The sequence below is a fragment of the Asticcacaulis aquaticus genome (genome assembly GCF_028550415.1).
In the GTDB taxonomy this organism is placed as follows: domain Bacteria; phylum Pseudomonadota; class Alphaproteobacteria; order Caulobacterales; family Caulobacteraceae; genus Asticcacaulis; species Asticcacaulis aquaticus.
On the sequence record NZ_JAQQKX010000013.1, the window covers coordinates 1 to 57671 of the forward strand.

Genomic DNA, 57671 nt, shown 5'->3' on the forward strand with positions numbered 1-57671 from the left:
CGATTAAAGGACTGGAGACGCATCGCCACCCGATACGACAAACTCGCAGCCAATTTTGCTGCCGCCATCGCTATTGCTATCGCAATTACTTGGTGGACTGATTGAGTCTCGAACCTAGATCAGATTGGCCTGGATCGGATCGGTTGCCCCCGCCGCTCTGAGGTGCGGCAGGGGCATACCTGTCCGGTCGATACCTACCACTTCCGCTCGATCGAGAGGGTGAAGGTCCGGCCCAGCAGGTCGTACTGGCTGGTCAGGGCGGCGTTTCCGTAGCGTGCCGCGCCGTAGTTGGAGATTTCCGGCGGGGTTTCGTCGGCCAGATTACGTACCGATGCGATCAGGTTCCACTTGTCGAAGGCCTTGCGCACCGAAAGGGTGTGGTTGGCGTAGAACTCGGTGTTCATGTCGTAGCAGTACGTCTGATTGGCGACACCCAGAAGGGTGCCGGTGTAGCAGTTCGTCTTGTAATAGTCGAAGTCCGACGTCTCGCCGACGAAGGTGCCGTTATAGGTGAAGGTATAGCTGCCGCGACGCAGCGATGCCGTCAGGTTACCGACATATTCCGGATAGCCGACATAGCCCAGATAGTTGGTGGGCGTCGAGGCGTTCTTCAGCTGGTAGGTCCACTTGCGCACGAAGGAGTGCTGGCTGGAGATCGACAGGTTGCCGAAGCTGAACTTGCGGTTATAGGCCAGCGTCAGGTCGAAGCCGCGCATGAACTGTTCGGCGACGTTGACATAGGCGTTCTGGATCGTGCGGATGCTGCCGAAGGTCGACGAGGTGCTGACCAGATCGCGCGTGAACAGCGAGCAGTAGGGCGACGACATGTTGGCCGAGTTCATGCACTCGTACACGATGTTGTACGAGCCGTAGGTGGTGATCTGGTTGTTGATCTTCGTCTCGAAGAAGTCGATCGCCACGCTGGCATTGGTGAATTTCGGCGTCCAGATCAGGCCGACCGTGCGGTTATCGGAGGTTTCGGGCTGAAGGCCTGCTGCCTTGCCACCGCCGGTATAGACCGTGGCCGAAGACCCGAGACCGGCATAGGTGCTGGCGAGGCCCAGCGCCTTACAGTTGGTCTTCACCGTCTCCGAGATCGTCGTCGAGGTGCCGTAATTGATGCACGGATCGACCGACAGCTGGGTTGAATAGCCGACCTGATTGCCGAGATACTGCTCATACAGGGACGGGGCGCGGAACGAGGTGCCTTCGGAGCCGCGCAGGCGGAAGGTGTCGGTCACGGCCCAGTTCAGGCTGGCCTTGTAGGTCGTGTTCGAACCGTAGGAGTCGTAGTCGCTGTAACGGCTGGACACGGCCAGGTCGAGGGTCTTGGCGAACGGCAGGTCCTTGAGGATCGGCACGCCGAATTCGGCATAGACTTCGTTGATCGAGTCGCGACCGACCGTCTGACCGGCAGTCGTCAGGCCCCAGTAGTTGGCGTTCTGGGCGTTGATGCCGGGCGTGTCGTTGATATATTCCTTGCGCAGCATGAAACCGAAGCTGGCCCCCACCGGACCGGCGGGCAGTTCGAACAGGTCGCCGGACATGCTGGCTTCGATATAGGACTGGCGATAGGTCGTCTGACCCTTTTCGTAGCCGAACAGGAAGGCGGTTTCGGCCTCCGAGAAGACGCCGCTTTCCACGGTCGATTGACGATAGTACTGAACGCCGCCGGTCGGGCACGATGTCGCCGTGGTCAGCAGCGCCGTGTTACAGACGCTGGCCCCGACAGTGGCGTTGACGCGGTCGTTATAGATGAAGTCGTAGCCATAGGTGGCGTTGTTATGCGACACCTGAGCGGCGACGTCGTAGGTCCAGCCCTTGAGGAAGCCCAGTTCCGGCAGGTCGCCGCGAATACCGACAAGGGCGCGGGTATAGTGAACGTCCTGATCGACATTGTAGGGGATCAGGATGATCGGGTAGCTGGTGGCCTTCAGGATGTTGTTCGGGTTCGACGCGCTGACGGTCGGGTAGAACTGGCGCCAGCTTTCCTGACGCGAGGTGCGGCGGTTGTACATGAAGTCGCCATAGACTTCGGTGCCGTTGTCGAAGCTGTAGCCGCCGGTGAAATTGACCGACCGGCGGGTCACCGGCGAGATCACCGTCTTCGACAGGTAGCGGTCCTGCATATAGGGCGCGACCGCGCGCGAGGTGCGCGATTCTTCGGCGGTCGAACCGGTGTAGATGACGCGCTTCAGGCCGTTGGAGGCGCTGGGGTCGAACACGTAGTAGCTGCCGGTATAGAGCACACTGGCGATCAGGCCGTAGCACTTGTAGTTGCCGGTGGCGGGATCGACGACGTCGGCGCGCGTGCCGTCCATATAGGTGATGCGCTGTTCCGGGCAGGCCAGATAATCGCGGTCGCCCTGACGCAAGGCTTCCTGCTTGTAATAGTCGAGGCTGAACAGGCCGTGGAAATTGCCTTCGTTGATCGACTGGCTCAGGCTGGCATTATAGGTCTCGCCGCCGCCATGCTGGGGCAGGGAGGTGAAGGCCTTGAGGCTGCCGCCGGTGGACTTCTTCTTGGTGATGACATTGACCACGCCGGCGATGGCGTCCGAACCGTAGATGGCCGAGGCGCCGTCCTTCAGGATTTCGTAGCGCTCGACGATCGAGGACGGGATGGTGTTGAGGTCGACGGGGCCGACCTGACCGCGCGTACCGGCCGGGCCGACGCGGTGACCGTTGATCAGGATCAGGGTGCGGTTGGCGCCCAAACCGCGTAGCGACAGGGTGTTGACGCCCGGACCGCCGGTGACGTTGTAACCGGTATAGCCGTTGTCGATCTGCGAGGCCGACGCGGCGATGGTCGAGCTTTGCAGGATACGCGTCGTATCGACCACGCCTTCCAGTTCGGCCTTCTCGGTCGAGATGATCTGGACGGGCGAGGTGGCGTTGAATTCCGTGCGGCGCAGACGCGTGCCGGTGACGACGACTTCCTCGATCTTCTCGTCCTTACAGGCGGCCTTATCGGCGGTTTCGCTAGTGCAGGTGTCCTTTTCGGCAGTGGTTTGCGCGTGGACGGATGCAGCGGAAAGCAGGGAGACCATCACGGCGGTCGAGCTTATGGCCGCCGCCATAAGCACACTTCGGGGAGATTTTTTCATTTACTGTACGATCCTGAGTCTTGCGACAACTCGGCACTACGGCAGTGCAGACCGTATCATGTGAAAATATATGGCGATCTTAGTCAATAAATCGCCATTAAACCGTCACGCAATCGAAACTATCTATTGTAAAAACAGCATAGTTTATTTCTAATAACATTATTCTTATTCGAGTACGATGCTTATCTGCCAAATTTGTATGCTGATTTTGGCGCTATGATTTCAGAACGTCGATATGGTTTCAATTGCGACATAATGGGAGGTGCGCCCCGGGGAATCGGCGGGGAAAAGCCACCGATTCCCATGATATGGTTGCGATTGTGCGGTATCAGGAGGCCTTGACGACGCCGCGACGGATCTGATCCAGTTCGATCGACTCGAACAGGGCCTGGAAATTGCCGTTGCCGAAGCCTTCATTGCCCTTGCGCTGGATAATCTCGAAAAAGATCGGGCCAAACACCGGCTCGGTAAAAATCTGCAGCAGCAGGCCTTCTTCGCCGACCTTGCCATCGATCAGGATGCGGTTCCGGCGCAGCCGTTCAAGGTCTTCGCCGTGGCCGGGGACGCGTCTGTCGACCAACTCGTAATAGGTCTCCGGCGTGTCCTGTAACAGGACGCCGCGCGCCCGCAGCTTCTCGACCGTATCGTAGATATTGTCGGTCGTCAGCGCGATGTGCTGTATGCCTTCGCCATTGTATTCGCGCAGGAATTCCTCGATCTGGCTATGGTCGTCCTGGGATTCGTTGAGCGGAATGCGGATGGCGCGGTCCGGCGCGATCATGGCCTGCGAAAACAGGCCCGTCGCCTGTCCCTTGATGTCGAAATATTTCTGCTCCTCAAAGCCGAAGATGCGGTTGTAGAATTCGGCCCAGGTACGCATCTGGCCGCGATGGACGTTGTGGGTCAGGTGATCAAGCAGAGTCAGGCCGACGCTGTGGGCGGCTTCGGTCGCGCCCTCGATCGGGGTCCAGTCGTCATAGAGGTTGTCATCGTCGCCTACCAGATAGAGATAGGCACCGCCGATGCCGTTGAGCACGTAGCTGTCCTTCTCCAGAGCCCCTTGCGCGGGATCGGCGGCGGTGGCACCGCGGCGTAACGCGCCTTCAAACGCCGTCTTCGGATCGGCGACGTGAAACGCCATGCCGTTCGCCGACGGGCCGTGTACGGCACGAAAATCCGCCGCCTGACCGCGAGGCTCGGCATTGAGCAGGAAGGTGATGCCGCCCTGCACGTAGCGGGTAATGGCCTTGGTCGGATGATGCGCGGCAGCGGTAAAGCCAAGCCTGACGAGGTGCGCGGCCATGGCCTCGATATCCGGGCCGGTAAATTCGACGAACGCGAAACCGTTCAGTCCAAGCGGGTTGGCGGGTGGTGTCTGGGTAAGCATCGGAACCTCCACAATAGGGAAGCATAGTATCAAATGCAACCTTTGCAAAAAGACACTTTTTTGTGTGCCGTCCGTCGCCGGGTCCGGGGCGTTTATGCGCGCTCATAAGGTGGCCTGCATAGTTTTTGCGCGCGGCGAAGTGGCGAGGGACGGTTTTCGGTCGCCGCAGCGTGAAACGAGGGCTATACAGCCATGACAAATCGGGCCGCCGTCAGAGCGGCCATCAAGGGGAGCCGCCGAATGAAACCATATGCCTGCCTGATCGCCGCCCTGCTGGCGTCGCCCGCAGTGGCTGGAGACGGGTTGTTGTTCTCACTTTCGGGGGACAAGGGACTGGTCGCCGAACAGGCAGCGGGACAGGCAGAGCCGCTTTTCTCTGTCGGCGCGCAGACGATCCCGAACGGCGCCAGGGGCCCGGGACTGGGTCTCAATGATACCCTGACTCTGGTCTGGCCCGCCGCCAACAATATCTATGCCCAGCGCGGCACCCTGTCGTTCTTTTTCCGTCCGCGCGAGCCTCTGGGGGAAGCACCGTTCCCGGTGTTTCGCGTCGGCGCGGCGGACGGCACCAGCTGGGACATGGCATGGTTGCGCATCGACTGGAACGGGCACGGTTTCGACGCCTTTGTGACCGACACCAATCTCAGCCGCTCGCGCGTCTCGTTTAAAATGGACCGTATTCCGGCCAAGGAAGAATGGGTACATGTGGCCTTCGCGTGGGACGAGACGACCGGCGTCAAGCTGTGGATCAACGGTAAGCCTGCCGCACAGAAGGACGGGGCGGCGCTTTATGACTCGGGCCTCTACGCCTTCGGGCCGTTTCAGCGCATCGTCGCGCCCTATCAGGTCCATTCGATGTACAATTTCCGTCGCTCGGGCGATATCGACGAAATCCGCATCTATGACCGGCGACTGGATGATGCGGGTGTCGCGGCGCTGGCGGCGAACGGGACGCCCGCCGTACCGGTTTTGCCGGATAACCGCACCGCATGGCTGAAGCGCTACGGCTGGGAGACGACCGCGCCCGCCTATCTGAGCGATCCTGTCACCCGCATCCGCAAGGTCGAATTCATCGACACGCGCGACCTGAAGGCGAAGATGTTCAAGGGCGCTGACGGTATCCGCGAAACGACGTGGCCGGGGGTCTATAACCGGTCGCGCCTCGAAGGGCGGCACGATTATTTCGAACTGCCCGACTGGAACGTCTATTCCGAAGGCGGCAAGGCCTATGACCTGACGTTGCCCGACGAGCCGTGGAACCGGATCGAGCTGACCGGTGCCGCCTACGGCAGTTTAAATCTCGACGGCAAGCTTTTGTTTAAGCGCACAAAAGGAGTCGAACGAACCTCGACCGTCGTGGCTGATCACACGGGCGGCAAGTTGCGCTTCGAGAACACGGCGCAGGAAACGCCGATTCAGGAAATCGCCGCTTATAATGTCAGTAAGGGCGAGGTGCCTGCGGGTTACGCGACCTTAAGCTACACGGTCGATACGTCCGCCGATGCCGGGCTTTATCCGGCGCTGGACGAGGTGCGCGGCTTTATCGGCGGTCGCTTTGTACCGGAAGAACGTGCGGTGGCCGTCGTCCTGCCCAAGGGCGCGCCGCGTAAAGCTGTGAAACCGGGCGCGAAAGGTGCGCCGGTCGTGCACCTGCTGATTCCCGGCGATTTCCGCGATACGCGACCGGGCGAGGGGCCGACGCGCTTTTCCTATGGCTGGGAGAATATGGACGCGGGGCTGGACGGGATCGCCCTCGACCTGCCGGCGATGAAGGTTGAGCCGACACACAACGGTCTGCTGCCGCTGAATATTCGTGTGCGCGACCCGAACTGGCCAGAGCGCGATCTGATCGATATTAACGTCGCGGTGAAACCCAATGAGGCGCGGACCCTGTGGCTCGATACGCGCGACCGCATCCTGCCGCCGACGGCGAGTTTCATCATCACCATCGCCGCCGCCGGGGGCGGCTTCGACGCGCAGGCGCTCAACGGCGCGCAGGTGCGACTGGTCTTCAAACCCGCGTCAGAGGCGAAAGCCGAACATGTCGCCGACCGCATGGAGCAGGCGCGCGACAATTTCGCCTTCTTCGTCGAGGAACAGCCCAATATCCGCGCCTATCCGCTGTGGACGCGGTTCGAGCGCGATATCACCGACGTCCTGCGCGTCGATCCGGGCAATGCTCTGGCGCGCGCCTACTGGGTCGAGAAGAACCCGGAACAGCCCTATGCGCCGGTCGTCCTGCCGCCGCGCGATCCTGACGTGCCGGTATGGGCCGCGCGGCAGATTGAAGATCTGAAACTATACAAGCGCTTCGTCGACTGGTGGATCGACGAGCGTCAGGTGGACAACGGCGAATTCGGCGGCGGCCTGTCCGACGATACCGATCTGGTCAATGCCTGGGTGCCGCTGGCTTTGATGGGTGTCGATCCGCAGCGCTATATCACGTCGCAGCGGAAGGTGCTCAATGCGACCTACGCCAACAGTATGTGGAGTGGGGGCCTGAGCCGTATTGCGACCGACGAACTGCATTCCTATGAGGAAGGCATCAATACGGTAGCCCAATCGATGCAGATGGATTGGGGCAATCCCACCGCCATCGAGCGCGGCATGGCCGTGGCGCGCGAATTTCCGCGCCTATTCGAGGTCAATCCCGCCGGACACCGCCACGAGGTCAGCGCCTATTTCAGCGGCACGAAAATTTACCGCGAAGGGACGCTGGGCTGGCAAAGGCAGTTCGGTCTGCTGATCACCCATCCGGGCCTGCTGCTGGTCGATTACAACGGTAATCCGACGACAAAGGCCCTGCTGCTGGAGGTCGCCGACGGCTGGCTGGCGCATGGAAAGCAGGATGCCAAAGGCAACTGGTCCTTCCCGTCGGATATCGAATGGGCGACGGACAAGGGCGCGGGCAACGGCGTACAAAGCGCGATCAGCCTGTTCTGGGCGGCCTATATCTGGACCGGGGATGCGAAATATCTGCGGCCCATCGAAGGCGATATCCAGCGCGGCAACCTCAGCAACCTGTCGCAGATCAATGCCGACGTCATGGCCCGCGCCCCCGGTGGGACGGCTCTGGCGCAGAAGATCGTCGCGGGCGAGGTCGGCGGCAAGGGCGGGGCCATCGACCGCAATCTGGGCGGCATCGGTGACACGGAGTTCGCGGCCTTCGTCCGCTGGCAGCAAACGGGTGACAAATCGCTGATCAGCGACCTTTATGGGCGCGAAATCGAGGCCAATATCCAGCGCATGCCGATCCTGACCGAAGGCCATCTGTGGTCCGATCGCGTCAGCGTGGCTAACGAGTTGCTGCAACGGACGCGACTGGGCGGCGTCGGTCATCGTCGCAACGTCTATTATCCCGGTAATCTGGTGCGCTGGGCGTTCACTGGCGGCAAGGCGGAGGATGTGGCGCTTTTGGTCCGCAACGGCGCCCCGAAGGCCTTCCGCGTCATCGGTTATAATCTGCTGAAAACGGGTGAGGTGACGGGCGTGCTGACGGCGGATCAGATGGCGTCGGGGACGTGGCGCGTGACGGGCGGCATCGATGCCGATGGCGACGATCTGCCCGATGCCGTTACATTCGATCAAACGGTCGAAATGGAACGCGGGTCGCCCCTGCCGCTGCTGTTCCCGTCGCGCCGGACCATGGTCTATCAGTTCACGCTCGTGACGCCCGGTGAAGACCCGTCGAACCGGCCCGATATCGGTCTGTCGAAAGACGATCTCACGCTCAATGGGCGCAAATTGACGGTCCGCGTCCATTCGCTGGGGGCGAAACCGACGCCGGCCGGCACGGTTATTGTCGAAACAACCCCCGGCAAGGTTCTGGCGCGCGCGGCGTTTACCACACTGGCGGCACCGCTCGACCTGCTGCCAAAGACGAAGGATGTGGCTTTGACCCTGCCGCAGGGGGCCAAGGCGGTGCGGGTGCGGCTCGAACTGGACGGCACACCGAAGGAAATTTCGACCGGCAACAATGTCGTTGAGTGGAAACCCTGATCCCTGTAGGGTAGGGCACGGTACAGGAGCGACAGGATTTATGCTCAGGCGGTGTCTGGCTTTGTGGGGGGTGTTGATCTTCGTCCTGGCGACGACGACAGCGCCCGCCTATGCGCAGGTGCGTCGTGATGCCCCCGTCGCCATGCCCTGTCATGAAATGGCGGCGTCTCATAAGCCCGCCAAAGCCCCCGCACACGATTGCGACACAGCCTGTCACTGCCCCGTCAGTCAGGGGGCCGTAGCCGATCTGTCCGCGCCCCGGATCGCTACGCCGGTCCATTATACGCCCGTGGTCCTGCGACCTGAAAATGCCGCCGATCGGCCCTCGCATGACGGCGAAGGTCTTATGCGGCCACCCCGCCTGAACGTCTGACACCCGAATTGCGTCCGCACGGACGCCTGTGTTGGCATTCAGGAATATAGATATGAAATTAGCTATTTTGGCCGGTTTTCTCATGTGGTGCATGGGGATAACGGTCGCTTTGGCGCAACCCGCGCCGGTTCGAGACTATCATCTTACCATTGCCCGTCAGATCGTGGCGATCGGCGGTAAGCCGGTCAGTAAAATCACGGTCAACGGCACCATTCCCGGTCCCGTCCTGCGCTTCAAAGAAGGCGACGAGGCGGTGATCCACGTCACCAACGCCATGAAAAGCGAAGCGACCTCGATCCACTGGCACGGACTTTTGCTGCCCGGTTTGATGGACGGCGCTCCGGGATTCAACGGCTTCAAAGGCATCGCGCCGGGTGAAACCTTCACCTATCGCTTTAAGATTCGCCAGTCCGGCACCTATTGGTACCATGCTCATACACTGGGTCAGGAGGCCGATGGGCTCTATGCGGGGGTCGTCATCGATCCCGTGCAAACTGATACAATCAATGTTGATCGGGACTATGTCGTGCTGCTGTCCGACTATCATCAGGACAGCGCCGAGCGCATCCTGGGCAACCTGAAGAAATCGTCGGAATATTACCAGTATAACCGCCGCACGGTTGGTGATCTGATCAACGATGCCCGCGTTCAGGGTCTCGGTAAGGCGCTCAAATCGGCGAAGGAGTGGGGCAAGATGCGAATGCTGCCGACCGACCTGTCGGACGTGACGGGGTATCGGTTCCTCGTCAACGGTATGGATCAGAGCTGGACCGGCCTGTTCACACCCGGTGAGCGGGTGCGGCTGCGTTTTATCAATGCCTCGGCCATGACCATGTACGATGTGCGCATCCCCGGTTTGAAGATGACCGTGGTCTCTGCCGATGGTCAGCCCGTGCAGCCCATCGAGGTCGATGAGTTCCGCTTCGGTAACGCCGAAACCTACGATGTGATCGTCACGCCGCCTGATGACAAGGCCTACACCATCGCGGCGGAATCGCTGGACCGCACGGGCTTTGCCCTAGGCACGCTGGCCCCACGGGCGGGTATGACCGGCGAAAAACCGACGCCGCGGCCGCGGGCGATTCTCAGCATGGGCGACATGAATATGGAACTCATGATGCACGACGATCCCTATATGGATATGAGTGCTATGGACCTGACCAGCGGTTGGACGAAGACCGGTGCGCCGGAAGGGGCCAAGGTGCTGGCCTATGGCGATCTCAAAAGCCTGACGCCGCAAACCGATCTGCGCGACCCGACGCGTGAGATCGCGGTGCGGCTGGGCGGCAATATGGAACGCTATATCTGGACGATAAACGGCAAGACCTTTGACCCGAAACACGGATTCACGCTGGGCTGGAACGAACGGGTGCGTCTGACCTATGTCAACGAAACCATGATGGCGCATCCGGTCCATCTGCACGGCATGTTCACGCAGTTGGAAAACGGTCAGGCCGCCGCCGACCGGCCTAACAAGCACACCGTCATCGTCCCGCCGGGGCAGAGCGTCTCGGTCCTGCTGACGGCCAATGAGGCGGGTGACTGGCCGTTTCATTGTCACCTGTTGTTCCATATGGCGTCGGGCATGATGACGACGGTGACGGTGGCCGCGCCCGATGTGGCGTTCACACCGCCAACTCAGGAAAAGGTCGAAAAGGCGGGAGGTCACCATGAGCATCATTAAATATGCGGTGCTTTTGGTGTTGCTGCCGGTTGTAGCTCAGGCACAGGATCCCGCGCACGATCATAGCGGCGCCGTCTATAACGCTGTGCGGCTGGAGACCGGATATACGTGGCACGACGGTAAGGATGTCGCGCAGTGGGATATCGACGGCTGGGTCGGTGGCGACCGGCACAAGCTGTGGCTCAAGGGCGAAGGCGAGGGCAAAAACGGCGACCTGTCGCTGCTCTACAGCCGCAATATCGCGACCTTCTGGGATGCACAGATCGGCGTGCGGCAGGACATCGGCGACAGCGATCACACCTATCTCAGAGCCGGGGTCAGCGGTCTGGCACCCTACTTCTTCGAGACGGAGATGCACGTCTTCGTCCGCGACGACGGCGCGGTGAGCGCACGGTTGCGGCAGTCGAACGACTGGTTGCTGACCAATCGCCTGATTGCCGAACCGTCGCTGGCGGTCGATTACAACGCCCGCGAAGACCGGGCTCTGGGCCTTGGCACCGGGCTGACCGAAGCCGAGGTAGCGCTTCAGGTGAGATATGAGATCAGCCGTCGCTTCGCGCCCTATGTCGCGTTGAGCCACACGCAAAAACTCGGTTCGACGCGGGATATGGCGCAGATGAGCGATAAACCAACTCAGGAGACGGTTGCAAGTATCGGTATCCGTTGGTTATTCTAACCATATCGACTCAAGGCGAGGTCGTCGGTCCTGATCTCCGGCTTAAGGCCGGAGATCAGGTCGGCCAGCACGCGGCCCGAGCCGCACGACATGGTCCAGCCCAGCGTCCCGTGGCCGGTATTGAGCCACAGATTGTCGTAGCGCGTCTTGCCGATCACGGGTGTGCCGTCGGGGGTCATCGGGCGCAGGCCGGACCAGAATTTCGCTTCGGATTGATTACCCGCGCCTTCGAACAGGTCTTCGACGACATAGGTCAGCATGTCTTTACGCTTCTGCGGCAAAGCTTTTGAAAAACCGGCGATTTCGGCCATGCCGCCGACGCGGATACGTCCGCCCAGCCGCGTAATGGCGACCTTGTGCGCCTCGTCCATGACTGTGGAGACGGGCGCGCGGGACTCGTTGGCGATCGGGACGGTGATCGAATAGCCCTTGACCGGATAGACCGGCACCGACAGGCCGAGCGGCCTGACCATCTGCGGCGTATAGCTGCCCAGCGCGGCGACGAAAACATCGGCTTCGATCTCGCCCGCCGAGGTGGCGACGGCGACGACGCGATTGCCGTCGGTGCGGATACCGTCGATGGTCGTGTCGAACAGGTATCTGACGCCCAAGGCCTCGGCCTTTTTCGCCAATCCTTGCGTGAACAGGAAGCAGTCGCCGGTTTCGTCATTGGGCAAGCGCAGCCCGCCCATCAGCTTGTCGCGCGCACCGCTCAGACCGGGTTCGGCTTTGACGCATCCCGCGACGTCGAGCACCTCGAACGGCACGCCGCCCGCTTCGAGGACTTTCAGATCTTTTTGAATGCCGTCGATCTGTTTCTGAGTACGGAAAACTTCCAGCGTGCCCTGAGTCCGATGATCGTACTGAATACCGGTCTCTTCGCGCAGGGCCTTGAGGCAGTCGCGGCTATATTCGGCAACGCGCACCATGCGCGCCTTATTGATCGCATAGCGTTCCGCCGTGCAGTTACGCAGCATGGCCGCCAGCCACTTCACCGTCGCGGCGTCGAACAGCGGATTGAGGATCAGCGGCGCACGTTTCATGAACAGCCACTTCACGGCCTTTTGCGGGATACCCGGCGCGGCCCAGGGCGATGAATAGCCGGGCGAGATTTCCCCGGCATTGGCGAAGCTGGTCTCCAGCGCCGGGGCGCTTTGACGGTCGATGACAGTGACCTCGTGGCCGGCTTTCGCCAGATACCAGGCCGAGGTGATGCCGATGACCCCGGCCCCGAGGATGACGATCTTCATGCCTTAAGCCTCCACATAATGCCGGTAATAGCGTGACCCTAACGCCGTCAGGATTTCGTAGGAAATCGTCCCGGCGTCGGCTGCCAGGTCGTCGATCGACTGGTTCGGGCCGATAAGCTCGACGAAATCGCCGGGGTTCAGTGCGCCTTGGGGCAAGGCGCTGATGTCGATGATGATCGAATCCATCGACACGCGGCCGATAAAGGGCAAACGGACGCCCTGCCACCACACCCCGGCGTGGTGACTAAGCGCGCGCGGCAGGCCGTCGGCATAGCCCGCCAACAGGGTCGCCAACCGCAAAGGTTGATCGGCAACGACCGTGCCGCCATAGCCGATGCGTGTACCCGCCAGAACCTCGCGCGTCTGGATGACGGCGACCTCAAGCGTCACGACGGGCCGCATGGGATTGCCGTCGGTGGACGGCGCGCCGCCATAAAGCGCGATGCCCGGACGGACCAGGGCTTTGTGATAGCTCTGCCCCAGAAACGCGCCGCCGGAATTGGCAAAACTGACGGGCAGGTGCGGGAACAGGGCCGACATCTCGGTCATGATCCTGAACTGGTCGGCATTGGCGGGGTGCTGAGGCTCATCGGCGCAGGCCAGATGACTCATCAGGTGGGTGAGGTCGATCCCCTCCAGTCGCTGCGGTTCAGCGGCCAGTGTCCGTAGCTGATCAGGCTGCATCCCCAGTCGCGACATGCCAGTATCGACCTGCGCAACCGCCTTGAGCGTGCGACCTGTCTGTTGCGCCGTGGCGGACCAGCGCGCGACTTGCTCAGGGCTGTTCAGGACCGGTATCAGATCATGGGTCACAGCCAGCGCCTCGGCACCGGGCAGCAATCCGTTTAGCACATAGAGGCGGGCGTCGGACGGCAGGTTAGGCCGCAGGGCGACGGCTTCGGTCGTCAGGGCGACAAAGAAGTCCCGGCATCCGGCGTCATACAGCGTCCCGGCGACGCGCTCTGCCCCCAGCCCGTAGGCATCGGCCTTGACCACCGCGGCGACGCGGGCGCCCTCGGCCACCTGCCGCAATCGGTCGTAGTTCCACACCAGAGCCCCGAGATCGATGGTCAGAAGGCCCGCACGGCCTTCGCTCAGCGCCAGACGGGTGGCCGTATCTGAGACTGTTTCCAACGGGTGGTGTTCGCGCACGACCGGCTCCTTTCGCAGATAAAAACCATAACGCAGTCCACGACGGAGATCGTATTAAATCGTCGGAGATAATTGTGTCGCATACCCTGAATAGGCAAAGTCCTGAGACGGTTTGCAAGGATCGTGCGCCAAGGCGAAGGCGCCCTAAGGATCGTCGGACGATTTGCCGTTGCGTCAAAAGATTTATATGATAATTGTCGCAATAGTTGAACCGCCTCTGAAATGATTTCAGTGTTTTTATGACACCGGTATCACGGCGAGAATGGTGTGACGGATGACGCCCTTGGCGGCGTATAAAGCGGCGACAGATCGCGACATAAAAAACGAAGAGGAAACACAATGCCGGTTACTTTGCGTCGCCCCCAATTTGCCTTCAGGGTCGCTACGACATTCGTCGCCGCCACGGCGATGCTCCAGACGGTCTTTTGTTCGGGGCCTGTCGCGGCGCAAAGCCTGCGCGACGGTTTCGATCATCCCCCAGCCGAGGCGCGGCCCATGGTGCGCTGGTGGTGGTTCGGCCCGAAGGTGTCGGACGCCGAGATCGTGCGCGAAATCAAGGCGATGAAGCAGGGCGGCTTTGGCGGGTTTGAACTGGCTGCACTCTATCCGCTCGAACTGGACGGTAATCAGCCCTATCTGTCCGACGCACATCTGGCGGCGCTGAAACTGGCCAATGACGCAGGCCGCGCCGAGGGACTGCGCGTCGATGTGACGCTGGGGTCGGGCTGGCCGTTCGGCGGGCCACACATCAGCGCGGACCTCGCCGCCGCTCGCGTGACGCTGGTCAAGCTGCCGCTGGAGGCGAAGGCCGTTTCGGTCGATCTGCCTGTGTTGAAAGCCGGGGAACGTGTGCTGGCCACCTTTGTCGGTACCTCAGCGGCGGACGCGGTGTTGGTCGAACCGGCAGCGGGCAAGGTCACCGTCAAGCCAGCAGCCGCCGCGCGCACCGTCTTCGTCGTGCTGCAAACCCCGACGGGGCAGCAGGTCAAGCGCGCCTCAGTCGGCTCCGAAGGCTACGTCCTCGACCATATGAGCCCCGATGCCGTGCAGACGCATCTGCACGCGGTGGGCGACCGCCTGCTGACGGCCTTTCCCGACGCCAAACCCTATGCCGTTTTCAGTGACAGCCTTGAGGCCTATGGCACCGACTGGACCGACGATCTGCTGGCTGAGTTCAAAAAACGCCGTGGCTACGACCTCAAACCGCATCTGCTCAAATGGTTCGACACCACCCCCGACAGCGCCGCCATCCGCCGCGACTGGGGCCTGACGCTGGCTGAACTGACCGAGGAACGCTATCTGACACCGGTCAACGACTGGGCGGAGCAAAACGGCACGCGGTTCCGCTCGCAAACCTATGGCCACCCGCCGGTGACGCTGTCGTCGATGCGGCGGGTCGATCTGGCCGACGGCGAAGGGGCCGATTGGCGCATCTTTTCGCGTATGCGCTGGGCCAGTTCCGCCAACCACCTGTACGGTAAACCGGTGACCAGCGCCGAAGCCTGGACGTGGCTGCATCAGGGCGCGTTTCAGGCGACCCCGCTCGACATTAAGGCCGAGGCGGACACTTTGATGCTGCAAGGCGTCAACCACTTCATCGCCCACGGCTGGCCCTATTCGCCGCCGGAAGCGCCTGAGCCCGGCTGGGCCATGTACGCGGCCGCCGTGTTCAACGACCATAATCCGTGGTGGACGGTCATGCCAGAGGTCAATCTCTACCTCCAACGCATGAGCTGGTTGCTGCAACAAGGCGAGCCCGTCGCCGATGTCGCCATCTATATCCCGCAGGACGACGCGCTGGCCGCGTCGAAACCGGGCACAGTATCGGTCGATGGCGAGGCGGGGAAATACATCACCAAGGGCCTGACGTCGCAGATCCTCGATGCCGGGTTCAGTTTCGACTATGTGGACGATCAGGCCCTGTCGGCCAAGGGTTTCCGCGCCAGGGTGCTGATCCTGCCGAAGATGACGCGCATCGACCCAGCGGCCTACGCAAAGATCGAAGCCTTTGTGAAGGCGGGCGGTAAGGTCGTCGCGGTCGATCGTTTCCCCGATAGCGGGGCAGACCTGATGGAGGCTGATGCCGATACGGCGGCGGTCAAGGCGATCAGCGCTAGGCTGTTCAAAGGCGCGGTTGCGGAGAACGCCGTGGGGGCGGCGTTGAAAACCCTGTCAGCGCGCGATGTCACGGGCCTCACGCCGGAAACGGGTTTCGTCCATCGCAAGCTGCCCGACGGTGATCTGTACTTCGTCGCCAATACCGGCAACACGCCGGTGACTCTGCCGCTGACGTTCAGCGCGGGCAAGACCGGCCAGGTATGGAACGCCGTCGACGGTACGGTGCGCGTCTGGGACGGTGCGCCGGTCACGTTGGCCCCGTATGAGTCGCGCGTGTTCGTCTTCGGCGCGGCGGCTTCGGCCAAGCTGACGCCGGTCGTTTCGGCCAAAGCGTCGTCGCGCACCCTCGATAGCGGCTGGACGCTGAGCTTCGGCGCGTCGACCAAACCGCTCGCGGCTTTCGGCTCGTGGACCGACGACCCGGCGCGGCAGCACTTTTCCGGTGTGGCGACCTACAGCCGGACCGTAAAACTGACCAAGGCCGACCTTGCGGCGGGGCTGACGCGGCTCAATTTCGGCAATGGCACGCCCGAAGTGATCCCCGATGGCCGCCGCAACGGCAGCCGGGCATGGCTGAACGCGCCGGTGCGCGACGCGGCGGAGGTTTTCGTCAACGGCCAACGTGTCGGCGCGGTGTGGACCGCACCCTACGCCATCGACCTCAAACCGTTCCTGAAAGCCGGTGACAACCGCCTCGAAATCCGCGTGGCCAATACGGCGGTCAATGCCTTGGCCGGGCGTCCGGCGGCGGACTATACGGCGCTCAAGGCCAAGTACGGCGACCGCTTCCAGCCGCAAAACATGGACAACCTCAAACCCTTGCCGTCGGGCCTCTTGCAGGCACCGGTGCTGGAGACTGCTCAATGATCTTTTCCCGCCGTTCGGTACTTTATGCCGGTTTTGCTGTGCCCCTTCTGGGGACAAGCGCCTGTGCCGGTATTCCGCTCGCAAAACGCAAAACGGTGAGCGCATCTGCGCCCTTCGACATGCCGTCGATCACCGTGCCGGACTTCACCTCGTCCCGACGTTTCCTGATCACCGATTTCGGGGCGCGGCAGGACGATCAGGCCGCGACCGCCGCCGCCATTGCGAAAGCCATCGACGCGGCCCATGCCGCAGGGCAGGGCGTTGTTGTCATCCCTGATGGCACGTGGCCGACGGGCAAGGTTCACCTGAAAAGCAACGTCAATCTGCACCTCTCGAAAGGCGCGACCCTGCTGTTTTCGGAAAAGCCCGAGGATTATCTGCCGCCGGTCCAGACCTCGTGGGAAGGCATCGAATGTTTCAACTATTCGCCGCTGGTCTATGCCTTCGAGTGCGAGAACGTGGCGATCAGCGGCGAAGGCAAGCTGAAAGCCAAGCTCGACGTGTGGAAGCTGTGGTACGCGCGCCCCAAGCCGCACATGGATGCGTTGGTGGCGCTCTACAATATGGCCTACAAGAATGTGCCGGTCAGCGAACGCCAAATGGTCGCCGGGGAAAACCACCTGCGCCCGCATTTCGTGCAGTTCAACCGTTGCAAAAACGTACTTCTGGAAGATTTCTCGCTCGAAGACAGCCCGTTCTGGTGCATCCATCCGCTGCTGTGCCGCGACGTGGTCATCCGCCGCGTCAAGGTCCGCGCCCACGGCCACAATAATGACGGCGTCGATCCGGAAATGAGCCAAAACGTGCTGATCGAGGACTGCGTCTTCGATCAGGGCGACGACGCTATCTCGGTCAAATCGGGCCGCGACATGGACGCGTGGCGGCTCAATACGCCGACGAAGAATGTCGTCATGCGTAATTGCAAAATCAAGAATGGGCATCAGCTTATGGCGGTCGGCAGCGAACTGTCGGGTGGTATCGAGAATATCTTCGTCGACAACTGCCACTTCATCGGCGATGGCAAGGGCGCGGACGGTCACGCCGTGCCGATCATGAACCTGCTCTACGTGAAAACCAACGAGCGCCGCGGCGGTTATGTGAAGAACATCCACATGTCGAACGTCAGCGCCACCTCGATCAAAGGCAGCGTGCTGGCGGTGGAAACCGACGTCCTCTATCAGTGGAAAAATCTGATGCCGACCTATGTGCGCAAGCTGACACCGATCGAGGGCCTGCACGTGTCGAACATCGCGGTGCAGGAGGCCAAGAGCATCGCCTACCTCAAGGCTGAAAAAGAACAGCCGGTGAGGGACGTTACGCTGAAAAACGTCAAGGTCGCCAAGGTCACCGGCACGCCGATCACGACCGAAAACGTGCAGGGCTTCGTGAATCCTTAGGATCAGGCCTTCCAGCCGAGCAGGAACAGCGCGGCTTCGGCATGGGCGCGCACACCGGTTTCCATCGCCGGTTCAAAGATGTCGAAATAGGGCGAATGGTTGGGCGCGATCTCTTCCGGTGTCTTGTTTGGCGGCGCGGTGCCGAGAAAGGCGAAAACCCCCGGCACCTTCTTCTGGAACTGTGAGAAGTCCTCAGCCCCGGTGATCGCCGTGGTGTTCGGCTCGATCCGGTCGGCGCCGCCCGCCGCGCGCGCCAGAACCGGTATGAGGTCGGCGGACAGTTTGGGGTCGTTATAGGTCAGGGGCGCCGACAGGGTGAATTCGACCTCGGCCTTCGCGCCATAGGCCTGAGCCAGTGCCTCGACGGTCTTTGTGACGCGGGCATGGATATCGGCGCGTCGGGCTTCGGAGAAGGTGCGCAGGGTCCCGCCCAGTTTGAAATCCTCAGGGATGATATTGAAGCGCACACCGCCCTGCATGGTGGTGATCGACAGGACGGTCGGTTCGGCCGTCACGTCGATCTGGCGCGCGGCGATCTGATTGACGGCGCCGACGATGTCCGAGGCCAGCGCCGTGATGTCGACGCCGTTCCACGGCTGCGCGCCGTGGGTCTGGCGGCCGCTGAGGCGGATTTCCAGCCGGTCGGCAGCCGCCATGAAGCCCTTGGGCCGCCAGTACAGCTTACCCGCCGCCTTTGGCCAGACGTGCAAACCGAAGATCGAGGTGATGCGATAGGTTTCGATCACGCCTTCGGCGACCATCAGGTCCGCGCCGCCTTTTTCGCCCGGCGGCGGGCCTTCTTCGGCAGGCTGGAAGATGAAAACGATGCTGCCGGCTATATCCGCTTTGAGGGCCGTCAGGACCTCGGCGGCCCCCAGCAGCATGGCGACGTGGGCGTCGTGGCCGCAGGCATGGGTGATCGGCACCGTCTTGCCGTCATAGTCGCCCGTCGCTTTCGAGGCGAAGGGCAGGCCGGTTTTTTCCAGCACCGGCAGGGCGTCCATATCGGCGCGCAGGGCGACTGCCGGGCCGGGACGATCGCCTTTCAGAACGCCGACCACGCCGGTCAGGGCGATCTTCTCGTGAACCTCAAGGCCCAGCCGACGCAGTTCGGCGGCCACCAGCGCGGCGGTACGCACCTCGCGATTGCCCAGTTCGGGATGTTCGTGGATGTCGCGTCGCCAGGCCACGACCTTGGGCTGGTTCTTCGCCGCCAGTGCCGCGATCCGCGCCGTCAGGGGAGCCGCCTGCACCGCGCGCGGCAACCCTGAAAGGCCAAGCAGGCCTGCGCCCGTCAGGCCGGTTATGACGCGCCGCCGTTCCATCATGGCCTTCGCTCCGTGAGATGAGTGTCGTTATCTCAGGGCGGATGTGCTCCGTAGTCAATATTTTATTTAGATGGTCCGTGTCGGATATGGTTTGCCCTTTCGTCTGAAGGAGCAGGTGGTAAAGGAAGGTAATGGCCGGACTACCGCAAATGCTGGACAAGGCCCGGCGCGCCATCCTCAGGAAGGGCGTGGCGGTTCAGGATGCCGACGACCTCGTGCAGGAAGCCTTTCTGCGCGTGGAGGCGTTCGAGCGCACTCAGACGGTCAAATCGCCCGAGGCCCTGCTGATCCGCACCGCCGTCAATCTGTCGTTCGATATGGCGCGGCGGCGCAAGGTGGCGCCCTTTGTCGATATGGGCGATGACGCCGGAACGGCACGCGACCATACGCCCCTGCCGGACGAGATATTGCGCGGGCAGGAACGCTTGCAGCGGGCGGCGCAGGGGCTGGAGCGGTTGCCGGAAAAAACGCGGCGTATCTTGCTCAGCCGCCGCCTTGACGGCAAGAGTTTCAAGGAGATTGCCGCCGCCGAAGGCATGACGGTCGCGGCCGTGGAAAAGCAGGTTGCCCGGGCAACCCTCGAATTGACGAAGTGGATGGAGGCATGGTGAGCGGGGAGGTTGAAGACGAAGACCGGTCGCGCGTCACCGCCGACGCCGCGGCCTGGCTGGCCCGGTTGCAAAACGAGGACCGTACACCCGCGGCCGAAGCGGCCTTCGAGGCGTGGCTGGCGACGACTCCGGGCGCGACGGAAGCCTTCGACCGCGTCAGCGGCGTATGGGATATCCTGCCCGACGCCGCTCCTCTGGCGCGCATTAAGGCCGCGAATGACACACGGGCTGCGCCAAAAGCTCGCCGGTTCTTTCTCCCGGCCGTCGCTGCCGCGCTGATCGCCACGATCGGACTGGGTATCTACGCGTTTCAATCCCGCGCCGTCGTCTATGAGACCCGGCCGGGGCAGCAGCGCACCCTGACCCTCTCCGACGGATCGAGGGTCATGCTCAATACCGATACCGAGGTGCAGGTGCGCTATTCGGGCGCCCGACGCCAGATAAATCTGACGCACGGCGAGGCCCTGTTCGAGGTCCGTCACGACGCGGCGCGTCCGTTTCTGGTGCGCGCGGGCGATGAACAGGTCCGCGCCCTGGGTACGGTCTTCGTCGTGCGTCGCGAACCGGAGTCCGTCGCCGTCACCCTGCTGAAAGGCAAGGTCGAGGTCGCCCCCCTGTCTAAAGACCCGGACGCCGCCGTCATCCTGTCGCCCGGTGAACGGGCCACGGTTCGCGACACGGCCCGTCCGGTGCTGGACCGCCCTGCTGTGGCGACCGTCACCGCCTGGCGGCGGGGGGAGATCATTTTCTCGGACACGAGTCTGGCCGAGGCCGTCGGTGAGATCAATCGCTACAGTACCACCCGCATCGTGCTGAGCGACCGGCGCATGGCGGCACTGCGCGTGTCCGGCGTCTTTCAGGCACAGGATACAGCGGAATTCGCTGCGACCGTGGCGCAACTGAACGGCCTCAGGGTGCGTCGCGAGGGCGACACGCTGCGCTTGACTTACTAAAACTATTTCATGCGTGAAAATTGTCGGCTTCGATTTGCCAAGTCATCTGTTATACAGACGCCACAACAAAGCCAGTTAAACCGGGCCGGGGATGAAAACCACACTCTTTCTATGCGCCGTCGGCGTTATAGGACCTGCCGTTGTGGCGGGAACGGAGGCGCATGCCCAAGTTTTGGCCCAGGTTTCGGCATCTGTGGATTATAATCTGCCCGCTCAGCCCCTGGCCGATGCCCTGACCGGGGTTGGCTCCCGGGCAGGCGTCAATATCGTCTTCGCGCCGGAGTCGGTGGCCAACCGGAAATCCGCCGTGCTCAGGGGGCGCTTCACGGTGGCCGAGGCCCTCGACAGGCTTCTCGGCGGCACGGGACTGACCTACAGCCGGACCCCCGGCGGGTCCTACATCGTGCGCGCCGCTGCCGAGCCGCGTGCAAAGCCCGCGCCCCCCTCGGCACTTCCGCGCTTGCCGCTCGACCCGCCGCGTCGCCTGCAGGATGTTCCGGTGGTCGTCGTCAGGGGGTATCGTCAGGGCCTGATCGAGGCGCTGAAACAAAAGCGACAGTTCAACGGCCTGATGGACAGCATCGTCGCCAAAGACGTCAGTAAGCTGCCCGACAATAATCTGGCCGAGGCGCTGCAACGCGTGGCGGGTGTGGCCGTGGCGCGCGATCAGGGCGAGGGGCGCAGCATCACCGTGCGCGGTCTGGGGCCGGATTTTACCCGGGTGACGATCAATGGCATGGAGGCGCAGGCGGTGACCGAAGGGATCGGCACGGGCGCCAACAAGAGCCGGGGCTCAGACCTTAACGTCTTTCCGTCCGAACTGTTCAGCCGGATCGATATCCGCAAGACCTCCAGCGCCGATCAACCCGAAGGGTCGCTGGGGGCGACGGTGGATCTGGTGACGCCGAGGCCCTTCGACCGCAAGGGGCCGGTCCATGCCTTTGCGGTGCAGGGCAGCTATAACGACCTCAGCCACCGGTCGGGTCAGCGTGCCACCGGCCTGATCAGCAATACCTTCGACGGCGACCGGCTGGGCCTGCTGGTCTCGGTGACCTATGCCGAAACGCCACTGGAACTTCAGGGGGTGCATTCCGGCGGCTGGAATCAGGGCACCGCCAACGGCGGGTTTTGCAAGCCGACGGCGGGGACCGGCGGTCTGTGCGATGTGCCCGCCGCCGATCTGGCGTCGTCTGTGGCGGCCTATGACCGGCTCAATCGCGCGGCGACCTATCATCCGCAATTTTACCGCTACACCAACTCCATCGGCACTGTCGAGCGCATCGGCCTGACCGGCAGCCTGCAATGGCAGCCGTCGCCGCGTACCCTTTTGACGGCGGACCTGCTGCTGGCCCGGCACAAGACGCAGCGCACCGACTATTATCTGGAGGCCATCGGCTTCAGTCGTGGCGCAGCGCAGGGCGGCAAGCCGGAAATCGTGCCGCGCCGGATCGAACTCGACGCCGATCAGGCGGTCATCTATGGTGTGTTCGACAATGTCGATGTGCGCTCCGAAGTCACCATCGACGATTTCCAGACCGATTTCAGTCAGACCTCGCTGCGCCTGCGGCATCAGCTGAGCTCCCGGCTGGGGCTGGATATAGCCGTCGGCGCGTCGCGCTCGAAGCTCGATAATTTCAAGGAACTGACGGTTCAGATCGACCGCTTCAACGTCGATGGTTACAGCTTCGATATCCGCGACAGCGGCCAGACGCGGCCGGTGATCGACTATGGATTCGATGTCACCGATCCGTCGAACTGGTACTTCGGGCCGCTGGTGACGCAGGCGGGCGGCACCGGCGCGGCAGGGCCTGAAATTCGTCTGCGGCCCAACTATGTGCGCAACGACCACGACATAGCAAAGATTATAGCCACCTACGATCCGGGGGGGCTGTGGCGGCTGGAAACAGGGCTGGAACTGAAACGCTACGCGTATAGGTCGATGGGGTCGCGCTATGTCGCGGGGGAGGCCAATTTCCCGGCGCCCGCGAACGGTCTGACCGGCCTGACAACGCTGTTCTGCGGCATGGGCACGATCGATCCACCGGGGGGAACGCCGCGCTGCTGGCAGGTGCCGGATATTGACGCCTTCGTAAAGGCCTACGACCTGCTGTCCAATAGCGGTCGCACAGCCTTGTCCACGACGCCGCCCTCGGCGCGCGGTCTCAATCAGTCGGTGATCGAAAACGATGCCGCCCTCTATGCCCGCCTGCATTTCCGGACGGCGTGGCACGGCGTGCCCCTGCGCGGCGATCTGGGCGTGCGGCAGATACGCACCCATCAGGCCTCGCGCTTCTATAGCAACGTCCCCGCCGAAACCGATCCCAGCCGCTTCGTCCTGACGCGGGTCGAGCGCGTCTATAATGACTTTTTGCCGTCGTTCAATCTGACGGCGGAACTGCGCCCCGATACGCTGTTGCGGTTCAGCGCCGCGAAGATCATGACGCGGCCGCCGCTGTCGACCATCGCGGCGGCGACGACGGTGTCGGTCAATGGCGGTCGGCGGCAGGTGACAACCGGCAATCCGCTGATCGAGCCGATCCGCGCCACCAGCCTCGACCTGGCCTGGGAGTGGTATCCGTCGCGGGACACGGCGGCGTCGGTGTCGTTGTTCTACAAGGACATCTCGACCTATATCCAGACCCTGACCTATGTGGCCCCGTACCGGGTGACAGGTCTGCCGGAGGAACTGCTGCAGTATAGTGGCGTGTCGCCCGACGACGATTTCCACATCATCAGCGTCGTCAATACGCCCGGCGGGCCGCTGCAAGGCGCCGAGATCAACTACCAGACGCGATTCACGGCCTTGCCGGGGCTTCTGTCGGGTCTGGGTATGAAACTCAGCTATACCTACGTGATCAGTCGCATCAATTACGACCTCAGCCCGGTGTCGGACGTCCGTCTGCGGACCGATCTGATCAATATTTCCCGCAACGCCTATAACGGCACGGTCTATTACGCCAAAGGCCCGGTGCAGTTGCGCCTGTCGGCCAGCTACCGCGACCGCTTTCTGATCAACGTGCCGGGCTCGTGGAACACCGATGCCAGCGGTACGGAGCCCGCCACCTACTGGGATGCGTCGGCCAGCTACCGCCTGCGCCCCGGCCTGACGCTCTCGGTCGAGGGGCTCAACCTGACGCACGAAGGCGTCGAGACCTGGGACCGGACCAGCGCGCATCTGCTCAGCGGCACCAATTTCTCCGGACGGCAGTTTTTCATTGGACTGCGGTATCGCAACTAAAACATTGTTCTTTTGTCGGTTTTGGCTATTCGGCGCGTCTGAACTCATGTGAGGCAAGCGTAAACCAGCTGGAGGGCGGTTTGCGTCGGAATGTCATGCGTATTTATAAGATTATTGAATTAATTGAATAAATACCTGGATTTGATCTTGTGTTTCAAAAAAGTTAGCGCTACCATTTGGTATGGCCGCTCTACGCAACGTCGTATTCGGCCCGTAGAACAATAATACAGGGACGATCCGATCATGACCTCTCCAGAAGAGATGCGCGCACGCTGAATTCCGGCCGCGACGCCGTCAACCTGATGTCCCCAATGTTTCCAGCTCCCCGTTGGACACCTTGAGGGGCGGGCATGTCTCCAGATCTATGTCCGCCCTGATCTTTCACCCGTTTCAGACTTCGCTTTACCGAGGCCGTTCATGAAAACCACCCCCCTGTCGAAGACGCTCGCGATCTTGCTCGGCCTGAGTATGGCCTGTACCCCGGTTGGGGCCCAAACGCCGCCGAAGCTTGCGACCGCCGAGGTCAAGCCGCCGTACCTCGATGCTCAGGCGACGGCGCAGGCGCGGGCGGTGGATATCGTGTCGCGGATGACGCTTGAGGAAAAGGCGGCGCAGCTTCAGAGCGGCACTCCGGCCATTGCGCGTCTGGGGGTACCTGCCTACGACTGGTGGAACGAAGGCCTGCATGGCGTGGCGCGGGCGGGTGAGGCGACCGTGTTTCCGCAGGCGATCGGTCTGGCGGCGACCTTCGACACCAGCCTGATGCACGACGTGGCCGACACGATCGCCACCGAGTTTCGCGCCAAGAACCTGAAGGCCCGCACGGCCTCGGGCGGTTCGACGAAACGCTACGAAGGCCTGAGCGTCTGGTCGCCGAACGTCAATATCTTCCGCGATCCGCGCTGGGGCCGGGGACAGGAAACCTATGGCGAGGACCCGTTCCTGACCTCGCGCATGGGCGTGTCGTTCATCAAGGGCTTGCAGGGTGACGATCCGAAACACCCCAAGACCGCCGCCGTCATCAAACACTTCGCCGTCCATTCCGGCCCCGAAGCCGACCGCCATTTCGACGATATTCACCCGTCGAAGCGTGACGAGGTCGATACCTATCTGCCCGCGTTTTACGCCGGCGTGACCGAGGCCCGCGTCGAGGGGCTGATGTGCGCCTACAATGCCGTCAATGGTGTCCCTGCCTGCGGTTACACGCCGTATCTCAAGGACATCCTGAAAACCCAGTGGGGCTTCAAGGGCCATATCGTGTCGGACTGCGCCGCCGTGGCGGATTTCTATCTGACGACCTCGCACGCCTATGTGAAGACGCCGGAAGAAGCGGTCGCCTCGGCGGTGAAGGCCGGGACCGACCTGATCTGCGATTTCAATGGTAACAAGACCTTCGATCCGGCAGTCACCGTCAATGCGGTGAAGCAGGGCCTGATGAGCGAGGCCGATCTCGACGCGGCGCTCATTCGCATGTTCGAGGTCCGTTATCGTCTGGGCCTGCTCGATGCGCCGGGCACCGGGCCCTATGCGGCGATTACGGCGAAGGATTACGACACCCCGGCACAGCGCGAACTGAATTTAAAAACCGCCGAAAAGTCGCTGGTTTTGCTTAAAAATGATGGTCTTCTACCCTTGAAGGCTGCGCCGAAACGCATCGCGGTCATTGGCCCGAACGCCAATACCGCCGAGGCGCTGGTCGGCAACTATAACGGCACCCCGTCAAAGCCGATCACCGTTTATGCCGGGATCAAGGCGCGTTTTCCCGACGCCGAGGTAACCTATATCGAAGGCACGGGTTGGGTTGCGCCGCCGCTTCAGGATGTGCCCGACAGCGTGCTGTGTGTCGACGCCGCCTGTACAGAAAAGGGCCTGAAATTCGAGGAGTTCAAGGGACCGAAGCTGGAAGGCGCAGTGGTTGCCACCCGCACCGATAAGAACGCCAAATTCAGCTGGGGCCGTCCGACGCGCGAAGAGCGTGAAAGCTCGACGCGCTGGAGCGGCTATATCAAGGCCGAGGAAACCGGTGCGCACCGCTTCCGCTTTACCGGCGACGACGGCTATCGCGTCTTTATCGACGACAAGCTGATCGCGGACGTGTGGGACATCGCCTGGCCGACGTCGGACAGCGACGTCCAGTTAGAGGCGGGCAAGACCTATAAACTGCGCGTCGAAGCCGTGCAGCGCGGCACCCGCGAAGACCAGAAGTTCCAGTGGAGCCGCCCCAGCGCCGGCGGTGAAAAGGCCGTCGCGGCGGCGAAGGACGCCGACCTGATCGTCTTTGCGGCGGGCCTGACCTCGCGCCTTGAAGGCGAGGAAATGCGCGTGGCAGCACCTGGTTTCGCTGGGGGCGACCGCACCTCGCTTGATCTGCCCGCGCCGCAGCAGAAGATGATCGAGCAACTGCACGCGACGGGTAAGCCGGTCGTGCTGGTGCTGATGAACGGCAGCGCCATGAGCGTCAACTGGGCGGACAAGAACCTGCCCGCCATCATTGAGGCCTGGTATCCGGGCGGGGAGGGCGGTCGCGCCATCGCCAACCTGATTGCCGGGGATTTCAGTCCGGCGGGCCGTTTGCCGCTGACCTTCTATAAGTCCGCCGATCAGTTGCCGCCGTTCAAGGACTATTCGATGAATGGGCGCACCTACCGTTACTTCACCGGCGAGGCGCTCTATCCGTTCGGTTATGGCCTTAGCTACACGATTTTTGCCTATGGCAAGCCGGTGCTCAGCGCCAAGAGCGTCAAGGCGGGCGGCAGCGTCAAGGTCACGGTCAGCGTCACCAATAGTGGCCAGCGCGATGGCGATGAAGTGGTCCAGCTGTACGTCAAACGCGCCGTTACGGGCGCCCCGGTCCGCGCCCTGAAAGGCTTCCAGCGCATCAGCCTGAAGGCCGGTGAAACTAAAAAGGTCACCTTTACGGTCGATGCCAAGGCGATGAGCGTGGTCGACGTCAACGGCCAGCGTCAGGTAGAGGCCGGAGCGGTCGAGTTATGGATCGGTGGCGGCCAGCCGGAGGCGCGTAAGGACCTCAAACCGGCCGCCGGAACCGCGGCGACCATCACTGTGACGGGCCGCAAGACCATCGGAGCCTTCTAAATGACGCGCACACCGCAGACCCCGAACGGTCGCTTCCGTTCTCAGGAATGGTTCGAAGCCCCCGGTCATATCGACATGGCGGCCTTGTATCTGGAGCGCTTCATGAACTACGGCATCACGCCGCAGGAACTGCGCTCGGGCCGTCCGATCATCGGTATCGCCCAGACGGGGTCGGACCTCAGCCCGTGCAACCGCATCCATCTGGAACTGGCCAGGCGCACCCGCGACGGCATCCGCGACGCGGGCGGCATCTGCATGGAGTTTCCCTGCCACCCGATCTTCGAGAACTGCCGCCGTCCGACGGCGGCGGTAGACCGCAACCTCAGCTATATGACTCTGGTCGAGATACTTCACGGATACCCGATTGATGCGGTGGTCCTGACGACCGGCTGCGACAAGACGACTCCGGCGGGGATCATGGCGGCGACCGCCGTGGATATCCCCGCCATTGTCCTGTCGGGCGGACCTATGCTCGACGGCCACCACGAGGGCGAACTGGTCGGCTCCGGTACGGTCATCTGGCGCTCGCGCCGGGCGCTGGCGGCAGGGAAGATCACCGAGGACGAGTTCTTAGAAGCCGCCTGTGCCTCCGCCCCTTCGTCGGGCCATTGCAACACCATGGGCACGGCCTCGACGATGAACGCGGTGGCCGAAACTCTGGGTCTGTCGCTGCCCGGTTGCTCGGCTATTCCCGCACCCTATCGTGAGCGCGGGCAGATGGCCTATGAAACCGGCCGCCGCATCGTCGAGATGGCGTACGAAGACCTCAAACCGTCGAAGATCCTGACCAAGGCCTCGTTCACCAACGCCATTGCCGCCGTGGCAGCGCTGGGCGGGTCGACCAATGCTCAGCCGCATATCGTGGCCATGGCGCGTCACGCGGGCGTGGAACTGACCGAAGCCGACTGGATGGCGGCCTACGACATCCCGCTGATCCTCAATATGCAGCCCGCGGGCAAGTATCTGGGCGAGCGCTTCCACCGCGCGGGCGGCGTCCCGGCGATCCACGTCGAGTTGCTCAAGGAAAACATCATAGACGGGACGGCGGCGACGATCACCGGCAAGACCCTGGCCGAAAACGTCGCAGGCCGTGAAACGCGTGACCGCGAAATGATCCGCACCATCGCCGAGCCGATTATGGAGCGGGCGGGTTTCCTCGTCCTCAAGGGCAATCTGTTCGACTTCGCCATCATGAAGACCAGCGTCATCAGCGACGAATTCCGCAAACGCTATCTCAGTGAACCGGGGCAGGAAAATATTTTCGAAGGTAAGGCCTTCGTCTTCGACGGTTCCGACGACTACCATCACCGCATCAACGACCCGGCGCTGGGGATCGACGAGCGCTCGATCCTCGTCATCCGGGGTTCCGGCCCGGTCGGCTGGCCGGGGTCTGCGGAGGTCGTCAATATGCAGCCGCCCGATCATCTGCTGAAACGCGGCATCACGTCCTTGCCGACCATCGGCGATGGACGTCAGTCGGGGACGGCGGATTCGCCGTCGATCCTCAATGCGTCACCCGAAAGTGCGGTCGGCGGCGGTCTGGCGTGGCTGCGGACGGGGGATGTGATCCGCATCGATCTCAATACGGGGGCCTGCAATATGCTGGTCAGCTATGAGGAAATCGCCGCGCGCAAGGCCGACGGCATCCCGCCGGTGCCGGAATCGGCGACCATGTGGCAGGAAATCTACCGTCAGACCGTGGGGCAATTGCACACCGGCGCGGTGATGGAACCGGCGCTCAAATATACGAAGATCGCCGATAAAATGCCCCGGCATAATCACTAAAAAGGATATTAGGTCTGAGTATTGAATCTGTTGCAGCGCAACAATGGTACCGCTATCATTTTGCGCTTGCCAGATCGAAAATTTCGGGCAGATTACGCCTGCCTGATCGCCATATAAGAATAAGAGCGCACGGGCAGGACTTGGAAACGCTTAACAGACTGCGCGCCGATATCGGTCCCGTGGGGGAACTGTAGCGCCGGCAGAAGGGGACACTTTAATGACCGCCTCATCAGGCAAGATAAACACCGGGCTGGTGCTGGGGCTCGCCGTCGGCGCCTCGCTCGGCGGCTTGCTGTTCGGCTATGACACCGCCGTGATTTCCGGCGCCGAACAGTCGATCAAGTTCAATTTCGTCGTGCCGCACACCGACTGGTCGGTGGATTTCAAGAACACCGTCCACGGTTTTGCCGTCGGCATCGCGCTCTTGGGCTGCGTCATCGGCTCGGCCATCGCCGGACCGCTGGCGACCGCATTGGGCCGTCGCGCCGGGATGCTGATCGCGGCGTCGCTGTTTTTCGTCTCGTCGCTGTTGTCGGCCTTTCCGGAGACGCTTCTGGCCCCGGTCGGTCAGATGGGGACCGAGGCCATCTGGCCGTTCCTGATCTACCGCACCTTCGGCGGCATCGCCATCGGCATGGCCTCGCTGATTTCGCCCATGTATATTGCCGAAATCGCCCCGGCCAAACAGCGTGGCCTGTTCGTCTCGCTGGAGCAGATCGCCATCGTCACCGGCATCACTCTAGTCTATTTCGTCAATATGCAGATTTCGCGCATGGGTGATGAGAGCTGGCTGCACGATCTCGGCTGGCGCTACATGCTGGCCTCGTGCGCCATCCCCGCCGGCATCTTCTTCGTCGCAGCCCTGCTGATGCCGGACACGCCGCGCTGGTACATGCTGAAAGGCAAGGAAGACAAGGCTCGCGAGATCCTGTCGAAGGCCAATCCCGCCGATGAGGTCGAAGCGACCCTGACCGAGATCCGCGGTAGCCTCGTTCAGCATTCGGGCAAGCTTCTGTCGTTCGGTCTGGGGGTTCTGACCGTCGGCATTCTGCTGTCGGTGTTCCAGCAGGTCGTCGGCATCAATGCGGTGCTTTACTACGCGCCGACCATGTTCGAGAACCTGGGCCTAGGCAAGGACGCGGCCATGCTCAATACGGTGATCATGGGTATTGCCATGGTCGTCTTCACCGTCATCGCCCTGTTTACGGTCGATCACTGGGGCCGCAAGCCGCTGCTGATCCTCGGTTCCGCCGTCATGGCGGCTTCGCTGATCTTCCTTGGTATCCTCTATCAGACGCAAAACCCCGCAGAGCAGCCGGGCATCATCTATCTGATCGTCGCTATCACCTATATCGCCGGGTTCTCGCTATCGTGGGGCCCGATCGTGTGGGTCATGCTGGCGGAGATGTTCCCCAACTCGATCAAGGGCAAGGCCATGTCGGTCGCCGTCGCCGCCCAGTGGATCGCCAACTTCATCGTGTCGCAGACCTTCCCGATGATGGACGGCAATCCGCAGCTGATCGCCGCCTTCAACCACGGCTTCTCGTTCTACGTCTATGGCGCCTGCTCGATCCTGTCGGGCCTGTTCGTGTGGAAGTTCGTGCCGGAAACCAAAGGCCGTACTCTGGAAGCCATCGAACACCTCTGGAAAAAGTAATCCTCTATACAATATGGCCCTTCAAGCGGCGGAACCTGACCGGGTTCCGCCGTTTTTCGTTTGCCCGATGGGGGGCAAAAAATATTTGCCCCATTTTGTCTGAAATTCCGATGCCGACCGTCTTCATATACAAGACCTTCCGAAACTGCCCAATAAGGACAGGCGGAAGCAGGGATGATTTTATTAGATCATGTATTTTGATGTATAATATTCTCCATTATTCATAATAATGGATCGATTTTTCATGCCTATATTTATATAATTACTGTTGTTTTTAAGCAACTTATTCCATTTTAAGTTTAAAATATTTTCGGTTTGAAATTTATAATCTTGCGAATTCATAAAAGTTAGCGCTAACATATTATCAATCCGGAATGCCGATTCAGGCATTACCGTAACGAAACAAAAACCTTGGGGCGAAACATGGATTCTGAACCACAGGGCCTTTGTCCCTGTCTTCGACTTCCCGCAGGTGGCGGACGCGCCACTTTACCGGTCGGTTGAGCCTCAGGCGCAGACCGCTTTCGACAAACTGAACTTCCGGCTCGGGTGACGCTGCACAGGCAGCCTTACTCAGGAGGGCGGCTGCGTGTCTTCATGCCGTCCCTCTATCCCTGAAACTTGCGCAACGGAGCCCCGAGCCCTCCGGCGCGCAGGCAGGTTGCGGTGAAAATCCGCAACCTGCGCCCTTTTTCGAATTCGAGGCCTGAGGCTTCGCATAACCTTTCCCGATCAGGGGTTTGACCGGGAAAACCGCACGTCAATCCGGAAGGTTTCATTCCGGAGGCGAAATAAAAAAGGCGCCGGTCTCACGGCGTAACGGAGGAAGAAATATGTCTAATAAACCCGGGACGCGTTTTGTACGCTACCTCATGACCGGCACGGGATTGGGTGTGCTGGCGCTTATGGGCGTCGGCAGCAGCGCAATAGCTCAGGAAACCGCCCCCGTCGCGGCCAAAGGCGACGAAACGACCGAGGTCGTCGTCGTCGGTGTGCGCGCGTCGCAGCAGTCGGCCATCAACCGCAAGAAGAAGGCCAAGACGGCGGTCGACTCGATCGTCGCCGACGATGTCGGCTCGTTCCCTGACCGTAACGTCAACGAGGCCCTGTCGCGTATTCCGGGCATGGGGCTGCAACGGGGTGAAACGGGCGAGGGCGAAAGCTTCAGCTTGCGCGGTAACAGCGCGGACCTGACGCGCGTCGAACTGGACGGCATGTCCACCGCGCCCAACGGTTTCGCCCTGGCGCAGAACCCCGATGCCTCGCGCGGGTCCGATCTGCGCAACCTGCCCGCCGACCTGATCCAGAGCATCGACGTGGTCAAGGGGAACACGGCCGATATGACCGAAGGCGGTCTTGGCGGTTCGGTTCAGATCAAGACGCGTTCGGCGCTCGATTTCAAGAAGCCTTACTTCTCCATGCGGGTCGCCGGTGAGCGCAATTCACTGAGTGAAAAATGGGCGCCCGATTTCAACATTGTCGCCTCGCGCAAGTTTTTCGACAACCGTCTGGGTGTGATCTTCAACCTGTCGTCGCGCAAATATCTGGGCGACAGCCATCAGGTCGCCAATGCCGGCGGCAACAACTGGGGCGGCTATATCCGTCAGATCGACTGGGACAATTCGCCGGAAAAGACCTTCAGCTATAACCCCTCCGTTGTCGGCGGCGTCGATCAGAACGGCATCGCCTATAATGCGCCGATGCTGAGCTTCAACACCACCAACGGCGGCAAGTTCAATACCAATTCGGCGCTAGATATCGTCACCAAGTCGGCCAATGCCAAGACCAAGGCCGAATGTATGGCGGCCTTCCCGCTCTATACCGCAGCGGAACTGGGCACGATCGTCGCCAGCACCAACAATGCCGACCAGTCGAACGCCCAGCAGCAGCGTATCCGCGAACAGGTGAGCTGCCTGAACCAGTGGAACGACTATTCCCCCAATCAGGTGCGCGAAACCTTCCTGTTCGCCTACGAAGACCGCCTGACCTGGGATGTGCGCTTCGACTTCCGCGTCAACGACAAGATGACGGTGTGGCTGAAGTATCAGGAAATCGAGCGTAACATGAAGGAGAACCGGTCGAACCGGAACCAGGGCGGTATCGCCTTCCTGACGGCCGCGTCGAACGGCCTGAGCACCCTAGCCCTGACCAACAACACCAATATCGCGGTCGGTACGCCCAATACGATCTCGCCGGTCGCGGGCAGCGGCTATTACCTCTATAATGCCGGTTATCCCACGGCGGCGCTGGGTCTCGACAGCACGCAGGGCGGCTCCAACGTTCAGAACGGTTTCGCGGTCACCGGCATTGCCGTCAACGTGAACCCGGCGACTGTGAAGGTGGACAAGAACCATCACGTTACCGAGGTCGTGCTCGACAATACCAGCTACTATATGGACCACATCCGCAACGACGAAATCCGCGATGAATCGACCGTGCAACTGGGCGGTACCTACAAGGACGGGCCGCTGACGATCGACTTCACGGCGGGGCGGCTCGAATCTTACTACTCGCGTTACGAAATGCGCGCGGGTCCGACGTCCAGCCGCGTCACGGGTGCCAAGCTCTACGTGCTGGAGGACGGCAACTGGGCGTTCGACTATCCGTCCACCTTCAATGTCAACGACGTCAACAACTACATGCCGTACAACGCGCTGACCGGCACGGCGGCGGCCAATGCGGCGGCGGCGCTCTATACCAATGCCATTCGCCTCGACTGGAACCCGAAGATCGTCGAATATCAGGAAGATCAGGGCAAGTTCGATATTACCTATCGCACGCCCGACCTGCCGTTCTTCAAGAGCTTCAAGACGGGGGCGTCCTATCGCAAGCGCCTGAACTCCAAATGGGAAGGCGCAGGCTATTCGCCCAAGGCGGGGGTTTATGTGCCCACCAAGCAGCTTCGCGCCTCGATCCGCGCCTGCGACAATCAGGCGACGACGACCGCGGTCAATGCCTGCGTTTATGGCTATGTCCCGAACGCCATGACGACCACCAACTTCAACCACGGCACCCAGACCGTGACGCGCGCCGAACTGGTCGCGCTGATGGGCAACAGCATCCTGTATAACGAAGGCACCTTCATGCCGGACTACGGCGCCTTCGGCGGGATGCAGTTGTGGAACTCCTTCGACCTCGACAAGCTGAAGTCGGGGATCGCCACGACGGAACGCTTCAATTTCGACTGCATGAAGACCTGTACGGCCAGCGACGGCAATGTCTATCAAATGCCGTCGATCAATACGTCGGAAGAGGTCACCGCCGCCTACTATATGGTCGATTTCGAGCAGTCCCTGCCCTGGGGCATGGAGTTCGGCGGTAACTTCGGCGTCCGCGTCGTCAATACCAAGGTCGCCGGTAACGGCTTCGTCTCGGTCAACTCGATCCGTAAGAACATTACGGGCGTCCCGACGACCGAATGGAACCCGAACGAAGGCTATAACCGCACGACGACCACGACGATCAACAAGCCCGTGGCTATCGAGCGCGAATATACCGACTGGATGCCGAGCTACAACTTCGCTCTGTGGCCTCTGGCCGACAAGCTGGTGCTGCGCTACAACTGGTCCAAGACCATGGCACCGCCGCGCATTGACCGTCTGGTTCCAGCGGGCACCTGCACGATCGATCAGCGTATCGAGGACCGCTTCAACGCGGGGGAAACCGAACTAGACATGGGCTGTACCGGCTTCGGCAATCCGGCGCTGCTGCCGTATCAGGCCTCGAAGAACAACACCTCGATCGAATGGTACCCTGGCAAGGATACCTCCGTCTCGCTGGCCTATTACCGCCAGAAGGTGAAGGTGGGTAAGGAAATCGGCCTGACCCTGGCCGATCAGCCGCTGTTTGCCGGTACCGACGAAGTCGATCCGGCAACGGGTCGCAAACTGGCGGATTTCACCTTCAACTTCGGCACCTATATCAACGGACCGGGGGAAACCCAGTCGGGCTGGGAGTTTTCGGTCAAGACGGCCTTTACCTCGCTGCCTTGGAAGCTGCGCTATACCGGCGCCGACTTCAACTATTCGACCAACAAGTCGAGTTCGGGCGGCTGGATCGATCCGGTGTCGGGTGAAAACCTCGGGGCAGCGGGTCGTCCGGATTATTTCGCCAACCTGGCCTTCTGGTACGACGACGGCAAGACCAATGCCCGCATCACCTATCAGAAGAAGGCGCAGGTCTTCGATTGCGTTTCCTCCTGCGGACGTAGCGACGGCGGTGTCTACAGCTTCCCGATCAACAACCCGACGCGGGTCGTCAACATGCCGTACAATCCGGGCGAACCCTTCTACTACGAAGAAAACGCCTATGTGGACGCCAAGATCAGCCACAAGCTGCAGCCCAATATCGAAATCTATTGGGAAGGCCGTAACCTGCTGCGTCAGGCGAACTCGCGGATCGGCTCGGAGCGTACCGGCTTCGAAACCATCAGCCGCACGCCGTGGTTCGAGCAATATGGCGGCCGCCGCTTCACGGTGGGCCTGATCTATAAGTTGCAATAAGAGCCGCAAACCGAAAAAAGGCCGCCATCGGATTACATACCGATGGCGGCTTTTTTTATTGGGCGGGTGAGGCACCGTAGTAGTCGGGCGCGCCGTCGAGGCGGACCTCCAGCCGGTCGAGCAGGAAGCCTGGGTCCATGGCATAGACCTCGATCCGGTGCTGGCCTGCCGGCAACTGACTGAGTGTCACCGTGCGCACGGCGCTGTTGCTCAGGACGTTCTGTTTCCATTCCTCGCTGCGCCCGAAGGTTTCGAAATCGAGCACCTGCAACGGGCCGCCATCGATGCGCACCCCCAGACGGAGGCCATTGGCCGAGGTGAGGGGATGCACCGGCAGGCCGATGACGCGCAGGACCGCGTCGGCCTTGGCCGTCGTAGCGAAACTATAGGTGATCGGGCGGGCAGAGGGTTCCTCGCGCGCCGATGGCAGATCGAGACGGGCGCGCAGGGCGGCCCCTTGCGTGCCCAGACCCGGCACGACCTCCCACTCCAACGGTTCGCTGCTTTGCCACAGCGGGTGGGTGAAGCCGACGGCGGGCAGGGTGATGAGGCGATTGACTTCGGCAGGCGCGTCGCCTTTCAGGAGGCGGGCGGCGACCTTGATCGTCTTGCCGCCGCAGGCGACCGACCCGGCGGCGAGCGTTTCCCCGCCCTCATAGCTAAGGCGCACGCGCTGCTGAAAGCCATTGGCGGTATTAAGGTCGCCGCTCACCGCATCCGACGTTAGGCCGCTGGTGCCGCTCAGGCTCCAGGTGCCCGGCTGCCCGCCAGTATAGACCGACAGGTAGCGTACGGACGGCACACCTGCCGTGAAGGTGAGGGCGGAGGCATCGACCGAACAGCCCGCCTTCGATGGCAGGTTCCACTGCGGCCAGATCGGCGCGTCGAAGACGGGGAGGCGGCGCGGTGCCATATCCATCATGCCGTTCCACTTGCCGTTGCCCAGCCCATTATAGGCCGCCGTGTCGGCGACGATCCGCGCGTGGGCGGCCTTTGCCTGATCCGACAGGGCGTTGACATTGGCGCGTCCGGCCTTGGCATAGACCGCCGCGAGGTCCAGTTTTAGAATACGCTCGTTCAGGCTGGCCGAAGCGCGCACGGGATAGAGGACCAGTTCGAAGAAGGCGTCGCGACGATCGGCGGGCAGGGCGGCGCCTACCGCCTCGGCACGGCGGGTCAGTTCGGCGTACCGGTCGAGACGCGCCTGCGCCTCGTCGCCACCGGTGCGCACATAGGCGCTGATGACGTTCGGACGCGTCGGCTCGGTCTGGCCGCCGCCCATGAATTCCGGTCGGCGCGCCCAGGCGAGATCGTAATATTCGGTCAGGATCGCGGCGATCTCCGACGCCTGATCGGCACCGAACTGCTGCGCGGTCCAGACCTTCAGATGCTCTGACGGCGTCTGATCGAACGCCTTGCGGTCAAAGGCGAGGTCGAGGAAGTACTGCGTCAGATATTCGCCCGGCTTGATGTCGCCGACATTCACGATCCATATCTTGCGCGCGTCCATCCGATAGGCCCGGTCCATCTGTTCGCGGATCAGCGCCGGGTGCGTCGTCGCCAGCCAGAGATAGTCGTGCGGCCGCCCCCAGTAAGAGAGGTGGTAATAGACACCCGCACCGCCCTTGCGCTTGCGTTCCTCGGGCGTCGAAAGCTGGTTGATATAGCCGTAATTATCCTCCGGCCAGACCAAGGTCACGTCTTCGGGCACCTTGAGTCCGGTCATATAGACGTCGAGCACTTCCTTGTAGAGCGTCAGGACCTGCGGCACCTGATCCTCCGGCTTATTCTGGGCTTTGGCCAGCAGACCGCGCTGGATTTTGAACACCTCGGTCATCGCATCGCGCGCCTGTTCCGGGGTTTTGGCGCCTTCCATGGCCGAATCGTGCTTGCCGCGCAGGCCGATGGTCCAGATATTCTCGAACGCCTTTACCTCTTCGGCGCGCTCGCCCCAGTATTTGACCATCGCCTCGCGGTTGGTGAAGAAGTTGAACTCGCCGCGCGCCTTTTCATCCCATTCGCGGACATTGTTGCGCATCATCGGCTCGGCGTGCGAGGTGCTCATGACGATGGCGTAGTCGCGAGCCATCTCCGCATTGCCCTTGATCTGGTAGAAGGGCTTGGTCGAGTCGTGCATGGCGGGCCACAGGGTATTGGCCTTCAGACGCCACATCAGTTCGAAGATACGGGCATAGGTCTTCGGACCGATATCCTTGACCTCGGGCTCAAAGGTCTTCGCCGCCCACGGCTGAAGGCCCCAGTCCTCGTCGTTCAGGAAAATGCCGCGATATTGCACCGACGGCGTTTCGGACGTGCGGTTACCGCCATCGACGACCAGACGCGCGACCTTGCGCGGCGTCACATCGGCCCACCACTCCCACGCCGAAACGCCCATTTCGCGCGTCAGGTCGATCACACCCCACACGGTGCCGCGCGTATCCGATCCGGCGATGAGCAGATAGGATGTCTGCGGATTTGTTTTCGACCGCACCAGCACGCGTTCATAGCGTTCCCACTGACCTTTCAGGCGCGCCGGATCGAGACCGGCGTCACGGGCGAGGGTGGTAACCAGCGGCGAGTCGTAGCGGGCGACGACCACGCAGACCCGGACGCAGTCCTTCAGATCCGACGAGCGGTTCGGTGCCTGACCGGTTACCGCTTTCAGGTCGCGCGCCAGAAGATCGCCAGCCAGACCCAGAGTCGTATCCCTCTCGTGTATGACCGCCGCAACCGACTTTCCGTCGAACAGAACCGCGTCCTGTGCCATGACGGGTGTACTCACGGCCAGCCCGATGAGACCGGTGGCAACCGTTATATTAATCAAGGTCTTGCCCATGATGTTCCTGTGTTTCCCGAGAAAGCCGTTGAGCGGCGCGTTTCAAATTGGTTGGACCAATAAATTTAACTTGATAGGTCCATTCTTTTATGTGACGAGACGGAGCGGCGCAAGTCATGTCGGGCGCGAATTGAAATGTGAATTTGTTTTGTCGCGATATTATTGCCAAAAACCGCAAGGAAAGAATTTTGGCACTTTTTGGCATATCGCTTAATAGGATCGATAAATGAAAATCATCTCCGCCAAGGTTATCGTCACCTGCCCGGGGCGTAATTTCGTCACGCTCAAGATTGAAACCGACGAAGGCGTTTACGGGGTCGGCGATGCGACGTTGAACGGACGCGAACTGGCGGTCGTGGCTTACCTTGAGGAACACGTCATTCCTTGCCTGATCGGGCGCGATCCGCATCAGATCGAGGACATCTGGCAGTACCTCTATCGCGGTGCCTACTGGCGTCGCGGACCGGTGACCATGACATCGATCGCGGCGGTCGACATGTGCCTGTGGGATATCAAGGGTAAGGTGGCGGGCCTGCCGGTCTATCAGCTGCTCGGCGGCAAGTGCCGGACCGGCGTCATGGTCTATGGCCATGCCAATGGCACCTCGATCGAGGATACGATCGAGGTCGCGCAAACGTACAAGGCCATGGGTTATAAGGCGATCCGTCTGCAATGCGGTGTCCCGGGTCTGGCCTCGACCTACGGTGTGTCGAAAGACAAGATGTTCTACGAACCCGCCGATGCCGATCTGCCGACGGAGAATATCTGGTCGACCGAAGCCTATTTGCGCGTCGTGCCGGAGCTGTTCAAGGCGGCGCGCGCGGCGCTGGGCGAGGAGGTGCACCTGCTGCACGACGTCCATCACCGCCTGACACCGATCGAGGCCGGGCGGCTGGGCAAGGATCTGGAGCCCTATCGACCGTTCTGGATGGAAGACGCCGTCGTGGCCGAAAATCAGGACAATTTCAAACTGATCCGTCAGCACACGACGACGCCGATCGCGGTCGGCGAAATCTTTTCGTCGCTATGGGACGCCAAGGACCTGATCCAGAACCAGCTGATCGACTATATCCGCGCCACAGTCGTCCACGCGGGCGGGATTTCGCACCTGAAGAAACTGGCGGCGTTTGCCGATATCTACAATGTCCGCACGGGCTGTCACGGGGCGACCGATCTGTCGCCGATCTGCATGGCGGCAGCCCTGCATTTCGACGTGTCGATCCCGAATTTCGGGCTGCAGGAATATATGCGCCATACCGAAGAGACCGATGCGGTCTTCCCGCATGGTTACAGCTTTGACGACGGCTATCTGAGGGTGCCGGAAGCGCCGGGTCTCGGCGTCGATATCGACGAGGATTTGGCGGCGAAATATCCGTACAAACGCGCCTATCTGCCGGTGAACCGCCTGCAGGACGGGACGCTGTTCAACTGGTAGTTAAAACGCCCTGCCGATGATCGGCAGGGCGTTTTTCATACATCGACGCCCTTGGCGCGGTGGGTAAAGTGCTGCCGTCGGCGGCTGTTAGCGGCGCGCACCTGTTGCACTGCGGCATCCTCGACCGCTTCGAGCAGGTGGGTCACCACCCGGTCGAGATGGTCGCGCATGGCCTGCCGCGCAGCCGCACCCGAACCGCTTTTCAACGCGTCGACAATCGCTCCGTGTTCGATGACGCGATGCGTCATGCCATTGTCGGCAATATCGACCATAAGCTGCCGGGCCGAGGCCGAATGGTACCGCCAGTCCCACAGCATCTCCACCATGGCCTTGATGGCTTCGTTGTCGGAGGCCTGGGCGATGGTGATGTGGAACTCGCGGTCGGCGCGCTCGGCGATGTCACGGTCCGGATCGGTCATCTGCCCCAGCAGGCGTTCCAGATGGTCCAGTTCCGAAGGCGTGATATTGACCGCGGCGAGGGCGCAGACTTCGCCTTCGATCAGACGGCGCGCCTCCAGTAACTTGAACGTGCCAATTTCGGAGTCCTTGAATGGCAGCAGATTTTCAGGCGCGATTTTCAGAATCTCGACACCGCGCCCCTGGGTGATGACAACCCAGTCTCGCGATTCCAGCATGATGAGCGCTTCGCGCACCGTGTTGCGGCTGACGCTATACTCGGCAGCCAGTTCACGTTCGGTGGGTAACCGATCGCCCACCGTGAACTTACCGGACTGAATGTGTTTGAGAATTTGAGAAGCGACCTGTTGATATAGTTTCACGGTTCAACCATTCGCCCTGAATTGCAAGCCGGTTCTCATAGCACTATTTGCAAGCGCTGGCATACAATCTTCATCTGGATACGGAGCCTGTGCACAAAGAAAATCCGGCGCAGACAGGCTGCGCCGGACAGGATCGTTCGGTTAGAAACGGTTTATCAGAACTTGTACTGCAGGCCCAGATTCCACTGGGCGCCGAGGTGCGTGTAAACGAAGGTCGAATTACGCGTCGAGTCGATGTACTGACGATTGAACTCATCGAAGATATTCAGCCCTTCCAGAGTCACGCGCAGCTTGGGCGTGAACTGATAAGAGGCCGACAGGTCGAAGACCTGAAGCTCGTCAACGCCTTCGAGGTCCTGCAACGGGTTATTGGCGGGCAGGGCGATAATGTACTTCGAACGGTACGAGGTCGACAAACGCACACTGACCTTCTCGTCTTCGTAATAGATCGTGCCATTATAGGCATTCTTCGACAGGCCGATCAGGCTCTGGGTGGTGGTGCCGCCCCCCGCGAGATTGTAGGTGATCTCGGAGTCGACATAGGTATAGTTGAACAGCGCGCCGGTGTGACTGAACAGACCCGGCAGGAAGCTGAACGATTGCTGGTAATTGAGCTCGAAGCCTTTCAGCGGCCCGCCCGGCGTGTTGACCGGCTGAGTGACGGTGATCGGCGTGGCGTCCGGATCGACACCGGAATTACCCAGCAGCGACAGCGGCAGGCCGGTGTTGCGGAAGGACGATTGTCGCGAGGCGTTCTGCACATAGGACTTTATGTCCTTGTAGAAGGCGCCGACCGAGACCAGAGACCCGCGCGAGAAGTACCATTCCGCCGACAGGTCGTAGGTATCGGCGCGGATCGGCTCCAGATCCGGGTTACCCGACGACAGGGACGGGGTGCCGGTCAGGGCGAGGTTGCCGCCGGGGGTCAGGAAGCCCAGTTCCGGTCGCGACACGACGCGGGCGGCCGATGCGCGCAGGAAGACTTCGGGCGTCACTTCAAGTGTCGCATTGAACGACGGCAGGAAGTCGCGGTATTCATTCTGAACATAGACCGGATTGGTTTGTCCCACGATGATGCCGCGCGCGGTCAGCTGGGTTTTTGCGAAGCGGAAGCCCGCCTCGGTACGCAGGGTCATGCCGGCGACCTGAGTGGTCAGATCGGCCTGAACATAGCCGGACGTCACCTTTTCTTCGACGCCGCGCGTGTTGCCGGTATTGGGGATAAGGGCGTAGATCCCTGAGTTGCTGTAAATGTTCTGCGACGCGACGAACTTGTCGTAGTCGATCGTCGCCCACGCTTTCGGGAACACGCCATCGTCCAGACCTTCTCCGGGGAAGCTGACCGTGCGTGTGACGTCCCGCAACTGGGCCGCCGTCAGGTTGGGGACAAGGAACGTGTTGGACCGTTGCCAGGCGGCGATGTCGAAACTGAACTTGTTGTAGTGCAGCCCGGTCTTGATCGTCAGCATGTCGTCCGGACGATATTCAAGATTAAGCTCGGCGGTTTCGTAACGATTGTTGACCCGTGACGGATTAAGCCGGATTTCGGCATTGGCGGTATTGGCTGTGCCGTCCGTCGCGCCGAAATTGTAATTGTCCGGATTGGTGACATCGAAATTGTGCGTGATGATGGGCTGATCGCGATTGCGGCGGAAATCGACCGTCATGCCGGCGTTCTGACGCTGGAACATGATCGTGGTTTGCGCCTTTTGATTAAAGTCGGATTCCGACACCCCGATCAGACCGTTGATGCTCAACTTTTCATTGAAATCGTGGCTTCCCGACAAGGTATACTGCGTGAAGGTATTTTCAAATTCGTCGTGCTGGGTGTCCGAGCGGACATCGACACCGTCGAACCGGGCATAGGCAACGTCGGCAACCTGCTTGTTGAAGTTGGTACCGGCGGTCTGGCTCACCCCGGCGGGGAACAGGATCAGTTCGCGCACCGCCGTTTGCGGCTTGCCGTTCTGGCTGATGGCACGGGCAAAGGAGAAGCCTTCCAGCCAGCTTTCTTCACGCATCACGTCATAGTTGGAGTAGAGCGCGTCGAAGTTGATCAGGGTTTCGGGTTGCGGGCGCCATTGCAGCGACAAACTGGCCCCCAGACGCTTTTGATCGTGCTCGAAACGGCCATAGCGAGGTAGGCGGGGGAAGAAGGTCGTTGAAGCGCTGGCCTGGCTGTAGAGCGTGTCATTCGCTGCCGGGCGCGGCACGCCGGTGGCGCAGTTTAGCGCGTCGGTGCCTTTGGACGCATCATTGGCCGGCACCTGAGGCGTCACGCCGACCGGGGTACAGAAGCCGCCATCGACCGAACCGGGGTTCCAGCCGCCAGAGCCGAACTGATCTTCATAATAATGACGTTTGGTATAGGCGATGGAGGCCAAAGCGCCGAACTGACCCAGCGAAGTGTCCCAGCGATTGGAAATTACACCGGAAAACTTGCGATCCTCGGTTTCCTTGGACAACGAATTATAGCCGATCTGCCCGTTGGCGACGGCCGTAAAGCCTTTGTAATCAAAAGGACGCGAAGTGTGCAAATCGACGGTCGCACCGAGCGAGCCTTCGATCGTTTCCGGTGAGGCGGTCTTGCGCACTGTCAGGTTCGAGAACAGATCGGACGAGAAAGTGTTGAAATCGAAACCGCGACCCGTGCCGATGCCGCGATCGGAGGTCGTGGCGCCGGAAACGGACTGAGCTTCCATGCCATTGACGCGAACGCGCGTGAAGCTGGGCGGCAGGCCGCGCACTGTGATCGAACGGCCTTCGCCGGCGACACGTGAGATAGAGACGCCCGGTACGCGCTGCAGCGACTCGGCGAGGTTGGCGTCAGGGAATTTGGAAATATCTTCGGCGCGAATGACGTCAATGACACCATTGCTTTTTTTCTTGTCCTGAAGTGCAGACTGAAGACTACCCCGGAAGCCGGTCACAATGACGGTCTGGATATCGTCGTCGGCACTGGGTGCCGCGGCGGTCTGGGCGTTCACCTGCTGCGGCAGGGCGGTCGCGAGCACCAAGGCGCCAATAAGCGCCGACGAGCGCAGGAGATGATCCTTGCGCGCCAATGAAGTGTAGGGGGACATCCCGTTGTTCCTCTTGTTATGCGCCCGATTGGGGCGGCAAATCCTGTTTTTTAGGCGTCGATCTTGCGGGTGATCGATTATGCTTATGACTTGATGGTCTGCCTTATATGGCAGTTCCGTACGGCCTATGGTGGTAAATCATGACCGTAATGTCATACAATAAGACAATTCATCTGATCATCAAAGCACAAAATGGAGCGAAACCAATCTATGTGTGTCTGCGGATTGAGAGATGGAAAAGCAGGCAAGGGCATGACTTTAACTCCGCCCGGCTACAAGAAAACATCGCATAATATAGATTATGAGAAATTAAGAACGTAGGTTTTAACGTGTCGCTTTCAGAAAAGACGTGATCGTCAGCCGACCTTCCGCCGGATTGTCAGATGGCATTCGGTCGGCAGTCACATCGGCGGCATGAAGCTGACGTGACCGGTAAAGTATCAGCCGGTTGAACCGGGCCTCAACTGAGTGGATGCGCGCGAAAACGTCATCCCTCAGGTCTGATGATCGGGACGCCAGATCAGTTTGCGCCCCTTCCGCATCCAGTTGGCGGGTATAGGAAACGACGCGCTCGGGCGACACCGTTTCAAAGCCCGATGCCCGGTGTCGATAGAACGACGTCCCTCCCCAACCCGGGTCGCACATATATATGACGACCGCCAGCGCCTTGGCATCGGGCGCGTCGAAGTGCGGTATCCGCTGAGACGGACTTAGCTGGTCTGATGATTGGGTGACCATGGCGAATGACGAGGTCATCGACATCTCGTCATGCTCGGAAATGCCGAAGACCTGCAGCGTTATAGACTGCAGCGCGTAAAACAAAACCTGATTAAGATATTCGGGCACCGCGGCCCGCTGCCCCGGATAGGCCGCGCCTGCCGGGCCGAATAGAGCGGTATGGGCGGCGTAAGCGACCACCCTGTCGGGATGCTTGAACACATCGTCGATTACGATCAAGGGCTCTTGTTCTGCACCTATGGTCAGACGTTTCGGTCTGGCCGCCAGATTCAGGTCAAAGTCCATCTCCGCAATCATGACCGCCTCGTCTCACATTCACCGTGTAATAATGCCGATATCCTTGAACGCAACTTTTTCACTGCCCGGTACAGGTTGCGGCAGAATCAAGCGGATAAATCTGCCGGAAACAGGCGCCTTGAAACGTACGGTCTGGAGCGCGCGGCTATTGGCGATGTTGGAAAACTCGCCTTCTGCCACGACCGGCCCCCAGTCCTGCCCTCCATCCTGCCCTAAGTCCTGCCTGTCGAGGCTTACCCATATACGATAATTGGCCGGAGGTCCTTCGCTCAGAAGCGGATTTGCGGCGCCCGGTGACAGAGACAGGCCGCGCAGATCATGGGACCGTCCAAGGTCGATGATCAGTTCGTAAGGCGCCGAGGCCGGACCGGAAAATCTGGCATCACTAAAGGCAACGGCCTCGGGTTTCAATAGCCGCCAGCCGACGGGCGATACGTCGAAATCCGCCAGGGATACGGGGCTGAAAGGGCCTTCGGGCAGCCGCGCCTGAGCCTTGACGACGCCGCCCTCGACGAGGGCAAACGCGCTCCGGTAAACCGGGCTTGTCGCGGTCGGCAACGCACCGTCCAGCGTATAATGGATGACCGCGCGCGGATCAGCGGCGGTCAGCGTTACCAAACCCGCACGATCGCGCCGTATGTCTGGCGCCTCGACGGCCGACGGACGCAGGTACAGGGCAAACTGACCGATCACCGGCGACGCGTCGGCCTTGATGAAGCGCAACCGTACCCTGTCCGTCGTGACGGGCGCCGTGAGGTGAACCAGCCGCTTATAGCCGATGCAGCGATGCTGGGCGACTTCCTGCCATGTGCCGTTGGCGAAGATGTCGACCGCGAAGGTATCGACCCGCACGCCGAGCGAGAGGTCCTCGGCCAGACGGATAACGTCGAACCGCCGGGGCTCGCGCAGCCGGATTTCCGCCCACGCCCCGGAGCGATCGGTTTCACTGGCCGCCCAGAACGATGTCGCCGACAGGATATCCGTCGCCCGACGCGATGAATAGAGACTCGATACCCGCACCTTCGCACCCTGAGCCAGATCGACCGCATACATCTTGTCGCGCAGAGCTTTCCAGGCGGTCAGTTCGCGGATATCGGCGTCGGGCACGCGGCCACGGCGATCCGGTGCCAGATTAAGCAACAGATTGGTGCCGCGCCCCACCGATTCGAAATAGACGCGCAACAGGTTGGCGGCGGAGCGCGGGGTTTCGTCAGCGTGCCAGAACCAGCCGGGCCGGATCGAGGTATTGGTTTCCGCCGGGTTCCAGATGCCGCCGTTACGGGTGCCGCTATTGCCCTTGGCCTTGGTAAAAGGCGTCTCATCGACGGTCGGCCAGCATGGATCGCCCGCGTGGCCTTCTTCGTTGCCGACCCAGCGGATATCCATATGGGCATCGGCAAACATCACGGCGTCAGGCTGATTGCGCCGAACGATGGCCCGAACGGCATCCCACTGATAATAGGTCGCGCCGTCGATTTTGCGCCGTTCGCGCGCCCCGCCATAATAGCCGTCGCCGCCATTGGCCCCATCGAACCACACGGTGAACAGCGCCCCGTATTGCGTCGTCAGTTCCTCAAGCTGATTGTGGTAATATTTGACATAAGCATCCTTTCCGTAGTCCGCGTGATTACGATCCCACGGCGACAGATAGAGACCGAATTTCAGCCCGTTCCTCGCACAGGCGTCCGATAATTCGCGGACGATATCGCCCTTGCCGTCCTTGTACGGGCTATTCCGGATCGAATGGCCAGTGTAGGCGCTGGGCCACAGGCAAAACCCGTCGTGATGCTTGGCCGTCAGGATCAAGGCCTTCAACCCACCGGCTTTTGCGGCATTGACGATCTGATCGGCGCTGAAGTCGGAGGGATTGAACAAGGCCGGGGATTCGTCGCCATAGCCCCACTCCCGGTCGGTAAAGGTGTTGATCGTGAAATGCACAAAGCCGTAGGTTTCCAGCCGGTGCCATTGCGCCTGACGCGGTGAAGGCGTTGCACCGAATGGCATGATATCCGAGGCTGTGGCAGCGGCCCCTGAGCCGAGCAGCGAGACCCCTGTCGCACCGATAACAACTTGTCTGCGGGAAAAACTGAACATGGATACCTGCCTGTATTTATACGCTTAGGGTTTCACTTCCTTGATCGTGCCGTCGGGGCGATACGACATCGGCGCAAGGGTGATCGAACGCCGGTAACCGCCCCCACCCGGCAACAGTTTGTCGTGGTAGAACAGCCACGACTTGCCCTTGTGTTCGATGATCGCCTGATGATTGGTGTTGATCGTGCGGTAATCGAGGATCACACCGCGATACTCGAACGGCCCGACCGGTGATGTCGACGTGCCGTAGATGATCTGACCCGGCCAACCGGTCGAGAAGCTGAAATAGTAGAGCCCGTTGCGCTTGTGCAGGAACGGCGCTTCGCCGTACTTTTTCTTCGCATCATCGGCAGGATATCCCGTCACCACGACATCCATGATCGGGCCGGTCGTCGAGATCATGTCCTTGTTCAGTTTGACGACCTTGGGCACGCGGGTGCCGAAGAACAGATAGGCCTGACCGTCGTCGTCGATCAACACCGCCGGGTCGATCGGCTCGGCCCCCGCATTGGCGTCGCGGGCCTTGTCGATCAGGGCGTCGGTGCGGGCATCGCGATACGGGCCCTCAGGTTTGTCGGCGACGGCCACGCCGATCTTGTCGCCGCCGATGGGGGCGTAGAAATAGTATTTGCCGTTGCGCGCCGCAGCTTCGGGGGCCCACGCCTTGGCGTCGGGCTTGGCCCATTTGAACACCGTCACATCGAGAAAGGCGCCGTCGTCTTTCCAGTTTTTCAGGTCTTTCGAGGTGTAAAGCCGCCACGACGTCGAGTCCCAGTATTTGCCGGAATTGGACGCGTCATCAGTGGCGTAGAGATAGAACCTGCCCTTGAAATAGTGCGGCGACGGATCACCGTTGAAGCGCGGCGAAATCGGCTCGGCCGCGATGGCCGTGGTCGTAAAGGCCATCAAACCTACGGCCAGACAAGACAGGTTTCCCGCTTTCATGTTCCATTCCTTCATTCAACGATTCCGTAATATTTATCCGCGCCATCCAGCCGGATTTCGGCCTGATCGAGCACCACGCCCGGATCGAGCGGCCACAGTTTCAACGCATGCACCCCTGCCCCGAGCATCTTCAGAGGCAGGGTGGCGACCGCCGTATTGGTCAGGACATTGGCCCGCCACTGATCGCTGCGCCCCAGCGTGGCGAAATCCATCAGCTGCACCGGTCCGTCATCCAGTTGCACGGCGATTTTTACACCGGTTTTCGGATTGAGCGGGTGGACCGGCAGAGCCACGATGCTCAGCTTGCCGCCCACCGCGCTATAGGTCGAAAAGCGGTAGATCAGCGGATGACCCTGCGGTGTCGTTAGGCTCGGCAGGGCGAGATTGGAGCGCAAGACCGCTCCCGAATGCCCCAGCCCGTCCAGCTTTTGCCATCCCTTACCAGTTTGTGAGGCCAGTGGAATGATCACCCGGCGGTCGTTTTCGATAAAGTCGGACGTCGGCGGCGCAGGCAGGAGTTTGGTATGGATGCGGATGGTTTTTCCGCCGCACGCGATGTCGATTGGACCGCTGCCTGCGCCGCCGTTATAACTGACCGTCAGGCGCTGTTCATAGCCATTGGTGGCATCGAGCGCGCCTGCCGTGGCCGAAATCCGGATTGCGCCATTATCCGTTTTCAGCGTCCAGTTCTGCGCTACCGCCTGACGCCCGAACAGTTCGATGACACGCGTACGCGGCTGCCCGGTCACGAAGGTCAGGGCGTTTTCATCGTTCCACCAGCCGCCGGATACCGCCGCTACGCAACCGGTCTGCGCCGAGGGTGACCACTGCGGATAGACGGGCTCAAGGAACACGGGCAACCGGCGCGGGGCCATGTCCATCATGTCTCGCCACTTGCCCTTTTCGAGCCCATTATAGGCCGCCGTGTCGGCGACCAGCGCCTGATGTGCCGCCCGCGCCTTGTCCGCATAAAGATTGGCGCTGGCCCTGCCCTGACGCGCATACAATGCCGCCAGAGCGAGATTGAGCACCCGCGCATTGAGATTGGCCGCCCCACGCACCGGATAGAGCACCAGCTCGAAAAACGCCGCCTTGCGATCCTCAGGCAGGGCGGCATAGACCGCTTCGGCACGCCGGGTCAGGTCGGCATAGGCGGCAATCCGTGCCTGCGCCTTTTCGCCGTCGGGTTTGACGAAATCGCTCTCGGTAACCGGCGTGACCGGCTCGGTTTCCGAAAAGCCCATATATTCAGGCTTTCGCGTGAAGGCGAAATCGTAATAGCCCATCATGATCGAGGTGATCTCATCTGCGGTTTCTGCGCCGAATTGCTCGGTCATCCAGCCTTTGAGGTGGTCGCGCGGGGTCTGCACAAACCCGTCAGCGTCAAAGGCCAAATCGAGGAAATACTCGCTGAGATATTCGATCGGCTTGATGTCGCCGACATTGACGATCCACGCCCGCCGCGCATCCAGAGCATAGGCCTTCGACATTTCGGCGTGGATCAGGTTCGGGTGTGTCGTCCCCAGCCACAGATAGTCGTGCGGACGGCCCCAGTAGGACAGGTGGTAATAGACCCCTGCCCCGCCCGACCGCTGGCGTTCGTCGGCATCGCTCAGACGGCGGATATAGCCGTAATTGTCGTCGGCCCACATCAGGGTTACATCGTCGGGCAGCTTCAGTCCGGCGTCATAGGCCTCCTGAAGCTCGTGATAGAGGACATAGGTTTGCGGAATGTCGGTCAGCGGCTTTTTCAGCGTCGTTTTGAGCAGGTCGCGTTGCAGGCCGATGACGGTTTGCAGCACGTCCTTGCGCGCCTCCAGCGTCTCGGCCCCTTGCATAGGACCATCGTGAATGCCGCGCAGACCGACCGTATAGATCGTCTCATCGGCCGCGGTTTCCTTCAGGCGGCTGCGCCAGTAGTCCAGGATTTTTGTGCGGTTGACCTTGAAATTGAACGGGCCTTCGCTGTGCTCGTCCCATTCGCGCAGATTGTTGCGCATCATCGGTTCGGCGTGCGAGGTGCCGATGATGATGGCGTAGTCGTCGGCGACCTTCGGGTTGTCCTTGATACCGTAAAACGGCGTCGTGACGCTATGCATGGCCGGCCACAGCGTATTGGCTTTGAGCCGCCACATCAGCTCATAGACGCGGGCATAGGTCTTCGGGCCGATATTGCCGACCTCGGGCTCGTAGGTCTTTTCGGCCCAAGGCTTGAGGCCCCAGTCCTCGTCATTGAGGAATATACCGCGATATTTCACCGACGGCGTTTTCGACAGGCGCGCCTCGTCCGCGACGGTCAGACGGGTCACGCGACGCGGCGTGAGGTCGGCCCACCATTCCCACGGCGACACGCCCAGTTCGCGCGACAGGTCGGTGACGCCATAAACGGTGCCTCGCCGGTCGGAGCCATAGATCAGGAGGTAGGTTTTACCGTCGCGCTTGACGGCGACGCGACCATAGCGCTCCCACTCGCCTTTAAGCCGCCCCGGGTCGATGTCGCTGTTTTGCGTCAGGTGTTTGATCGGCGCGGAATCGTAGTCACCGATAATCACGCAAACCTGCGGGCAGGTTTTAATATCGGTCGAGATGCGCGGCGTCTGCCCCGTCAGGCTGCGCAGGTCGCGCGACAACATCCCGGCGGCCAGTTCGGTCGTGCGGCCTTTGGCGTAAACGATGCCCGCGACGGATTGCCCATCGTACAGGACCACCTCGGCAAAGGCTGGCGCGGCGATCAGTCCGACCAGCCCCGTGAAAAACCACGCGCGTTTCATCACCTATTCCCCGGTCGACAGGCGGAAGCGATAGCTGACCGGCGCAAGCGGGATGCGGTACTTGACGAGAGGCCGCCCGATGCTGTTCCAGCCCGTATCGCCACCGACGCCCGCCTGTGCGATGTCGATCAGCAGCGAACCCTTGCCGTGCGGGGCGACGTCGGAGGTCTTCCAAGCGCCGCGCGGGTGCAGATAGAGGTCTTCGTAGGGGAAGGCGAGGGCATTGACCGACAAGGGTTGCGCGCCGGTCACTTTCAGCGACGCGCCCTCACCCGACAGCGTCAACCAGCGCACATCGGTCTTGTTGCCGCTTTCCTGCGGCCGCGCATAGGCGTGATATTGATCGGCGACCTTGCCGCTGTAGATGCCGAGCGCCATGCCGGTCTTGCGGTCAGCATAGGATTCCTGCGGCCCGCGCCCGTACCATTGCAGGTCCTGAAGCGCCGGGTCGAAATCGAAGCGCAGACCGATGCGCAGCGGATCGGGCAGGTCGTCCTTAAGCGGCGTGAAGTCCGCCGTCACCTCGACCTCGCCATGGGCGGCCATGCGGTAGGTGACATCGAAACGCGCTCCACCCTGCCCCAGCGCATAGGCGACCTTGACGAAATCGGGGCCGGTTTCGATGGCGCGTACCCGGCGGCTATCGGTATAGTCTTTCCAGATGTGGTGGCTTTTTTCGAGACCGATCCCTTCGTCATTGTCGATCAGGCCGCGCCAGAAATTCGGCGTCCCGCCCGTGATCAGGCTCTTGCCTCTGGCCTCCAGCCGGATCAGACCGGTGGCGGGGTCGATGGTCAGGCGACGATCACGGGCGCTTAAAGTGACGGCGTCAGCGGCTTTCGACACCTTAACCGCCCCCGTTTCCAGCGGCGGCAACGCAGTCCCGGGCTGGATCACGAACTGATCGAAGGCCAGGACGGTTCCGGCGGCAACGCCCTTGATCGCGCCGTCCCTTGAACGAGCGCGCACGGTGAGAATTAGTTCATCTTCCGGACGGCTTTTTACACGAGGCAGGCTCAGGGCAAGGTTCTGTGTTTCCCCCGCTGAGACCTTAACGCCATCGAGCTTACCCGATACAACCTCATGACCGTTATTCGTCAGGCTCCAGTCGAAATCGAAACCCGACAGATCGATCAGATCGTAGCGATTGCTGACCGTAAACTTGCCATCGGCAGTGCGCTCGAATTTGACCGGAGCCTGTACCTTTTGCAGTTCGTAATATTCCGGGTCCGGCGTGCGGTCGGCCTGAATGACGCCGTCACCGACGACGGAATTATCACCGCGCTGAGGGTTCAAATCGAAGCCCGAGGCCCAGTAATGCTTACCTTTGACGTCATAGGCATCGACATACTGATCGACCCAGTCCCAGACAAAACCGCCCTGAAGCTTCTTGTGCGCGCGGATAGTTTGCCAGTAATCCTCGAAATTACCGAGACTGTTGCCCATGGCGTGGGCGTATTCGGTCTGGATCATCGGCTGGGCGAAGCGCGGGTCTTCGGCATAGTCGGCCATACGGTCGATATCGTCATACATTGGCGCGTAGATATCGACATAGGCGTTCGGTCTATGCTCCGCCGTCAGAGCGCTGTAGCCAAGGAAGGATAGCAGACGCGACGGATCGTTCTGGCGCACCCACTTCGCCGCCGCCTCGAAATTGGGGCCGACGCCGGTCTCGTTGCCCAGTGACCAGAAGATAATGGAGGGATGGTTCTTGTCGCGCTCGACCATGCGCGACACGCGGTCCAGATGCGCGGCGGCCCATTGCGGCTTGAAGCCCAGTTGCAGGCTGGTGTCGTTCTTGTCGCGGCCCAATGTCATATATTCGTGGCTTTCGACGTTCGCCTCATCCATCACATAGAGGCCATATTCATCGGCCAGATCATACCAGCGGGGATCGTTGGGATAGTGAGAGGTGCGCACCGCATTGACATTGGCCTGCTTCATCAGCTCGATGTCCTTGCGCATCGTCTCTTCGGACATGACCCGGTAGGTGATCGGATCGTGTTCGTGGCGATTGACGCCCTTGATCATCACGCGATGGCCGTTAACCTGAACCTCGCCATTGCGGATTTCCACCGTCCGAAAGCCGATCCTGCGCGATGTCGCCGAGATCAGATTGCCCTTGGCGTCCTTCACCTCGATGACCAGTCGATAGAGGTTCGGCGCTTCCGCCGACCATGGTTTGACACCCTTGATCGTGCCTGAGAGCTTCGCCGGTTTGCCGGTTGCGGCCTTGCCTGTGGCCGTCAGCACCGCCGTCTCGCCGTCATAGACCGTGGCGGTCACGCTTGCCGCGCCCTTGGCACCGGCCAGTTCGGCTTCCAGCGCGAAGGTGCCGTCGGTGTAGGTCTTATCCAGCCCCGCCGTCACCGTATAGTCGCGCAGCCGCGTCTTCGACTCGGCATAGACATAGACGCTGCGCTCGATGCCCGACAGCCGCCAGAAGTCCTGATCCTCAAGATACGATCCGTCGGCGTAGCGGTAGATTTCGATGGCGATGCTGTTCTTGCCCGCCTTGACGAACTTCGTCAGGTCGAACTCCGACGGCAGTTTGGAGTCCTCGGAATAGCCGACCTTCTCGCCATTGACCCAGATATAATAGGCCGCCCCCGCCGCGCCGATGTGGAGGAACACATCTCGTCCATCCCAGTCCGCTGGCACGTCGAAATCGCGCTTGTATGAGCCCACCTCGATCATGTCGTGCGGGATGAAGGGTTCGTTCATCGGGAACGGGTATTTGATATTGTAGAACTCCGGCAGGCCGAACTTGCCGCCGCCCTGCGCCTGAATCATGCCGGGGACCTGAATCTTGTCCCATCCCGTCAGGTCCGCACCGGTTTTGTAGAAATCCTTCGGGCGGTTTTCGGTGCCTTTGGAGAATTTAAAATCCCACGTCCCGTCGAGCGAACGGTAATATCTCGACGCCGCCATGTCGTCCTTGAGTGCCAGATCGCGGCGCTCATAGTTGAAAAAGGTTGCCTTCATCGGTTCGCGGTTCACCGCCACCACCTCAGGCTGCTCCCATTCCGCAACCGCAGCCGGTTGCGAGAAAACGGGTGTCGCCAGAACCAAAGCCAGCGCGGTCAGCGTGACCAGACGAATAGACATGGGTATCCTCCGTGGCAGGATTAACGTCCTGCCTTTGTATTTTTTTTAATTAGCGCAGGCCTTTGCCGGCCCGGCGATCAGTTCGACTTCGGCGACCTTTGCGTTACCGCTCAGTTCAAGGCGGTAACGGGCATAGGCCTTGCCTTGGACGGCATAGGTTTTGGTCATATGCGGCTGCGGGAAGGCTTCGCCCTTGCGCGCATCGATGGCCACCCAGCGCTTGCCGTCCCAGCCTGTAAAACGCCACGCCTCAGGCGCGCCGCCCTCGGTCCCGATGCTGACCGTATAGGCCTTGAGGCATACCGGCGCGTCACGCGTGAAGGTCACGGCCTTACCGGTCCAGCCGGTCGAGGTCTTGCCGTCGGTCAGGGTCGCGACCGCACCGCTCTCATCCGTTGCAGCGACGCTGACGACCGCGCCGTCATAGACCCACTGCCCCGGCTTATCACTCATGGTGAAGCTGAGGGTGCCGCCGCCCAGAATCTGCGCCTGTGTGACAAAGGGTGTTTCCAGCGCCGTGCCATTCAGGCTGACGCCCGCGATATAGGGATCCTCACCCCCCGCGTTTTGCCCCACGATCTCGAACGTCTTGCCGTTTTCCAGATGGATGACGCTGCGCGCATGGCGCGGGCCGTGCAGGTAATAAAGATCGCTCCCTAGTTTAGGAAACAGACCCAAGCGATTGAAAACATAATTCGAACTCATCGCTCCGGCGTCTTCGTCACCCGGATAGGAGGTCGCTGTGAAATGGCCGAAGACTTCGCGCGCCCAATAGGACGACAGGTCGGCGCGACCCAGATTATGAAACAGCCACGGCGTCGAAAACGACGGCTCGTTAGTAATATCGATCAGCCCCGCATCGAGGGCGTGGTTCAGGCGTTCGTTGAAGCGCACGCGCCCGCCCATCGCTTCGGTCAGGCCGTCGAGGTCGTGCAAAACCCCGTAGGAATAGATCCACGCCGTACCCTCATAGAAGCCGACATTGTTGTGAACCTTGCCGTCCCATCCGAGTTTGGCGTCGATATCCTGAAACTTTCCGTCCGGATAGCGCGGCATGATGAAACCGCTGAACCCGTCACTGACCGCATCGGCGTTCCACACCTTGCGCCAGTTATCGGAGCGCTTGAGCAGGGTGCCCGCCTCATCCGCATGGCCGATCTTGCGCGCCACCTGTGCGGCGAACCAGTCGTTGAGCGCGAACCCGAGCGTCGAGGAGCCCGACTTGGCGCGCTGATTGTTCGGCTCCGGGCTCAGATCGCCGACGCCGAAGAACCCGGCCTCCAGATAGCGCGGCCGGCGGCGCTCAAAGGCGTTGAAATGCGTCAGGCGATAGGCATCGTTCCAGTCGACACCCTCGGCGCCGCGCAGCAGCGCTTCGCCAATAACGTTATCGGCCTCGTCGCCGCCCTGCCCCACATGATAGTTCTGCCCGCCGATAATGGCCGTATCCGCCGCGCCCAGCTTGTCAAAAGTGTGGATCAGGCCATTGATATTGCTGCTGTAATCCTTGGGCGACAAAATCGACATCAGCGGGAACAGCGTCCGGTAGGTATCCCACAGCGTGTAGTGATCGTCCCAGTTCGGGCGGCTCATCTCTTTGGTCGGTTGATCTTTCGAGCGGTCGCGCGGCTGAATCGACGCGTGATAGAGTGCGGTATAGAAACGCCGCGTCTGGGCGGTATCGAGGCCCTCGACCTCGACTTTGCTGAGGCGTTTGTCCCACGCGGCCTGAGCCTCAGTGCGGACCTTATCGTAATCCCAGCCGGGAATTTCGTGGTCGAGCAGGGTCTGCGCGGTCTCGGCGCTGGTGAACGATACGGCAATCTTGACCAGAACCGGCGCCTTTTGTTGCGCGTCGAAGGTCAGCCACGCCCCGAGGCGCTCGTCGGAACCGGCTGTGCCGGAGGTCGCCTTGTCGAGTTTCGTCGTGCCCTTGAACACCCCCCAGCCCGTCGGGGTCTGGCTGACCTGCGCCACGAACCAGATGTCGATCAGAGCCGGGTTCCAGTAACCCTTGGCCTTGACGTGGCCGGTGATTTTGCCGGTTTTCGGGTCGAAACGGACCTCGGAGACCTCCGAGGCGACCAGCCCGCCGACCTTGCGCGTTACATCGAGCACCAGTTGCGCCTGAGACGTCGTCGGATAGGTCAGGCGATAGATGGCTGAATAGTGCGACGGCGTGATCTCGACCCGCGTATCATAGCGCGACAGCCGGACCGAGTAGGCGTCGGCGGCCATGACCTCGTCGGCCTTGGGCGACAGATGGGCGGCCTCGTCGAACTGCGGCGCGCCGACCTGAGGCGACAAAAGGAATGTACCGTAGGTCGTCACCCCGCCGGAACCCTGCGTGTGCAACTGTCCGAAGCCACTGATCGGCTCGGCGGGATTATAGCCTGAATTATTGGGATTTAGCGTCTCCGGCGACGGATGGATTGAGCCGTTAGGGCGTGCCGGCCCCGGAATAGTGTCGCCTTCGTTGTCGTTGCCCAGACCGATGCGGAGGTCCGGCTGCTGATAAAGCGCCTGTGCATCAACGGCACAGGCATGGCCGATAAGGATCGAAGCCGCCAGAAGTGCCGATTTATATCTGATCATACCCGTCGGTTCCTGCGCTTTAATGACAACAAAAAAAGAGCGGACCGGCCCCCGAGCGATTGCTCCGGTCCGGCCCGCCTGAGGAGTGATTTGGCTGAACATAAGGGGCGTTCGGCCGGTACGCGGTACAATATCAGGTCGTGCAATGCCTTAACACGGCCTAATTCCATGGAAGTCGGTCCCAAAAAAAGCGGGCGGATCGGGGGAGAACGCCGACCCGCCCAGTGGGGGGACGTGTCTTAAAAAACAGCGCGCGCCGTCAGGGTAATGGTGCGGCCGTCGTAATCGATCCAGCGCACGAAACGCTCATCGTTTTCATACTCGTAACGCTTCTCGTTGGTGACGTTATACGCATCCAGCGACAGGGTAACCTTGTCGGTGAGGTTGTACGAGGCCGACAGATCGAGCTGACCACGGGCCTTTACCGAACGCGCCGCGCCGGTATAGGTGCCGTTGGCGTTCAGCGGGTAGTCGGTACGGTAGTTATAGACCGCGCGCACCCCGAACTTAGGCGTTTCATAGAACAGGATCGCGTTGGTCGCGTGTTTGGAAATCCCGGGGAACGGCGCGATGGCCGGGCTCTTGGAGTCGGTGTAGGCGTAGTTCAGGCTGCCGCCCAGATAGCGCCAGAAACCAGGCAGGAAGTCGAAGTTCTGCTGGATGTTGAATTCCAGCCCCTCGACCGTCGTGTCGCTATCGAGGTTATAGGCCCCCGACGCATTAACGTGCACGACCTTGCTGCTGGAAGACAGGCTGGTGGCCGTACAATACTGGCCGTCCCACGACAGCGGGCCGAAGCCCCAGGTCGAGCCGTCCGACGGGCAGAGGATCGCCGGGTCTGAGGTGGCGACGACGCGCCCCGTAATGATTTTCTTGAAATAGGCCAGCGAAATCACACCGCCCGGACGATTGTACCATTCAACCGAAAGGTCGTAGGAGTCGGCCAGATAGGGCTTCAGCTTGTTATTGCCGATGCGTACGCTGGTGTCATAGACACTGACCGTCGGGGTCGACAGGGTGGCGTTCAGGGTTTGCGACGGCGTGATGCGGGTAACCGGCGAATACTGACGTGCCTGCGGACGGACATAGGTCTTGTAATAGGCCCCGCGCAGAACGATGTCGTCGGTGATATCGGCCGCGAAGATCGCCGAGGGCAGCCAGTAGTGGTAGCTGTTCTCGATGGTCTGCCATTTGAAGTTCGTAATCGACCCGACCGAGTTGGCGAAGGGCGTCACAACGTCGAAGGAGTCGATCTTGTTGTCCGTCGCTTCATAGCGCGTACCGACATTACCGCGGACGCGATGCCCCAGAATCTCGGTCTCGTATTTGGCCTGAATATAGGCCTGGGTGACGTCATTTTGGGTGTTGTAGTTATAGTCAGCGAAAGCGCCGTCGGCGTACTGGATGTTGAAGCCCGCCGTCGTCAGACCGCCGCCTGAGGCCGTATAGACCGCCACCGGTTGCAGAGCCGCGATAGTGCGTTCTGCGTCGAAGGTCACCCAGTTGGTGGTGATCTTCGCATCGCCATTCATGAAATCACCCACGAAGGACGGCGTATAGATCATATCCTGCGTCAGATTCTGCGTCTGGAGGCCATAGCCCATATTGCGGAAGCCACGCGATTGGAACTTGTTCTGGGTCAGCATCACGCCGCCCTTCAGGCTCTTGATCGGGCCGAACTCGACGAAGCGTTCGGCGTTGAACTGCGCGGAATTGACGGTTTCTTCGGCGAAGGATTCCGAGCCGCTGAGGCTGAAATAATAGATGCCGCCGGGTTGCAGGTAACCGGCGGGATCGGACGCCGTCGGAT

General features: G+C 61.1%; 29 protein-coding genes and 1 pseudogene (1 of these 30 running past the window's edge). 15 read left to right on the forward strand and 15 right to left on the reverse strand.

Annotation, left to right across the window (positions count from 1 at the left end):
• Nucleotides 1-105 (forward strand): annotated as a pseudogene (locus PQU92_RS14660) (IS5/IS1182 family transposase); the annotation flags it as partial.
• Nucleotides 106-194: 89 nt separating this feature from the next.
• On the opposite strand, the gene PQU92_RS14665 reads toward PQU92_RS14660, so the two are convergent.
• Nucleotides 195-3107, reverse strand: a complete 2913-nt coding sequence (locus PQU92_RS14665; protein ID WP_272748997.1) for a TonB-dependent receptor plug domain-containing protein — start codon at nt 3105-3107, stop codon at nt 195-197.
• 328 nt (nt 3108-3435) lie between these two features.
• Nucleotides 3436-4494 (reverse strand): 4-hydroxyphenylpyruvate dioxygenase, encoded by a 1059-nt coding sequence (gene hppD / locus PQU92_RS14670; RefSeq protein WP_272748998.1) that lies wholly within the window; start codon nt 4492-4494, stop codon nt 3436-3438.
• Nucleotides 4495-4734: 240 nt separating this feature from the next.
• On the opposite strand from hppD, the gene PQU92_RS14675 reads away from it, so the two are divergent.
• The 4 genes from PQU92_RS14675 to PQU92_RS14690 are packed head-to-tail and all read left to right on the forward strand — an operon-like array spanning nt 4735 to nt 11226.
• On the forward strand, nt 4735-8493 hold the full coding sequence (locus PQU92_RS14675; protein ID WP_272748999.1) for a LamG-like jellyroll fold domain-containing protein: 3759 nt from the start codon (nt 4735-4737) through the stop codon (nt 8491-8493).
• 40 nt (nt 8494-8533) lie between these two features.
• On the forward strand, nt 8534-8866 hold the full coding sequence (locus PQU92_RS14680) for a hypothetical protein (RefSeq protein ID WP_272749000.1): 333 nt from the start codon (nt 8534-8536) through the stop codon (nt 8864-8866).
• 52 nt (nt 8867-8918) lie between these two features.
• Nucleotides 8919-10550, forward strand: coding sequence for a multicopper oxidase family protein (locus tag PQU92_RS14685; RefSeq protein ID WP_272749001.1), 1632 nt, complete (start codon nt 8919-8921; stop codon nt 10548-10550).
• Nucleotides 10537-11226 (forward strand): copper resistance protein B, encoded by a 690-nt coding sequence (locus PQU92_RS14690; protein WP_272749002.1) that lies wholly within the window; start codon nt 10537-10539, stop codon nt 11224-11226. Before PQU92_RS14685 ends, PQU92_RS14690 begins: the two co-directional genes overlap by 14 nt.
• On the opposite strand, the gene PQU92_RS14695 is transcribed toward PQU92_RS14690, so the two are convergent.
• Nucleotides 11223-12476 (reverse strand): D-amino acid dehydrogenase, encoded by a 1254-nt coding sequence (locus tag PQU92_RS14695; protein ID WP_272749003.1) that lies wholly within the window; start codon nt 12474-12476, stop codon nt 11223-11225. The genes PQU92_RS14690 and PQU92_RS14695 overlap by 4 nt on opposite strands.
• 3 nt (nt 12477-12479) lie before the next feature.
• A complete protein-coding gene (gene alr, locus PQU92_RS14700) occupies nt 12480-13628 on the reverse strand; it encodes an alanine racemase (RefSeq protein ID WP_272749004.1) in 1149 nt (382 codons plus the stop codon).
• A gap of 339 nt (nt 13629-13967) precedes the next feature.
• Here alr and PQU92_RS14705 point away from each other — a divergent pair, with 339 nt between their 5' ends.
• Both PQU92_RS14705 and PQU92_RS14710 read left to right on the forward strand, forming a co-directional pair.
• A complete protein-coding gene (locus PQU92_RS14705) occupies nt 13968-16613 on the forward strand; it encodes a glycosyl hydrolase (protein WP_272749005.1) in 2646 nt (881 codons plus the stop codon).
• Nucleotides 16610-18010 carry a glycoside hydrolase family 28 protein gene (locus PQU92_RS14710; RefSeq protein ID WP_272749006.1) on the forward strand — a complete coding sequence of 467 codons (1401 nt, stop codon included), beginning with the start codon at nt 16610-16612 and terminating at the stop codon, nt 18008-18010. The genes PQU92_RS14705 and PQU92_RS14710 overlap by 4 nt, the downstream gene beginning before the upstream one ends.
• A gap of 2 nt (nt 18011-18012) precedes the next feature.
• On the opposite strand, the gene PQU92_RS14715 is transcribed toward PQU92_RS14710, so the two are convergent.
• Complete coding sequence (locus tag PQU92_RS14715; protein ID WP_272749007.1) at nt 18013-19338, reverse strand: amidohydrolase; 1326 nt, start codon at nt 19336-19338, stop codon at nt 18013-18015.
• A 131-nt stretch (nt 19339-19469) separates the two neighbouring features.
• Here PQU92_RS14715 and PQU92_RS14720 point away from each other — a divergent pair, with 131 nt between their 5' ends.
• From PQU92_RS14720 to PQU92_RS14750, 7 genes are all read left to right on the forward strand, one after another.
• A complete protein-coding gene (locus PQU92_RS14720) occupies nt 19470-19949 on the forward strand; it encodes an RNA polymerase sigma factor (protein ID WP_272749008.1) in 480 nt (159 codons plus the stop codon).
• On the forward strand, nt 19946-20902 hold the full coding sequence (locus PQU92_RS14725) for a FecR family protein (RefSeq protein ID WP_272749009.1): 957 nt from the start codon (nt 19946-19948) through the stop codon (nt 20900-20902). Before PQU92_RS14720 ends, PQU92_RS14725 begins: the two co-directional genes overlap by 4 nt.
• Nucleotides 20903-21095: 193 nt before the next feature.
• Nucleotides 21096-24140, forward strand: a complete 3045-nt coding sequence (locus PQU92_RS14730) for a TonB-dependent receptor (RefSeq protein WP_272749010.1) — start codon at nt 21096-21098, stop codon at nt 24138-24140.
• 417 nt (nt 24141-24557) lie between these two features.
• On the forward strand, nt 24558-27236 hold the full coding sequence (locus PQU92_RS14735) for a glycoside hydrolase family 3 C-terminal domain-containing protein (RefSeq protein WP_272749011.1): 2679 nt from the start codon (nt 24558-24560) through the stop codon (nt 27234-27236).
• The gene (locus tag PQU92_RS14740; RefSeq protein ID WP_272749012.1) at nt 27237-29021 is read left to right on the forward strand and encodes an IlvD/Edd family dehydratase; all 1785 of its coding nucleotides are present in this window, start codon (nt 27237-27239) and stop codon (nt 29019-29021) included.
• Between the two features lie 217 nt (nt 29022-29238).
• Complete coding sequence (locus PQU92_RS14745; RefSeq protein ID WP_272749013.1) at nt 29239-30678, forward strand: sugar porter family MFS transporter; 1440 nt, start codon at nt 29239-29241, stop codon at nt 30676-30678.
• A gap of 833 nt (nt 30679-31511) precedes the next feature.
• Nucleotides 31512-35180 carry a TonB-dependent receptor gene (locus PQU92_RS14750; protein WP_272749014.1) on the forward strand — a complete coding sequence of 1223 codons (3669 nt, stop codon included), beginning with the start codon at nt 31512-31514 and terminating at the stop codon, nt 35178-35180.
• 55 nt (nt 35181-35235) lie between these two features.
• Here PQU92_RS14750 and PQU92_RS14755 read toward each other — a convergent pair whose 3' ends face one another.
• Nucleotides 35236-38016: a glycosyl hydrolase 115 family protein gene (locus PQU92_RS14755; protein ID WP_272749015.1), complete on the reverse strand. Its 2781-nt coding sequence runs from the start codon at nt 38014-38016 to the stop codon at nt 35236-35238.
• A 226-nt stretch (nt 38017-38242) separates the two neighbouring features.
• Between PQU92_RS14755 and manD the strand changes: the two genes are divergently transcribed.
• On the forward strand, nt 38243-39451 hold the full coding sequence (manD, locus tag PQU92_RS14760) for a D-mannonate dehydratase ManD (RefSeq protein WP_272749016.1): 1209 nt from the start codon (nt 38243-38245) through the stop codon (nt 39449-39451).
• A 35-nt stretch (nt 39452-39486) separates the two neighbouring features.
• On the opposite strand, the gene PQU92_RS14765 is transcribed toward manD, so the two are convergent.
• From PQU92_RS14765 to PQU92_RS14805, 9 genes are all read right to left on the reverse strand, one after another.
• Nucleotides 39487-40230 carry a FadR/GntR family transcriptional regulator gene (locus PQU92_RS14765; RefSeq protein WP_272749017.1) on the reverse strand — a complete coding sequence of 248 codons (744 nt, stop codon included), beginning with the start codon at nt 40228-40230 and terminating at the stop codon, nt 39487-39489.
• 155 nt (nt 40231-40385) lie between these two features.
• A complete protein-coding gene (locus PQU92_RS14770) occupies nt 40386-43313 on the reverse strand; it encodes a TonB-dependent receptor (RefSeq protein WP_272749018.1) in 2928 nt (975 codons plus the stop codon).
• Nucleotides 43314-43637: 324 nt separating this feature from the next.
• Nucleotides 43638-44348 carry a DUF6445 family protein gene (locus PQU92_RS14775; protein WP_272749019.1) on the reverse strand — a complete coding sequence of 237 codons (711 nt, stop codon included), beginning with the start codon at nt 44346-44348 and terminating at the stop codon, nt 43638-43640.
• 18 nt (nt 44349-44366) lie between these two features.
• Nucleotides 44367-46442, reverse strand: coding sequence for an alpha-L-fucosidase (locus PQU92_RS14780; protein WP_272749020.1), 2076 nt, complete (start codon nt 46440-46442; stop codon nt 44367-44369).
• 24 nt (nt 46443-46466) lie between these two features.
• The gene (locus tag PQU92_RS14785; protein ID WP_272749021.1) at nt 46467-47387 is read right to left on the reverse strand and encodes a family 43 glycosylhydrolase; all 921 of its coding nucleotides are present in this window, start codon (nt 47385-47387) and stop codon (nt 46467-46469) included.
• Between the two features lie 11 nt (nt 47388-47398).
• Entirely contained in the window at nt 47399-50158 is a 2760-nt protein-coding gene (locus PQU92_RS14790) for a glycosyl hydrolase 115 family protein (protein ID WP_272749022.1), read from the reverse strand.
• A gap of 3 nt (nt 50159-50161) precedes the next feature.
• Nucleotides 50162-53266: a glycoside hydrolase family 2 TIM barrel-domain containing protein gene (locus PQU92_RS14795; protein WP_272749023.1), complete on the reverse strand. Its 3105-nt coding sequence runs from the start codon at nt 53264-53266 to the stop codon at nt 50162-50164.
• A gap of 45 nt (nt 53267-53311) precedes the next feature.
• A complete protein-coding gene (locus PQU92_RS14800; protein ID WP_272749024.1) occupies nt 53312-55861 on the reverse strand; it encodes a GH92 family glycosyl hydrolase in 2550 nt (849 codons plus the stop codon).
• A 239-nt stretch (nt 55862-56100) separates the two neighbouring features.
• Nucleotides 56101-57671, reverse strand: the 3' portion of a protein-coding gene (locus tag PQU92_RS14805; RefSeq protein ID WP_272749025.1) for a TonB-dependent receptor. Its footprint extends 1465 nt past the window's final position; 1571 of the gene's 3036 nt are visible here — the last part of the coding sequence; its start codon lies off the right edge, out of view; the stop codon is at nt 56101-56103.

Bases quoted from the DNA above. Each gene is read 5' to 3' on its own strand.
- PQU92_RS14665 (WP_272748997.1), bottom strand. From the start codon at position 3,107: ATGAAAAAATCTCCCCGAAGTGTGCTTATGGCGGCGGCCATAAGCTCG.
- PQU92_RS14780 (WP_272749020.1), bottom strand. From the start codon at position 46,442: ATGTTCAGTTTTTCCCGCAGACAAGTTGTTATCGGTGCGACAGGGGTC.
- PQU92_RS14770 (WP_272749018.1), bottom strand. From the start codon at position 43,313: ATGTCCCCCTACACTTCATTGGCGCGCAAGGATCATCTCCTGCGCTCG.
- PQU92_RS14710 (WP_272749006.1), top strand. From the start codon at position 16,610: ATGATCTTTTCCCGCCGTTCGGTACTTTATGCCGGTTTTGCTGTGCCC.
- PQU92_RS14705 (WP_272749005.1), top strand. From the start codon at position 13,968: ATGCCGGTTACTTTGCGTCGCCCCCAATTTGCCTTCAGGGTCGCTACG.
- PQU92_RS14690 (WP_272749002.1), top strand. From the start codon at position 10,537: ATGAGCATCATTAAATATGCGGTGCTTTTGGTGTTGCTGCCGGTTGTA.
- PQU92_RS14675 (WP_272748999.1), top strand. From the start codon at position 4,735: ATGAAACCATATGCCTGCCTGATCGCCGCCCTGCTGGCGTCGCCCGCA.
- PQU92_RS14715 (WP_272749007.1), bottom strand. From the start codon at position 19,338: ATGATGGAACGGCGGCGCGTCATAACCGGCCTGACGGGCGCAGGCCTG.
- PQU92_RS14750 (WP_272749014.1), top strand. From the start codon at position 31,512: ATGTCTAATAAACCCGGGACGCGTTTTGTACGCTACCTCATGACCGGC.
- PQU92_RS14795 (WP_272749023.1), bottom strand. From the start codon at position 53,266: ATGTCTATTCGTCTGGTCACGCTGACCGCGCTGGCTTTGGTTCTGGCG.
- PQU92_RS14720 (WP_272749008.1), top strand. From the start codon at position 19,470: ATGGCCGGACTACCGCAAATGCTGGACAAGGCCCGGCGCGCCATCCTC.
- PQU92_RS14800 (WP_272749024.1), bottom strand. From the start codon at position 55,861: ATGATCAGATATAAATCGGCACTTCTGGCGGCTTCGATCCTTATCGGC.
- PQU92_RS14695 (WP_272749003.1), bottom strand. From the start codon at position 12,476: ATGAAGATCGTCATCCTCGGGGCCGGGGTCATCGGCATCACCTCGGCC.
- PQU92_RS14755 (WP_272749015.1), bottom strand. From the start codon at position 38,016: ATGGGCAAGACCTTGATTAATATAACGGTTGCCACCGGTCTCATCGGG.
- hppD (WP_272748998.1), bottom strand. From the start codon at position 4,494: ATGCTTACCCAGACACCACCCGCCAACCCGCTTGGACTGAACGGTTTC.
- PQU92_RS14680 (WP_272749000.1), top strand. From the start codon at position 8,534: ATGCTCAGGCGGTGTCTGGCTTTGTGGGGGGTGTTGATCTTCGTCCTG.
- PQU92_RS14785 (WP_272749021.1), bottom strand. From the start codon at position 47,387: ATGAAAGCGGGAAACCTGTCTTGTCTGGCCGTAGGTTTGATGGCCTTT.
- PQU92_RS14790 (WP_272749022.1), bottom strand. From the start codon at position 50,158: ATGAAACGCGCGTGGTTTTTCACGGGGCTGGTCGGACTGATCGCCGCG.
- PQU92_RS14685 (WP_272749001.1), top strand. From the start codon at position 8,919: ATGAAATTAGCTATTTTGGCCGGTTTTCTCATGTGGTGCATGGGGATA.
- PQU92_RS14740 (WP_272749012.1), top strand. From the start codon at position 27,237: ATGACGCGCACACCGCAGACCCCGAACGGTCGCTTCCGTTCTCAGGAA.
- PQU92_RS14735 (WP_272749011.1), top strand. From the start codon at position 24,558: ATGAAAACCACCCCCCTGTCGAAGACGCTCGCGATCTTGCTCGGCCTG.
- PQU92_RS14775 (WP_272749019.1), bottom strand. From the start codon at position 44,348: ATGATTGCGGAGATGGACTTTGACCTGAATCTGGCGGCCAGACCGAAA.
- manD (WP_272749016.1), top strand. From the start codon at position 38,243: ATGAAAATCATCTCCGCCAAGGTTATCGTCACCTGCCCGGGGCGTAAT.
- PQU92_RS14745 (WP_272749013.1), top strand. From the start codon at position 29,239: ATGACCGCCTCATCAGGCAAGATAAACACCGGGCTGGTGCTGGGGCTC.